The organism is Paracoccus angustae, assembly GCF_042648745.1.
Classification (GTDB): domain Bacteria; phylum Pseudomonadota; class Alphaproteobacteria; order Rhodobacterales; family Rhodobacteraceae; genus Paracoccus; species Paracoccus angustae.
Genome location: NZ_JBHRXY010000011.1, coordinates 56,234 through 104,944 on the forward strand (window position 1 = coordinate 56,234; position 48,711 = coordinate 104,944).

General features: G+C 68.2%; 45 protein-coding genes and 1 pseudogene (1 of these 46 running past the window's edge). 24 read left to right on the forward strand and 22 right to left on the reverse strand.

The window, feature by feature from the left end; translation table 11 throughout:
* Positions 1 to 703, reverse strand: the 5' portion of a protein-coding gene (locus ACFOM8_RS13665) for a heavy metal translocating P-type ATPase (RefSeq protein WP_449301494.1). Its footprint begins 1,598 nt before the window's first position; only the first 703 of its 2,301 coding nucleotides appear in the window; its start codon is at positions 701 to 703; the stop codon falls past the left edge of the window.
* A 129-nt stretch (positions 704 to 832) separates the two neighbouring features.
* Between ACFOM8_RS13665 and ACFOM8_RS13670 the strand changes: the two genes are divergently transcribed.
* The 15 genes from ACFOM8_RS13670 (at position 833) to ACFOM8_RS13740 (ending at position 13,344) form a co-directional block, all read left to right on the forward strand.
* A complete protein-coding gene (locus ACFOM8_RS13670) occupies positions 833 to 1,309 on the forward strand; it encodes a MerR family transcriptional regulator (RefSeq protein WP_377762228.1) in 477 nt (158 codons plus the stop codon).
* A 263-nt stretch (positions 1,310 to 1,572) separates the two neighbouring features.
* Positions 1,573 to 1,731 (forward strand): hypothetical protein, encoded by a 159-nt coding sequence (locus tag ACFOM8_RS13675; RefSeq protein ID WP_377762230.1) that lies wholly within the window; start codon positions 1,573 to 1,575, stop codon positions 1,729 to 1,731.
* A 77-nt stretch (positions 1,732 to 1,808) separates the two neighbouring features.
* A complete protein-coding gene (locus ACFOM8_RS13680) occupies positions 1,809 to 2,990 on the forward strand; it encodes a M23 family metallopeptidase (protein ID WP_377762232.1) in 1,182 nt (393 codons plus the stop codon).
* A gap of 230 nt (positions 2,991 to 3,220) precedes the next feature.
* Positions 3,221 to 3,373 (forward strand): hypothetical protein, encoded by a 153-nt coding sequence (locus tag ACFOM8_RS13685; RefSeq protein WP_377762234.1) that lies wholly within the window; start codon positions 3,221 to 3,223, stop codon positions 3,371 to 3,373.
* Positions 3,374 to 3,432: 59 nt separating this feature from the next.
* Positions 3,433 to 4,383, forward strand: a complete 951-nt coding sequence (locus ACFOM8_RS13690; RefSeq protein WP_377762235.1) for a hypothetical protein — start codon at positions 3,433 to 3,435, stop codon at positions 4,381 to 4,383.
* Positions 4,383 to 5,672, forward strand: a complete 1,290-nt coding sequence (locus tag ACFOM8_RS13695; RefSeq protein WP_377762237.1) for an HlyD family secretion protein — start codon at positions 4,383 to 4,385, stop codon at positions 5,670 to 5,672. The genes ACFOM8_RS13690 and ACFOM8_RS13695 overlap by 1 nt, the downstream gene beginning before the upstream one ends.
* The gene (locus ACFOM8_RS13700) at positions 5,669 to 7,882 is read left to right on the forward strand and encodes a peptidase domain-containing ABC transporter (RefSeq protein ID WP_377762239.1); all 2,214 of its coding nucleotides are present in this window, start codon (positions 5,669 to 5,671) and stop codon (positions 7,880 to 7,882) included. The genes ACFOM8_RS13695 and ACFOM8_RS13700 overlap by 4 nt, the downstream gene beginning before the upstream one ends.
* Positions 7,791 to 9,368, forward strand: a complete 1,578-nt coding sequence (locus ACFOM8_RS13705; RefSeq protein WP_377762241.1) for a sensor histidine kinase — start codon at positions 7,791 to 7,793, stop codon at positions 9,366 to 9,368. Before ACFOM8_RS13700 ends, ACFOM8_RS13705 begins: the two co-directional genes overlap by 92 nt.
* Positions 9,369 to 9,377: 9 nt before the next feature.
* Positions 9,378 to 10,052: a response regulator transcription factor gene (locus ACFOM8_RS13710; protein ID WP_377762243.1), complete on the forward strand. Its 675-nt coding sequence runs from the start codon at positions 9,378 to 9,380 to the stop codon at positions 10,050 to 10,052.
* A 165-nt stretch (positions 10,053 to 10,217) separates the two neighbouring features.
* Positions 10,218 to 10,577: an ArsR/SmtB family transcription factor gene (locus ACFOM8_RS13715; RefSeq protein ID WP_377762245.1), complete on the forward strand. Its 360-nt coding sequence runs from the start codon at positions 10,218 to 10,220 to the stop codon at positions 10,575 to 10,577.
* A 2-nt stretch (positions 10,578 to 10,579) separates the two neighbouring features.
* Entirely contained in the window at positions 10,580 to 11,005 is a 426-nt protein-coding gene (gene arsC / locus ACFOM8_RS13720) for an arsenate reductase (glutaredoxin) (RefSeq protein WP_377762247.1), read from the forward strand.
* A 15-nt stretch (positions 11,006 to 11,020) separates the two neighbouring features.
* Entirely contained in the window at positions 11,021 to 12,094 is a 1,074-nt protein-coding gene (arsB, locus tag ACFOM8_RS13725; protein ID WP_377762249.1) for an ACR3 family arsenite efflux transporter, read from the forward strand.
* Positions 12,095 to 12,205: 111 nt separating this feature from the next.
* A complete protein-coding gene (locus ACFOM8_RS13730; protein ID WP_377762304.1) occupies positions 12,206 to 12,475 on the forward strand; it encodes an NAD(P)H-dependent oxidoreductase in 270 nt (89 codons plus the stop codon).
* The gene (locus ACFOM8_RS13735; RefSeq protein ID WP_377762251.1) at positions 12,433 to 12,780 is read left to right on the forward strand and encodes a hypothetical protein; all 348 of its coding nucleotides are present in this window, start codon (positions 12,433 to 12,435) and stop codon (positions 12,778 to 12,780) included. Before ACFOM8_RS13730 ends, ACFOM8_RS13735 begins: the two co-directional genes overlap by 43 nt.
* 342 nt (positions 12,781 to 13,122) lie before the next feature.
* Positions 13,123 to 13,344: a hypothetical protein gene (locus ACFOM8_RS13740; RefSeq protein WP_377762253.1), complete on the forward strand. Its 222-nt coding sequence runs from the start codon at positions 13,123 to 13,125 to the stop codon at positions 13,342 to 13,344.
* On the opposite strand, the gene phnY is transcribed toward ACFOM8_RS13740, so the two are convergent.
* The 4 genes from phnY to ACFOM8_RS13760 all read right to left on the reverse strand — a co-directional run bounded on the left by phnY (position 13,319) and on the right by ACFOM8_RS13760 (position 18,780).
* The gene (gene phnY / locus ACFOM8_RS13745; RefSeq protein WP_377762174.1) at positions 13,319 to 14,773 is read right to left on the reverse strand and encodes a phosphonoacetaldehyde dehydrogenase; all 1,455 of its coding nucleotides are present in this window, start codon (positions 14,771 to 14,773) and stop codon (positions 13,319 to 13,321) included. The two genes, ACFOM8_RS13740 and phnY, sit on opposite strands and share 26 nt — an antisense overlap.
* A gap of 9 nt (positions 14,774 to 14,782) precedes the next feature.
* On the reverse strand, positions 14,783 to 16,033 hold the full coding sequence (gene phnA, locus ACFOM8_RS13750; protein ID WP_377762176.1) for a phosphonoacetate hydrolase: 1,251 nt from the start codon (positions 16,031 to 16,033) through the stop codon (positions 14,783 to 14,785).
* A gap of 108 nt (positions 16,034 to 16,141) precedes the next feature.
* Positions 16,142 to 17,821 (reverse strand): Na/Pi cotransporter family protein, encoded by a 1,680-nt coding sequence (locus ACFOM8_RS13755; RefSeq protein WP_377762255.1) that lies wholly within the window; start codon positions 17,819 to 17,821, stop codon positions 16,142 to 16,144.
* Positions 17,822 to 17,916: 95 nt separating this feature from the next.
* The gene (locus ACFOM8_RS13760; RefSeq protein WP_377762257.1) at positions 17,917 to 18,780 is read right to left on the reverse strand and encodes a LysR substrate-binding domain-containing protein; all 864 of its coding nucleotides are present in this window, start codon (positions 18,778 to 18,780) and stop codon (positions 17,917 to 17,919) included.
* A gap of 95 nt (positions 18,781 to 18,875) precedes the next feature.
* On the opposite strand from ACFOM8_RS13760, the gene psrA reads away from it, so the two are divergent.
* The 5 genes from psrA (at position 18,876) to phnE (ACFOM8_RS13785) (ending at position 23,460) form a co-directional block, all read left to right on the forward strand.
* On the forward strand, positions 18,876 to 20,003 hold the full coding sequence (gene psrA, locus ACFOM8_RS13765) for an iron-containing alcohol dehydrogenase PsrA (RefSeq protein WP_377762259.1): 1,128 nt from the start codon (positions 18,876 to 18,878) through the stop codon (positions 20,001 to 20,003).
* Positions 20,004 to 20,080: 77 nt separating this feature from the next.
* Positions 20,081 to 20,983: a phosphate/phosphite/phosphonate ABC transporter substrate-binding protein gene (locus tag ACFOM8_RS13770; protein WP_377762261.1), complete on the forward strand. Its 903-nt coding sequence runs from the start codon at positions 20,081 to 20,083 to the stop codon at positions 20,981 to 20,983.
* The gene (gene phnC / locus ACFOM8_RS13775) at positions 20,980 to 21,786 is read left to right on the forward strand and encodes a phosphonate ABC transporter ATP-binding protein (RefSeq protein ID WP_377762262.1); all 807 of its coding nucleotides are present in this window, start codon (positions 20,980 to 20,982) and stop codon (positions 21,784 to 21,786) included. The genes ACFOM8_RS13770 and phnC overlap by 4 nt, the downstream gene beginning before the upstream one ends.
* Positions 21,786 to 22,613 carry a phosphonate ABC transporter, permease protein PhnE gene (phnE, locus tag ACFOM8_RS13780; RefSeq protein WP_377762264.1) on the forward strand — a complete coding sequence of 276 codons (828 nt, stop codon included), beginning with the start codon at positions 21,786 to 21,788 and terminating at the stop codon, positions 22,611 to 22,613. The genes phnC and phnE (ACFOM8_RS13780) overlap by 1 nt, the downstream gene beginning before the upstream one ends.
* Before the next feature lie 19 nt (positions 22,614 to 22,632).
* Entirely contained in the window at positions 22,633 to 23,460 is an 828-nt protein-coding gene (gene phnE / locus ACFOM8_RS13785) for a phosphonate ABC transporter, permease protein PhnE (protein WP_377762266.1), read from the forward strand.
* Positions 23,461 to 23,729: 269 nt separating this feature from the next.
* Here the strand turns inward: phnE (ACFOM8_RS13785) and ACFOM8_RS13790 are convergent, their stop codons facing one another.
* Entirely contained in the window at positions 23,730 to 26,315 is a 2,586-nt protein-coding gene (locus tag ACFOM8_RS13790) for an AMP-binding protein (RefSeq protein ID WP_377762268.1), read from the reverse strand.
* A 325-nt stretch (positions 26,316 to 26,640) separates the two neighbouring features.
* Positions 26,641 to 26,919: a hypothetical protein gene (locus ACFOM8_RS13795; RefSeq protein WP_377762270.1), complete on the reverse strand. Its 279-nt coding sequence runs from the start codon at positions 26,917 to 26,919 to the stop codon at positions 26,641 to 26,643.
* A gap of 251 nt (positions 26,920 to 27,170) precedes the next feature.
* Between ACFOM8_RS13795 and ACFOM8_RS13800 the strand changes: the two genes are divergently transcribed.
* Complete coding sequence (locus tag ACFOM8_RS13800) at positions 27,171 to 28,484, forward strand: ABC1 kinase family protein (protein ID WP_377762271.1); 1,314 nt, start codon at positions 27,171 to 27,173, stop codon at positions 28,482 to 28,484.
* 123 nt (positions 28,485 to 28,607) lie between these two features.
* Here ACFOM8_RS13800 and ACFOM8_RS13805 read toward each other — a convergent pair whose 3' ends face one another.
* From ACFOM8_RS13805 to ACFOM8_RS13845, 9 genes and pseudogenes are all read right to left on the reverse strand, one after another.
* A complete protein-coding gene (locus ACFOM8_RS13805) occupies positions 28,608 to 29,444 on the reverse strand; it encodes an alpha/beta hydrolase (RefSeq protein ID WP_377762273.1) in 837 nt (278 codons plus the stop codon).
* On the reverse strand, positions 29,437 to 31,089 hold the full coding sequence (locus ACFOM8_RS13810) for an AMP-binding protein (RefSeq protein WP_377762275.1): 1,653 nt from the start codon (positions 31,087 to 31,089) through the stop codon (positions 29,437 to 29,439). The genes ACFOM8_RS13805 and ACFOM8_RS13810 overlap by 8 nt, the downstream gene beginning before the upstream one ends.
* Positions 31,090 to 31,156: 67 nt before the next feature.
* Positions 31,157 to 32,359, reverse strand: a complete 1,203-nt coding sequence (gene kynU, locus ACFOM8_RS13815) for a kynureninase (protein ID WP_377762277.1) — start codon at positions 32,357 to 32,359, stop codon at positions 31,157 to 31,159.
* A gap of 14 nt (positions 32,360 to 32,373) precedes the next feature.
* Entirely contained in the window at positions 32,374 to 33,192 is an 819-nt protein-coding gene (locus tag ACFOM8_RS13820; protein ID WP_377762278.1) for an SDR family NAD(P)-dependent oxidoreductase, read from the reverse strand.
* On the reverse strand, positions 33,189 to 34,505 hold the full coding sequence (locus ACFOM8_RS13825; RefSeq protein WP_377762280.1) for a branched-chain amino acid ABC transporter permease: 1,317 nt from the start codon (positions 34,503 to 34,505) through the stop codon (positions 33,189 to 33,191). The genes ACFOM8_RS13820 and ACFOM8_RS13825 overlap by 4 nt, the downstream gene beginning before the upstream one ends.
* Positions 34,502 to 35,515 (reverse strand): annotated as a pseudogene (locus tag ACFOM8_RS13830) (branched-chain amino acid ABC transporter permease). The gene ACFOM8_RS13825 and the pseudogene ACFOM8_RS13830 overlap by 4 nt, the downstream one beginning before the upstream one ends.
* Positions 35,512 to 36,222 (reverse strand): ABC transporter ATP-binding protein, encoded by a 711-nt coding sequence (locus tag ACFOM8_RS13835; RefSeq protein ID WP_377762282.1) that lies wholly within the window; start codon positions 36,220 to 36,222, stop codon positions 35,512 to 35,514. The pseudogene ACFOM8_RS13830 and the gene ACFOM8_RS13835 overlap by 4 nt, the downstream one beginning before the upstream one ends.
* Positions 36,219 to 37,055: an ABC transporter ATP-binding protein gene (locus tag ACFOM8_RS13840; RefSeq protein ID WP_377762284.1), complete on the reverse strand. Its 837-nt coding sequence runs from the start codon at positions 37,053 to 37,055 to the stop codon at positions 36,219 to 36,221. Before ACFOM8_RS13840 ends, ACFOM8_RS13835 begins: the two co-directional genes overlap by 4 nt.
* Positions 37,056 to 37,109: 54 nt before the next feature.
* Positions 37,110 to 38,297: an ABC transporter substrate-binding protein gene (locus tag ACFOM8_RS13845; RefSeq protein WP_377762285.1), complete on the reverse strand. Its 1,188-nt coding sequence runs from the start codon at positions 38,295 to 38,297 to the stop codon at positions 37,110 to 37,112.
* A gap of 190 nt (positions 38,298 to 38,487) precedes the next feature.
* On the opposite strand from ACFOM8_RS13845, the gene ACFOM8_RS13850 reads away from it, so the two are divergent.
* Positions 38,488 to 39,183, forward strand: coding sequence for a GntR family transcriptional regulator (locus tag ACFOM8_RS13850; RefSeq protein ID WP_377762287.1), 696 nt, complete (start codon positions 38,488 to 38,490; stop codon positions 39,181 to 39,183).
* A 34-nt stretch (positions 39,184 to 39,217) separates the two neighbouring features.
* Here ACFOM8_RS13850 and ACFOM8_RS13855 read toward each other — a convergent pair whose 3' ends face one another.
* The 3 genes from ACFOM8_RS13855 to ACFOM8_RS13865 all read right to left on the reverse strand — a co-directional run bounded on the left by ACFOM8_RS13855 (position 39,218) and on the right by ACFOM8_RS13865 (position 41,692).
* Entirely contained in the window at positions 39,218 to 39,610 is a 393-nt protein-coding gene (locus ACFOM8_RS13855; RefSeq protein ID WP_377762289.1) for a type II toxin-antitoxin system VapC family toxin, read from the reverse strand.
* Complete coding sequence (locus tag ACFOM8_RS13860; RefSeq protein WP_377762290.1) at positions 39,610 to 39,855, reverse strand: type II toxin-antitoxin system Phd/YefM family antitoxin; 246 nt, start codon at positions 39,853 to 39,855, stop codon at positions 39,610 to 39,612. The genes ACFOM8_RS13855 and ACFOM8_RS13860 overlap by 1 nt, the downstream gene beginning before the upstream one ends.
* A gap of 505 nt (positions 39,856 to 40,360) precedes the next feature.
* Entirely contained in the window at positions 40,361 to 41,692 is a 1,332-nt protein-coding gene (locus ACFOM8_RS13865; RefSeq protein WP_377762292.1) for a condensation domain-containing protein, read from the reverse strand.
* Between the two features lie 483 nt (positions 41,693 to 42,175).
* Here ACFOM8_RS13865 and ACFOM8_RS13870 point away from each other — a divergent pair, with 483 nt between their 5' ends.
* On the forward strand, positions 42,176 to 42,760 hold the full coding sequence (locus tag ACFOM8_RS13870; RefSeq protein ID WP_377762294.1) for an acyl carrier protein: 585 nt from the start codon (positions 42,176 to 42,178) through the stop codon (positions 42,758 to 42,760).
* An 11-nt stretch (positions 42,761 to 42,771) separates the two neighbouring features.
* Here ACFOM8_RS13870 and ACFOM8_RS13875 read toward each other — a convergent pair whose 3' ends face one another.
* Genes ACFOM8_RS13875 through ACFOM8_RS13885 form a run of 3 tightly spaced genes read right to left on the reverse strand, consistent with a single transcriptional unit; the run spans position 42,772 to position 45,430 of the window.
* Positions 42,772 to 43,548 carry an SDR family oxidoreductase gene (locus ACFOM8_RS13875; protein ID WP_377762296.1) on the reverse strand — a complete coding sequence of 259 codons (777 nt, stop codon included), beginning with the start codon at positions 43,546 to 43,548 and terminating at the stop codon, positions 42,772 to 42,774.
* Positions 43,545 to 44,204: an isochorismatase family protein gene (locus ACFOM8_RS13880; RefSeq protein WP_377762298.1), complete on the reverse strand. Its 660-nt coding sequence runs from the start codon at positions 44,202 to 44,204 to the stop codon at positions 43,545 to 43,547. Before ACFOM8_RS13880 ends, ACFOM8_RS13875 begins: the two co-directional genes overlap by 4 nt.
* Positions 44,201 to 45,430 carry an isochorismate synthase gene (locus tag ACFOM8_RS13885; RefSeq protein ID WP_377762300.1) on the reverse strand — a complete coding sequence of 410 codons (1,230 nt, stop codon included), beginning with the start codon at positions 45,428 to 45,430 and terminating at the stop codon, positions 44,201 to 44,203. The genes ACFOM8_RS13880 and ACFOM8_RS13885 overlap by 4 nt, the downstream gene beginning before the upstream one ends.
* 430 nt (positions 45,431 to 45,860) lie before the next feature.
* Between ACFOM8_RS13885 and ACFOM8_RS13890 the strand changes: the two genes are divergently transcribed.
* Positions 45,861 to 47,828: a TonB-dependent receptor domain-containing protein gene (locus ACFOM8_RS13890; RefSeq protein WP_377762302.1), complete on the forward strand. Its 1,968-nt coding sequence runs from the start codon at positions 45,861 to 45,863 to the stop codon at positions 47,826 to 47,828.
* Positions 47,829 to 48,711: the final 883 nt, after the last annotated feature.

Genomic DNA, 48,711 nt, shown 5'->3' on the forward strand with positions numbered 1-48,711 from the left:
CAAACAGGAAAACCACAAGCGCCGCTTCCTCGGCCGCGCCGATGACCAGGGCGCCGACGGCCGCGATGGTCATCAAACTCTCGATGGTGAAGGGCTGGCCCATGCGCGCCGCCTCGAAGGCGCGCTTGGCGACCGGCGCCACGCCGATCAGACAGGCGGCCATAAAGGCCCAATACCCCGTCTCGGCCGAGGTCAGCAGCTCGAAGATCCAAGCCACGGCCAGCAGCAGGCCGGTCAGGATCACCAGCCCTCCCTTGACCGTCCGGAACCAGGGCTTGCCGCGATCCGCCGGATCGTCGTGGCTGTGGGACGCGGCGCCATGGCCGTCATGGCCGTCATGGCCGTGCGAAGCGTTCCCGTGGCTGTGATCGTCGTCATGCGACGAGGCCGGGGAACAGCACCCTGTCGCGCAAGCATCCTTCATCGAAGGCCGGGGCGTCTGAAAAGACGCGGAACCAGGCGCGGACCCGGGGCCGGACGCTTGCGGCATGGCAAGGACCTTCTTGCGCAAAGCGTCCCGCGCCTTTGGCGCGATGCCGAAGCCCAGCTTGCGCACCAAGGCCTCGATCTCCTCCGGGCGGGTCGTTTCCGGCTCGAGGTTCAGGCTGAGGCGTTCCGACATCAGGGCGACATGCACCTGACTAACCCCGGGCAGGCGCTCGACCGCACGCGTCACCTTTGTCGTGCAGGCAGCGCAATCCATGCCGCTGACCCTCCATTCCCGCCTGCCTTGCGCCTGGTTTGTCATCTCGAAACTCCTGCGGATACCCGCTTGCATTCATCGAATCAGGAACGTAACTGCTCTAGCAACTAGAGCTTCAAGGGGTATTTCATGCTGCCGATCGGAAAGTTGAGCATGGCGACGGGCGTCAAGGTTCCGACCATCCGCTATTACGAGCAGATCAACCTGCTGCCCGAACCCAAGCGGAGCGGGGGCAACCAGCGGTTCTATGACCAGAAGTCCCTGGAGCGGCTTCGCTTCATCCGTCATGCGCGGGAACTGGGTTTCTCGCTCGAGGCGATCCGCGACCTGCTCAGCCTGTCGGACGATCCCGACAAGCCCTGCGCGGCCGCGGACGCCATCGCCAAGGCGCAACTGGCGGAAGTCGAAAGCCGCCTTGCGCGGCTGACCGCTCTCAAGACCGAACTGCGGCGGATGGTGGCGCAATGCGCCGGGGGCACGATCTCGGATTGCCGGGTCATCGAGGTGCTGAGCGATCACGCCCATTGCATCACCGATCACCTGACAAGCGACGACACCCACCCGTCGGCCCAGGGCTCACGCTCTCGTTCGCCGGATGCGCCGTGATCGCCCTGCTTGCCCCTGCGGTCCGGCGCGCGGACAGCAAGACCCGCCGGTGCCGTTGCCAGAACCGCAGGACGCCCTTCGGCAAGGCTGACGGCAGGGTGCGGCGTTCTTTTGCGCCGCAGCGCCCGTGTTACAAAGCCGTGAACGCATGGAAATCCCGCTTGAACCTCTAGCTGCTTGAGGGTGCAGAAGGCCTTCATCGTTTGCGGCAGGCAGGATGAAGACATGCCATTCATTGAACGGATGCGCCAATGCTGACGGTCTTGGCGGCCGTGCTTGGCGCCTTGCGCGGCATTGCCCGCGCCCGGAAGCTGGGCGGAAACAGGCTGGACATGATCCAGTATGCCTGCGGCCACGCGATCGCGTTCGGATTGCTGGCGGCATTGGCCGGGACCGTTCTTGCTCGTTTTCTTTCGTCGTGAACCGGATGCTGACGCCGCCCGGATGTGGTCCTGCAAGCGAAGCAAACCCTTTCTCCACCTGACGGGATGACAAGTCGATGATCTTTCGAACCCTGCTTCTTGCCGGCATCGTTTCGGCAACGGCACCCCTGCACGCCCAACCGCCGGCCGAGACGGCAACAAAGGCGCGGTCGGCGGTTTCCGTGTCGCGCCACGAGGTCGTTCCCGGGGATACGCTGGACGAAATCCTGTCCGATGCCGGCATCGCCGCCAAAACGCGCATCGAGGCGGCGCTGGCCATCGACGATGTTTTCGACCTTTCCACCCTCAGCCCCGGCCAAGTGCTGAGGTGGAGCGTGTCGGCGAATGATCCGGCGCGTCTGGAACGCCTGTCGCTGCTGACGCTTGACGGCATCGACATCGTTCTGGACTTCGACAAGCCGCTTGCGGCTGCCCTGGTCAGGACCGAGGTTCGACGTCGGGACCGCCGCGAAACCTTTGAGATCGACGGCTCGCTTTACGAGGCGCTTGCCGCGAACGATGCGCCCGAGAGCTTTGCCGTCGATCTTGCCGCGCTTCTGGCCGGGCAGGTCGATTTTCGTCGCGATCTCGTGGGACGGGAACGCCTGGCCTTGATCTGGCGGGAAGATGCTCTGCCTGACGGAACGCTGATGGCAGAGCCCACGCTATCCTATGCCCGGCTTGAACTGGGCGGACATATCTTCGAGCTGGTGGCAGGCCCGGCGGACCGTCCCTTTATCCTGTTCAAGGACGGAACGCCGGTAAGGCAAACGGCCCGTCCCGTCCCGGGCGCACGCCTGTCATCCGTTTTCGGCAAGCGGCGGCACCCGGTTCTGGGTGTGCAGCGCCTGCACACGGGGGTCGATTACGCGGCGGAAACAGGCACCCCTGTGATGGCAACCGGGACCGGCAAGGTGATCTTTGCTGGCACCATGCGAGGATACGGACGAACGATCGACATCGACCATGGCGGCGGCGTTGTCACGCGCTATGCGCATCTGTCTCGGTTCGCGTCCGGCCTTGCCGCAGAATCCGAGGTGAGTGCCGGAGATCGGATCGGATCGGTCGGCGCGACTGGCCTCGTCAGCGGGCCGAACCTGCACTACGAGGTTCGTATCGACGGCCGACCGACAGACCCGATGCGCAAGGCGCCGCAGGCGCGGTCGATGGTCGCCAGGTCGGCGGACAGGTTTCTGCTTGTGGCGGGACGAGCCGTGACGGGTTTCTTTATCCGCCAGGACCCGGAAGACCGGGGCTGATCAACAGCGCAAGCCCGATCCCCTTGACGCGGTTCGGCATTGTCCGCCGCCGGGGAGGGCCGTGCCGCGGTCAGGGCCGAAAAACCCTCAGATTAACCGCAGCGAAGAGCCGGATTAGAATTCGCGAAGAATCCGCCCGATTCCGCGGGCGGGCGTTGGCGCAGGCGGGAAGCCCTGCTTTCCTTTTCCGGCACGGCAGGCATGCCTGCGCAAACCACAGGAGAACGGAAATGCGTGATCTGAGCGAACTGGAAATCGAGCAAGTCTATGGCGCCGGCGGCAAGGGCCGCAGGAAAGCGAAGGCCCGGCGGAAACCGAAGCGCCGCAACGCCAGCAACAGCGGCGCCTCGCGCAGCAACGGCCGCAACAACAGCCGCAGCTGACCGGTGACCATCATCCCGGTGCCCCTAACGGCTCCGGGAAGCCTCGGACGGAGGATCCCATGCCTTTCGAGTTCGCCGACCCGTTCCCGGTCACGGCTTCTGCCGCGGCCGGGAAGGACGAGCTGTGGCTGCTGGGGCAGCCGCCCTTGAACGATTATCTGGATGTCGTCGCCCGCGACCTTGCGGGCGGCGAACGTCGTCGCGACGAAATCATCCGCGACTGGCGCCAGGCGAACGATCATCTGGCCGGGCTGGAAAAAACCGAAGCCGGCCTTGCCGACCGCATCCGCTGCCGCAAGCTGCCCAAGGACATGCGCCCTCTTGCCGAGGATCTGCGGCAACAGGACTTTTTCCGCGAAACCTTCGACCGGGTCGCCACCACGATCGAAATGGTCGAGCTGGACCGCATCGTGGTCAGCCAGCGCCATGTGACGCTGCCCTTCGTGCAGGATCTGGCCGCCGGCCTGGACGGCGCGGCAACGGGCGCCGATCTGTTCCGTTTCTGCCAGCCTGTAAACCGGCGCGACGCCGCGGTGGAGTGCCGCCGCCTTGGCCACGACCGCTTCGCCTTTCTGTCGGATTCGACGGACCTGCGCTATCATGAAACCACCCTTCTGCGCCCCCATCGGGTCAGCGGCCTTCGCCGCTGCGGGCCGGTCGCGGGCATTGTCGGCGTCGTTGTCGGCCATGGCTCGAACTTTCTCAGCGGCATCCGCTGGGGCAAGCGGATCGTGCTGCACAACGGTTATCACCGCGCGACGGCGATGCGGATGGCGGGGATCGCCTTTGCGCCGGTCATCGTCCAGACGGTCAGCCGCCGCGACGAGCTTGAAGCAGTCGCGGCCAGTGCGGTCGTGGACGACCCGGCGTTCTATTACCGCGCCAGCCGCCCGCCGCTGCTGAAGGACTTCTTCGATCCCCGGACAAGCACCGTCCTGCCCGTGCGGCGCAAGCGCAAGATGATCGAGGTCCGCTTTTCCGTGACCGAGATCGACATCGAAGACCTGTGATGCGCGACGACGCCTCTGCCCTGTTCCGTGATGAGGCGCTGGCCGAACAGCAGGACCGGTGGCTGGGAACGGTCCTGCTGGTGCCGCGCCTGTCCCACGGCGTCCTGACCCTTTTCGCCGTGCTGATCGTCTCGGGCGTGGTCGCCTTGATCGCCTTCGGCGAATACACGCGCAAGGTGCGGTTGTCGGGCTGGCTGTCGCCGCAGCAAGGCTTGCTGCAAGTCGTGGCGCCGCAAAAGGGCGTCTTGTCGCAGATCCTGGTCAGGGAAGGGCAGGAGGTCGGGCGCGGCGACGTGCTGGCCGTTCTGTCGGGCGAACAGCGCAGCGGCACCGGCGAAACCAGGCAGGCGGTCGTTCGGGCGCTGCGGGCGCGCCGCGACAGCCTTGCGGCCGAACGCGACAGCCACCGCGCCTTGTTCGCGCGCCAGGCCGAATCCCAGGAGGCCCGCCTGACCGTGATCGAGGCCGAGGCGGCGAGCCTGGACGCGGAGTTCGCGCTTCAACGCCAGCGTGTCGCCCTGGCCGAAACATCGGCCGCGCGCCTGCGCGGCTTGCAGGGTCGCGGCCTGTCCACCCTGAACGATTTGCAGCGGGCCGAGGAGGCCGCCTTCGATCAGGCGCTTTCGCTTCAGGCGCTGGAACGCACCCGCGCCACCGTGAACCGCGCCCGTGTCGAACTGAAGACCGAGATCGCCGAACGCCCCTTGCGCGAAAGGCTGCAACTGGCCGAAACCGACCGCGCCATCGCCCAACTGGAACAGGAACTGGCCGAGGCGGAAGCCGCGCGCGAAACAGTGGTCACGGCCACCCGGCCCGGCACCGTGACCGCGCTGCGGGCGGCCCCCGGCGACGCGGTGGATGGTTCGGCCGCGCTGATGACGCTGATCCCGGCGGGCACCGTCCTGCAAGCGCAGCTTTACGGCGCCAGCCGCGACATCGGCTTTGTCGAACCGGGCCAGCGCGTGCTGATCCGGTACGACGCCTATCCGCACCAGAAGTTCGGCCAATACGAGGGCGTGGTCCGCGATGTCTCACGCGCGACGGTTGCCGCCGGCGAACTGGCCGAAGTGTCGCGCGGCGCAAGCACCCTTGCGGCGCTCGGCGCGACCGGCGAGCCGGTTTACCGCCTGACGGTCGATCTCGGGGCGCAGAACGCCATGGCCTATGGAAAAGCGGCGCCGCTTCAGCCCGGGATGACGCTGAAGGCGGACATCCAGATCGAAACGCGGCGGCTGTGGCAGTGGGTCATGGACCCGCTTTATTCTCTGCGCGGCAGGGCGCCGGCATGAGCGGGGCCGCGGGACTGAACCTTGGACTGCGGCGCAGGCTGCCGATGATCCTCCAGACCGAGGCGGCGGAATGCGGCCTTGCCTCGCTGGCGATGGTTGCGGGCTTTCACCGCCGCGCCACCGATCCGGCCGAGTTGCGCCGCCGCTTCGGCTTTTCCCTGAAGGGGGCGACGCTCAAGGACGTGATCGGGGTGGCCGATCACATCGGCCTGGCCTCGCGCCCCCTGCGGCTGGAGCTAGAGGAACTGCGCCTGCTGCGGACCCCGGCGATCCTGCATTGGGACTTGAACCATTTCGTCGTGCTGAAATCGGTCGGCCGGGGCGGCATCACCATCCACGATCCCGCCGACGGGGTGCGCCGCCTGCCGTTCACCGAAGTGTCGCGCCATTTCACGGGCGTCGCGCTGGAACTGACCCCCACCGGCGGCTTCGAGCCCGCCGAGGCGCCGCCGCGCATCCGGCTGCGCGCGCTGCTGGGCCAGATCACCGGCCTGCGGCGCGCCTTGGGGCACCTGCTGCTTCTGGCGCTGGCCATCGAGATCTTCGCGCTGATCGCGCCCTTGTTCCTGGGCCTGACGATCGACAACGCCATCGTTTCGGCCGACCGCGGCCTGCTGGCGACGCTGGCGGCGGCCTTTGCCCTGCTGCTGCTGCTGCAAACGGGCGTCACGGCCCTGCGCGGCTGGATGCTGATCACGCTGGGCGCCTCGCTCAAGGTGCAGGCGCGCACGAACCTGTTCAGCCACCTTCTGAACCTGCCCGCCAGCTACTTCGAGACGCGGCATGTGGCCGACATCATGTCGCGCTTCGAATCGCAGGACACGATCCTGCAAACCCTCACGCGCGATCTGGTGGTGGCGATCCTGGACGGGCTGATGTGCGTGCTGACGCTGATCCTGATGGTCGTGCTGGCGCCGGTGTTGGCCGCCGTCGCCTTTGCCGGGGCCTTGCTCTACGGGCTGCTCCGCTGGGCCTCCTACGCGCCCCTGCGCCAGGCCTCGGCCGAGGCGATCATCTGGGAAGCGCGGCGCGACAGCCATTTTCTGGAAAGCCTGCGCGGAATGAAGACCATCAAGCTGATGGGCGGACAGAACGACCGCCGCGCCCGCTGGCTGAACCTGCTGGTGGAAACGGTGAACCGCCAACTGGTCACGCAGCGCCTGGATCTGCTGTTCAAGACGGCCAACATGCTGCTTCTGGGGGCGCTGACCATCCTGGTCGTTTATCTGGCGGCGCGGATGATCCTGGCCAACGGCTTTTCCGTGGGCCTGCTGGTGGCCTTTCTGGCCTATAAGGATCTGTTCCTGCGCCGCGTCAGCGGGTTGATCGACACGGCGGTCGAACTGCGCATGCTCGGCCTTCATGCCGAGCGCCTGGCCGACATCGCCCTGACCCGCCCCGAGCCGCGCGGCGAACCCAGGCCTGCCAGGCCCGTTCTGCCCGTCGCGGTCGAACTGCGGGACGTGTCGTTCCGCTACAGCCCGAACGATCCGCCGGTCCTGCGCAACATCAGCCTGCGGGTCGAGGCGGGCGAATGGGTGTCCCTGGCCGGTCCGTCCGGCTGCGGCAAGACCACCCTGCTGAAGCTGATGGCGGGCCTTCTGGACCCCACGGAAGGCACCATCCTGGTTGACGGCGAACCGGTGTCGAGGCTTGGCCCCGACCGCTGGCGCAGCATGATCGGCGTTGTCATGCAGGACGACACGCTGTTCGCCGGGTCCGTCGCGGACAACATCTCGTTCTTCGCGGCCAACCCGGACGGCGAGCGGATCGAGGATTGCGCCAGGATGGCGGCGGTCCATGACGACATCGCGGCCATGCCGATGGGCTACGGCACGCTGATCGGCGACATGGGCACGGTGCTGTCGGGCGGGCAGAAGCAGCGCATCCTGCTGGCCCGCGCCGTCTATCGCGCGCCGGGGCTGCTGCTGCTGGACGAGGCGACCAGCCACCTGGACGTGGCGCGCGAACGCGCCGTCAACGACGCCCTTGCCCGGCTGGCGCCGACCCGTATCGTGGTCGCGCACCGCCCCGAAACGATCCGCGCCTCGGGCCGCGTCGTGACCTTTGCCGACGGACGGATACTCTCCGACCACATCCAGGAGACCATCCCGATCCATGACGATCCGCCTGAAGATCATCAGCTTCCAGATCCTGGTCACGACCATGCTGCTCAGCGTGGCGGCGGTCACATGGCATTATGTCGATAGGATCGACTATTACTTCGACCGAAACCGGCTGGCGGGATCGCAGCTTGACAGCGTGATCCGCATGTCCGCCGCGATGAACCGCTATTCCGAAAACGTGGCGGAACTGCTGCTGCTGGGCCGGACCGAGCTGGCCGATTTCGACGAGGCGCGCGACAGCCTGGACAGCAGCCTGGACCGGCTGGAAATGCTGATCCGCGACGAGATGTCGATCATCGCCATCCCCGAGGACCGCGAAAGCGAACGGGTCGAGCTTGAGCGCGTGGCCCTGATGCGGTCGCTTTACGAGGACATCGACTTGCGCACGCAGCGCCTGCTGATGCTGCGCGACCAGGGCCGTCTGGACGAGGCGATCCAGATTTTCCGCGAGGAGATCGAGGACAGCCTGGATACCACCCTGGAAGTGCATATCAGCGCCGCCATCGCCGACGAGGAGAACGAGCTGCGCCTTTATCAAAGCCGGACGAAACGGCTTGAAAGCGAATTGGAATGGATCATCAGCATCGTGACGGCGGCGGCCTTTGTCATCTCGGCCGTGGGCGCGCTGCTTCTGGCGCGTTCGCTGACCCGGCCCATCGCGGCCCTTGAATCCGCCACCCGAGAGATCGCCGACGGCAACCTGGCCTATCGGCTGGATTACCGCGGGCGCGATGAATTCGCCAGCCTCGCCGCCCAGGTCGACAACGCGGCGGCCCGGCTGGAAGCGCAGCGCGCGTCCCTGCTGGACATCCAGGTCGGCCTGGAAAACGAGGTGTCGCGCCGAACGGCGCAACTGGAGGACGCCAACGCACGCCTGCGGAAGCTGGACCACATGCGGATGCTGTTTCTGGCCGACATCGGCCACGAACTGCGCACCCCCCTGACCGTGCTGCGCGGCGAGGCCGAGATCGCCCTGCGCGGCGGCAGCCGCACGGTCGAGGAACACCGCGACACCCTTGAGCGGATCGTGCAGCTTTGCCAGCAGATGACCCGGCTGGTCGAGGATCTGCTGTTTCTGGCGCGGGCCGAGGTGGACGCGATCCGCTTCGACATGCAGCGCCTGGATCTGCGCGACGTGGTCGAGATCGCCCTGTTCGACGCCGCCGTTCTGGCCGAGGAAAGCGGCGTGCTGATCGAACGCTCGCCGCTCGCGGATCCTTGCCCGGTCGAGGGGGACGCCGGACGCTTGTCCCAGGCCGTGCTGATCGCCCTGGACAACGCAATCAAATACGCGGATCGGGGCGCCGCGGTGAAGGTGTCGCTGACCTGCACGGGCGAAACGGCGACCTTCGCCGTCGCCAATCCGGGCCCGGAAATTCCCGCGGCCGAACTGCCCTATATCTTCAGCCGCTTTTACCGCGCCCGTCAGACCACGGCTTCGGGTCAGTCGGGCAGCGGGCTTGGCCTTTCAATCGCGAAGTGGATCGTCGAGGGGCATCGCGGCCGCATCGAGCTTTCCAGTGCCGACCACCTGACCGAATTACGTATCCACCTTCCCCTGCTGCCCTGAGGCGACCCCATGGCCAAGATCCTGCTTGTCGAGGACGACCCCCGCATCGCCAGCTTCGTTTCGCGCGGTCTCAAGGCCGAAGGCCACGCGCTCGACATTGCCGGTGACGGCAAGACCGCGATGGCGATGATGCGCAATGCGGATTATCCCCTGGTCATTCTCGACCGCATGCTGCCGGACTTCGACGGCGTCACGATATGCCGGCAGATGCGCAGCGAGGCCATTCCCTCGCGCGTGCTGATGCTGACGGCGCGCGACGCGCTTGGCGACAAGATCGAGGGGCTGAACGCGGGCGCGGACGATTACCTGACCAAGCCCTTCGCCTTTGACGAACTGGTGGCGCGGGTCGAGGCCCTGCTGCGGCGCGCGCCCGACATCCGTTTCGACCCGGTTCTTCAGGTGGACGATCTTGTGCTGGATCCGACAACGCGGCAGGTCCGCCGCGGCACGCGCGCGATCGACCTGACGCCCAAGGAATTCGGTCTGCTGCGCTATCTGATGGAACATAGCGGGGCGGTGCTCAGCCGGACGCAGATCCTGAACAACAACTGGGGCTACGGCTTCGATCCGGGCTCGAAGGTGGTCGATGTCTATATCCGGTATCTCCGCAGCAAGGTCGATGCCGAGGGCAACCTGCCGTTGATCCATACCGTCCGCGGCGCAGGCTACCGCATCGGGCGGTGAAGGGGCCGCCTTGCCGTTCTGTATTGCCGCCCGCAGGCATCCCGGCCCCGGGCGCCTTTGCGCCTGCGCGACCTGCGCGGCAGCCGGAGGGCGGGCCATCCCGAAGCCTCTTGATCTCGGCCTAAATTAGATCAATATATCATTACTAATTGAGGAGTTGATTCGATGAACGAGGCTCAAGCCTTGGCCGCTTTTGCGGCGCTGTCCCAGGAAACCCGGCTGCGCGTGGTGCGGCTGCTGGTTCGGGCCGGGCCGGACGGCATGGCCGCCGGCGCCATAGGCGAGGCCCTCGGCGGGGCGACCACCTCGCGGCTGTCCTTTCATCTGACCCATCTGGAACATGCCGGTCTGATCCGGTCCCGGCGCGAAGGGCGCTTCATCATCTACAGCGCCGTTTATCCCGCCCTGGCCGGGCTTGTCGGCTTTCTTTTGAAGAATTGCTGCCAAGGCCATCCCGAGATCTGCGCCCCTGCGCTCGCGGCGCTGACCTGCGCCTGCGACTCCGACCTGACCGAAAGCGTCTGACCATGGATGTCGTCATCTACCACAACCCGGACTGCGGCACCTCGCGCAACACGCTGGCGATGATCCGCAACGCGGGGATCGAGCCGCATGTGATCGAGTATCTGAAGACGCCTCCCCCGCGCGCCATGCTGGAACGGCTGATCGCCCGGATGGGGATCACGCCCCGCGACCTGCTGCGCGAAAAGGCCACGCCCTTCGCCGAGCTTGGCCTGGGCGACCGTTCCCTGTCCGATGCCGCGCTGCTCGATGCGATGGTGGCGCAGCCGATCCTGATCAACCGGCCCATCGTGGTCAGCCCCAAGGGCGTGCGGCTCTGCCGCCCTTCGGAACAGGTGCTGGATCTGCTGCCGCCCCAGAAATCCGCCTTCAGCAAGGAAGACGGCGAACAGGTCGTGGATGCCCAGGGCAACCGCACCCGCCCGGCCTGATCAAGGAACACCGTCATGACCGCCAATCGCCCGGCCACCCGGCTTTCCTTTCTCGACCGCTATCTGACGCTCTGGATCTTTGCGGCCATGGCGCTCGGCATTGCGCTCGGGACGATCTTCCCCGGGCTGCCGGATGCCCTGCATGGACTGTCGGTCGGATCGACCAACATCCCGATCGCCATCGGCCTGATCCTGATGATGTATCCGCCGCTGGCCAAGGTCCGTTACGAGGAGTTGCACCGGGTCTTTGCCGACAAGCGCGTCCTGGCGCTGTCGCTGGTGCAGAACTGGATCATCGGCCCGGTGCTGATGTTCGCCCTTGCGGTCATCTTCCTGCGCGACCAGCCGGAATACATGACCGGCCTGATCCTGATCGGCCTTGCCCGCTGCATCGCCATGGTGCTGGTCTGGAACCAGTTGGCGCGCGGCGACAACCAGTATGTCGCTGGGCTGGTGGCCTTCAACTCGATCTTCCAGATCCTGTTCTTCTCGACCTATGCCTGGCTGTTCCTGACCGTGCTGCCGCCGCTGTTCGGCCTGGAAGGCAGCGTCGTGGACATCAGCTTCTGGACCGTCACCGAGGCCGTGCTGATCTATCTGGGCCTGCCCTTCGTTGCGGGCCTTCTGACCCGGCGCGTCCTGATCGCGCGGAACGGGGCCGATTGGTATCAAGCGGTTTTCCTGCCCAGGATCAGCCCGATCACGCTGGCCGCGCTGCTGCTCACCATTGTCGCGATGTTCAGCCTCAAGGGCGGGGACGTGCTGCGCCTGCCGCTGGATGCGCTGCGGATCGCCGTGCCGCTGGTGCTGTATTTCGCCATCCAGTTCGGGGTCAGCTTCGCCATGGGCCGGCTGATCGCCCGCGATTATCCCCGCACCACGGCCATCGCCTTCACCGCCGCCGGCAACAATTTCGAACTGGCGATCGCCGTCGCCATCGCGGCCTACGGCTTGGCCTCGCCGGTGGCCTTCGCCGCCGTGATCGGCCCCTTGGTCGAGGTGCCGGTCCTGATCGGGCTGGTCAACGTCGCCCTGCGGCTTGGCGGCCGCTGGTTCCCCGACGATGTGGCGTCCGAGGCCCGCGCATGACCCCCGACCTGCCGAACCTGCCGCCCGGCGCGGTCCGCCAGCCGGACCAGCCCGCGGTTTCGCGCGCAACCCATCCGCCGCGCATCCTGCTGCTCTACGGTTGCCTGCGGGATCGCTCCTACAGCCGCTTCGCTATGTCGGGGGCCGAACGGCTGCGAGACGCGCGTCTTCCATGCGGGCGGCCTGCCGCTGCCCAAGGATGCCGAGGCCTCGCACCCGAAGGTGCAGGAACTGCGCGGGCTGTCTTTGTGGTCCGAAGGTCAGGTCTGGACCGGCCCCGAGCGTCACGGCGCCATGACCGGCGTGATGAAGTCCAGACCGACTGGATCCCGCCTTCGATGGGGGCGATCCGGCCGGCCCAGGGGCGCACCCTGGCGCTGATGCAGGTGTCCGGCGGCTTGCAGAGCTTCAACGCCGTGAAGCAGATGCGCGTGCTTGGCCGCTGGATGCGGATGGCGACGATCCCGAACCAGTCCTCGGTCGCCAGGGCCCAAGACGAATTCGACGGGACCGGCCGGATGCGCCCGTCGAGCTACTACGACCGCATCGTCGATGTCATGGAGGAACTGTTCAGGTTCACGCTGCTGACCCGCGACCTTTCGGGGTTCCTTGCCGACCGGCACAGCGAGCGGAAGGAAACGGCGGCAAAGCCGGAGGCGCGGCTGAGGCTGAAAGCCGCGACGTGACAAGCGCGTCTCTGCCGCGGCTGCAAGGTCGGCATGACGCTGCGAGGTGGACGACCGGCGGCTGAGGATCCCAGACGACATGCTGCGGGGCAGCCGTCTGCCCTGCTGCGGCAATGGCCTGGCAGCGGGCAAATCGGATCCTGACCTCAGGTCACGTTTGATCGCGTCAGCTTTCGCCGCAAAACCCGCAAGCTGGCTTCCGCCCCTGCCCTGGCAGCCGCCGAGCCCACCGCGCAAGGGTTCTGCTTGGCGTGCGGGACGGCGACATTGATGATGTCGGGCAGACATGCCGCCCCCTGCCGGGCACGGTGCTGGCCGGTTTTCGGCGTCCCCGGCAGCAGGATGACCGCCTCCGCCTTCGCGGCCCTGAAACGATTGAATGATGCCGGCGCGATGGCGGCTCCAGGTGTCTGCCCCGACCCCAAGCACCGGCAGCTGATCGGCTTCCCGATCCAGACGCCTGCGCATTTCCTGCCCGACGGTCTTGAAGGGCGTGTTGATGAACAGGTCCGCCGTCGGGTCGGGGCCTTGTTCCCGCTCACCAGGGCAGCGAGAAGGTTTTGAGGTTTGTGAAGCTTTTCATGGCCTCGACGACGCCCTCCTTGTATCCGTTGCCGCTGTCCTTGATGCCGCCAAAGGGCGACATTTCGGTGCGGTAGCCGGGCACCTCCCAGATGTTCACGGTGCCGACCTCCAGGCCCGCGATGTATGCCTGGATCCGGCGGAAGTCGTTGGTGCAAACGCCCGAAGACAGGCCGAACGGCGTCGAGTTGGAGATCCGCATGGTTTCCGCGTCGTTGTCGGGCACGCGCACGATCGGAACAACGGGGCCGAACGTCTCGTCCATCACCAGCTCGCTGTCATGGGGCACGTGATCGACAACGATCGGCGGCAGCAGCGCGCCCTGCCTGCCGGGATGATAAAGGATCCTGGCCCCCTGCGCCTCGGCGTCGTGGACCCGGCGCTCGAAGGTCTCGGCGGCGCGTTCGTGAACCACGCAGCCCAGCTCGGTGGCCGGATCCATCGGATCGCCGAAGCGCAGGGCCCTGGCCCGTTCCACCACCAGCGGCACAAAGCGCTCGGCGACGCCGTTCTGCACCAGGATGCGCTTGACCGCCGTGCAGCGCTGCCCCGAGTTCCTGGTGGCCCCCGCCACCGCCAGATCGGCGGCGCGGGCCAGGTCCGCGTCCGACAGGTCGTTGCACACGATCAGCGGGTCGTTGCCGCCCAGTTCCAGCACCTGCCGCTTGTAGCCCGCCTTGGCCGCGATCATCTTGCCCACCGGCACGCCGCCGGTGAAGGTGATCAGCTCGATGCCGGGATTGGTGATCATCTCGTCGCCGATGTCGGCGGGCCAGCCGGTCACAACCGACAGCATCTCGGGCGGCAGGCCCGCCTCGTAAAGGATGTCGGCCAGCCACAAGGCCGTCAGCGGCGTCAGCTCGGTGGGCTTGACGACGATGCAGTTGTTGGTGGCGATGGCGGGCGCGATCTTGTGGCTGACCATGTTCAGGGGATGGTTGAACGGCGTGATGGCCGAGATGGCGCGCAGCGGCTCGCGGATGGTGAAGATCTTGCGCTGCTTGCCGTGGGGGGTCAGGTCGCAGGAAAAGACCGCGCCGTCGTCGTGGATGCACATCTGGCCCGCCAGCGTGTAGACATCATGGGCCCGGCCGCATTCGTAAAGCGCATCGGCCAGCGAGATGCCCAGTTCCGCCGTGATGATCGGCGCAAGCCGGGCCTTGCGGTCGCTGATGATCTTTGCGGCGTTCAGCAGGATCGTCTGGCGCTCGTACCGGCTCAGAACCGGCCGATAGGCCGAGGCGATGGCAAAGGCTTCGCGCGCATGCTCGGCGGTGCCGGCGGGCACGGTGCCGATCACCTCGTTTGTCCAGGGATAATGAACCGGAACGCGGTCGGCCGTGTCCACCTTGCGCCCGGCGATGCGCATCGCTTCGTGGCGGATTTCGATCGGGGGGGCTTTCTTCAGCATGGCCGTTCCTCAGACCGCCGCCGCGGTGCAGGCGTAAAAGAAGGCGTCGAAGTTGCGCAAGGCGGGCGCCGAGGGCAGCGCGATCCTGCGGTTGACGATGAACGGCACCGCCTGCTCGGTCAGCCCGCCATGGCTGCGCAGCGGCTCGGTCAGCGCGGCCAGGTCGTGGCGGTGCGCGCTGGTGCCCAGCGTCAGGTTTTCCGAACAGATCATCACAATGTCGCCGATCCGGTCGGCGGGCAGCTCGAACCGCTCCGCGGCCTCCTCGCGGCCGATCACAACGGTCATGCCCTTGACCGCGCGCAGCCGGGCGATGATGCCGGCCCGGTCCGCGTCCCCGGGCAGATAGGCGGTGGCAAAGGAGCCGAGCGCGCCGTGATGCACGACGTAAGGATCGGTGATCGGCAGGATCACCCGCGCCAGGTCCCGGCCCAGCCAGCCGTCCAGAAGATCCTGGACATAGATCACCGCGGGGCGGCCGTCGGGCAGGTGCTTGGGCTTCATGCCGTGGTCGGCGGTCACCACAATGGCCGCCCCGCAGGCGTCCAGCTCGGCCAGATGGCGGTCAAACATCGCGTAAAAGGCGTCCGCCTCGGGCGTGCCGGGGGCGTGCTTGTGCTGCACGTAATCGGTGGTGGTCAGATACATGATGTCGGGCCGGAACTCCTTGAGCAGCTTGACGCCCGCGGCAAAGACGAATTCCGACAGCTCGGCCGAATACACCTCGGGAACCGGCCGGCCCAGCCAGGCGCTGGCGTCCTCGACGCCGTTTTCCGCGGCGGTGGCGGTGTCCGACCTTTCGGACGAAAAGCACACCGCCCGGCCGCTGGCGCCGTCAAGCCCGTGGCCCAGCAGCGCGCGCAGCTTGTCCTTGGCGGTGACAACCGCGACCTTGGCCCCGGCGTCGAAAAACGCCTTGAAAACCGTCGGCGCGCGCAGAAACCGCGGGTCGTTCATCATCACCTCCTCGCCCGTGGCGGGGTTGTAAAGATAGTTGCCGCAGATGCCGTGAACGGCGGGCGGGCGGCCCGTCGCGATGGACAGGTTGTTGGGATTGGTGAAGGACGGGATCACCGAATGCGCCAGCCGGTCGGTGCCCGCCTCGCGCATCCGTTCCAGCGCCGGCATCAGGCCACGCCCGATCGCCGCGTCCAGATAGGCAGGCTCGCAGCCGTCAAGGCAGATCACAACAGCCGAAACCTCGGGCCAGCCGTAAACGCGGCCGTTGGAAACAACCCCAGAGCGGGAATGAACGTTCATGTCAGAGTCCTGAGTTTGACGAAAGGGTCCGCAAGTGCTTGCCCCAGTAGTGCCGGAACAGGATCCATATGTTAAATCGCAATTCTGAATTGGAACGATAGACGCGAGCTATGCTTCCGACGATGAGGCAGCCGTCAGCCGGCTGCCCAGAAGATCGCCGCTGCGCGCCAGCAGCGGATAGGCCACCGTGACCATCAGCGAATTCAATTCCTTGAGCCCCCGCGCGATCTCCAGATGCATTCCGCTGGTTTCGATGCTTTCCGGGGTGCCGTGGCGCAGGCGTTGCAGGTGCCGGTCCTGGCTGCGCCGCGCCAAGCCGCGCATCCGTTCCTTTTCCGCGACAAGCTGGCGTGCCGATGGCCGGTCCTGGGATATCAGCACGTTCAGCGCAAGATGCATGGTGTCCAGCAGGTGCCGGTGCAGCTCGTTCAGCTCCTCCCACCCGGCGGGCGAGAAGCGCCAGCCCTTCTCGGCCCGCTCCTCGGCCAGAACCAGCAGCTGCTTGGCCACGATGTCGCCCGCATGTTCCAGGTTGATGGCGAAATCCGTCAGTTCAATGCTGCGCTGCGCTTCCTCGGCCGTCATCAGGCCGCGATTGACCTCGGCCAGATACAGCTTGATGTTGGTATGCGCCGCGTTCACGGCCTCGTCTATGTCGCGGATGCGGGCGATCTCGGCCCGGTCGCCGCTTTCGAACAGTTCCATGACCGACCGGGCCATGATCTCGACCAGTTCCCCCATGCGCAGCAGTTCCCGCGTCGCGCTGGAAAGCGCCAGCCGCGGCGTTCCCAGGACCGAACGATCCAGCACGCTGACGCGCCGCTTCAGCGGATCGTCGCCCGATCCGGCCGCCGGGGCGTCGGGCACAAGCCGTTCCGTCAGCCGCGCCGCCGCCGCCGCCAGGGGCAGACCGGCGACCAGCAGGCAGGCATTGAAAAACACGTGAAAGCTGACAACCCCGCTGGCGGACGCGTGAAGCAGCCGGTCCAAAAGCCCCGCCTCGAACACCACAAGGCCGATCAGCGCCGCGACGGCTCGGAACAGCAGGTTGCCGGTGGTGATGCGCTGCGCCGGGGCCGACATGCCGCGCGTCAGCCAGAAGGCGATCAGGCCGCCGCCCAGGTTTGCGCCCAGCACCATGGGCACGGCGGCCTCGATGCCCAGCAGGCCCTGGCCCGCGAAGGTCGCGATCATCAGGATCGAGGCCACGCTGGAATGGATGAGCCAGGTGAAAACGGCGCCGGCCAGAAAGGCGGTCATGTAATCCTCGGCCAGATAGGCCGACACGGGTTGCAGCATCCCCGCTTCGCGCAGGGGCTGCGTCGCGCCGCCGACCATGTTCAGCGACAACAGGATGAAGCCGATGCCCAGCACCATCCTGCCGATCTCCTGCGCCGTCGCGTTGCGCATCTTCAGGTGCAGGATGCCGCCCAGGAACAGGCAGACCGGGATCAGCCATTGCAGATCGAAGCTGAGGATCCGGGCGACGATCGCGGACCCGAGATCGGCGCCCAGCATCAGCGCAAGGCCCGTCGAGACGCCAAGCAATCCCGAGGTCGCGAAACCGCACGCCAGCATCGCGACCGCGGTAGAGCTTTGCAAAAGAACCGCCAGCACCGTGCCGCCCGCAGCGGCCTGGACCGCCCCGCCCCGTGATCCGCCCAGCAGCGACTTCAGCCGGGGGCCGGCCGCCGCCTCGACGCCGGAGCGGACAAGCTGCACCGCGTAAAGCAGCAGCAGGACCGCCCCGGCGAGGTGCAGAAGAACAAGGGAAAAATGCGTCGTCATCCATTCCTCCGGCAACAGGCGGATGCCCGAGTCTGGAGTGCCGGGATCCATAGGTCAACTTGATCGTCTGAATGGAGCCATAGCCACGGCCTATTTCACTGAAGAACAGTGGCCATGAAAGCCGCGATCTTGGGCGAGGTGCGGCGTTCGTTCAGACAGGCGACGTGATATTCGGTGCGGATGTCGGCATCCGAAATCCTGAGGGTCCGCAGCCGCGGATGGGCCACGAATTCGAAATCGGCGACGATGCCGATGCCCAAGCCCTGCTCGACCGCCTTCCAGACCCCTTCGCGGCTGCCGATCTCCAGCAGCGGCGAAAGCGGGACGGCCTTTTCGGCGGCGGCGGCCTCGAAGGCGCGCCGCGTCGTCGAGCCTTTCTCGCGCCAGATCAGGGGCTGGTCCGCGAATTCGGCGATGCCGACGTTCAGCCGGCGGTTCCAGGGGTGGTCGCTGCTGACAAAGGCCACGACCTCGTGGGTGCTGAAGGGCACGGAATGCACGCGCGGATCGTCAACGACATGGGCGATGATGGCGATGTCGGATTCCAGCGTCAGCAGGCGCTGCAACGTCTGGTCCGAATTGCCCAGAAGCATGCTGACCTTGATGTTTGGAAAGCGCGCCAGGAACCGGGCGATCATTTCCGTCGCGTGAAACGGACCGACGGCCGCAAGGCGCAATTGTCCGGTGGTCAGCTTGCCGCTGGATTGCAGCAACTCCTCGGCCTCGTCGTGAAGGCCCATGATCCGTCGGCTGATGTCGTAAAGCGCCGCGCCGGTATCGGTCAGTTCGACCCGCCGCCCCCGCCGGACCAGCAATTCGACCCCATAGCGTTCCTCAAGTTCTTTCACCTGGGTGGTGACGGTGGGCTGGCTGATATGCAGGGCGTCGGCGGCTGCCGTGAAGCCCTTGTGCTTGGCCACGGCGTGGAACGAGCGGAGATGGGCGAACACTATAGGCATTATCTATGCTAAGCGTGAGAAATATGTATTAGTCAATACTTCCATGCTGCGCCACTGTGGTCGGGACCATGTTCAAACAGCAAGGAATCCTGCCCGTGTGGACCTATCGCAACCCTGTCCAAGTGCGCTTCGGCAGCGGGATATTCTCGGACCTGCCGACCGCCATCGCGGGCCGCCGCTATGCCCTGATCACCTATCCCGACGACTATTTCCGCGCCCTGGCCGCCGATCTGGGCGGCAAGGCGGGCGCCCCGGCCCTGGTGATCGACGACATCGCGCCCAATCCCGACATCCGGCTGCTGGCGGAACAAACCGCGCGCTTTGCCGCGCTGCAGGACCAGCCCGAGGTGATCGTCGCGCTTGGCGGCGGATCGGTCATCGATTCCGCCAAAGTCTTTGCGGCGGCACGGGGCGACTTTGCCGCGATGGAGGCCTTTCTGAAAAAGCGGGCGGGTGCCGAAACGCTGCGGCCCCTGCCCCTGATCGCCGTGCCCACGACCGCCGGAACCGGCAGCGAAGTCACCTGCTGGGGCACCGTCTGGGACGCCGAGGGAGGCAACAAGTTCTCGCTGGCGCATGGCGGCCTTTATCCCGAAGTCTCGCTTGTCGATCCGGCGCTGATGGTCGGCAAGCCCAGGGGCCTGACCATCCAGACCGGCCTGGACGCGCTGTCGCATTCGCTGGAAAGCCTGTGGAACCGCAGCGCCAACCCGGTGTCGATGGCCCATGCCGTCGCGGCCGCGCGGGGGGTGATCGCCACCCTTCCCAGGCTGGTGGCGGATCTGGCGAATGTCGATCTGCGCGCCGACATGGCGCGGGCGGCGACGCTTGCGGGCTTTGCCTTCTCGAACACCAAGACCGCCATCGCGCATTCGCTGTCCTATCCGATCACCCTGCGCCACGACGTGCCGCACGGGATCGCCTGTTCGTTCTCGTTGCCGATGATCATCCGCAGCGTCGCAGACCAGGGGGGCATCTGCGCCGAAGGCATCCAGGCGATCTTCGGGGCCACCGGCAACGCCGCCGCCGCGCAACTGGAGGAGTTCCTGAAAAAGCTTGGCGTGTCGCCAAACTTTCACGACTACGGCGTAGACGATGCCGAGTTCCGCGAACTGGTCGATCTCGCCATCGGTGGCGAGCGCGGCCAGAACTTCATCGGTTCAAAGGAAAGTCTTCTTGCTGCCGCCAGGCTGGGCGCGGATCCCCGCAAGGCGGTCGCCTGAACAATCCGCGTCCGTCCGGGGACGGAGGAGGCTTTCCCCGGACAGGCGCATCAAACCCACAAAAGGGGAGGTAAACCATGAAATTCACGAAGCATCTGTTTCTTGCGGCATCGGCGCTTGCGGGTCTTTCGACCGGCGCGGCCGCGCAGGACTGCACGAATCCCGACACGCTGGTCTTCTCGATCATCCCGACCGAGGAAACCACGCAGGAAGTCGACATCTATCAGCCGCTGCTGGCCAAGCTGAAGGAGAAGACCGGCAAGGATGTCGAATTCTTCATGCCGACATCCTATGCCTCGGTGATCGAGGGGATGATCAACGGCTGGGTGCAGATCGGGGTGCACGGGCCGAATTCCTATGTCCTGGCCAAGGAAAAGGATCCCAACCTGGAGGTCTTCGCGACCTACACGAAGAAGAAGGGGCATTTTCAGGAAGAAGGCGCGGGCTATCGGGCCGTGCTGATCACCAGGGCCGATAGCCCCATCGCGGATGTCGAAGGGCTGAAGGGCAGCGTGCTGGGGCTGGCCGACCCCGCCAGCACCTCGGGCAACCTGCTGCCGCGCATGGTCTTCGGCGAGGTCGTGGGCACCGGGCCGGACCTGGAGAACTATTTCTCGAAGGTGGTCTATACCGGCGGCCATGACCAGTCGGCCCTTGCGGTCAAGGAAGGCCGCGTGGACGACGCCTTTGTCGCGACCCACCGGCTGGACAACGTCATCGACCGCGGCCTGGCCTCGACCGAGGATTACCGCGTCCTGTGGCAGTCCGACATCATCCCGCAGGATCCGATGGTGATGCGCGGCGACCTGTGCGACGACGTGAAGGCGCAGATCAAGGACGCGTTCCTGACGCTGCACGAGGATCCGGCCTCGCAGCCGTTCTTCGACGGCATCAACTCGACCAAGTTCGTGCCGATGACGGACGCCGATTACGACATCATCCGCAAGCTGGTCGCGGCGGAAGAGGCGGCCGCGAAATGATCCACGAACCTTTCCGGGCGCCCGGTCCCGGCGCGCCGAACGGCGGACGCCCGCCCGTTCTGGACGTGCGCAACCTCAAGGTCAGCTATGCGGCCAACGGGCCGATGATCCTCAAGGGTCTCGACTTCGCGGTCGGCGGCGGCGATTTCTGCGCCGTGATCGGCCCCAGCGGCGCCGGCAAGTCCACGCTGATCCGCTGCATCAACCGGCTGGTGGAACCGACCGAGGGTTCGATCACCCTGTTCGGCCAGGACGTGCGGGCGCTGCACGGCGGCCAGTTGCGCCGCCTGCGCCGCCGGATCGGCATGATCTTCCAGGAATTCAACCTGGTGAACCGCATGTCGGTCATGGACAACGTGCTGTCCGGCCGGCTGGGCTATACCGGCCCGGTCCGCAGCTTCTTCAAGGCCTTCCCGCGCGAGGACGTGGATCGTGCGCTGCACCTGCTGGAACGGGTGGGATTGCAGGATCACGTCGCCAAGCGGGCGGACGCCCTGTCGGGGGGGCAGCGTCAGCGCGTGGGCATTGCCCGCGCGCTGATGCAGAAGCCGGAAATCCTGCTGCTGGACGAACCGACCTCCGCCCTGGATCCCAAGATCTCGCGCGATGTCATGCGGCTGATCCGGGAACTGGCCGACGAATTGCACGTGCCGGTGCTGTGCAACATCCACGACGTGCAGCTGGCCCTGGAAACCTGCAACCGCATCATCGGGATGCAGGACGGCTGGAAGAAGTTCGACGGGCCGTCGACCGGAATGCGCAAGCAGGACCTGGACGCGATCTACGCGATGGAGGTGCTGTGATGGCGGACGCGTCCGTTGTTCCCGCCGCGAACGACCATGCCGCCTGGCAGCGTCATGTGTATCGGCGGCGCGTCGGCAACTGGATCCTGGTTGTGGCGGCCGTCGCGCTGCTGGCGTGGTGCGTCCACGACACCATCATGTTCGACACCGACTGGGGCCGGATGGGCGGCGCGCTTGGGATCGGCGCGGCGCTCGGGCGTTTTTTCGACATCGACTGGTCGCTTCTGCCCATGCTGTGGATTCCGGCGCTGGAAACCCTGATGATCGCCACGCTGGGCACCATCCTGGGCTGCCTGCTGTCGCTGCCGGTGGCCTGGCTGGGCGCGGCGAACGTCACGCCCAGCAAGGCCGTCGCCTACCCGGTCGGCCGGTTCCTGATGGTGCTCAGCCGGTCGATCCACGAAATCATCTGGGCGCTGCTGTTCGTGGGCGCCGTGGGCCTGGGCGCCCTGCCCGGCATCCTGGCCGTGGCCATGCGCTCGATCGGGTTCATTTCCAAGATCACCGCCGAGGCGATCGAGAACATCGACCACAAGCCGGTCGAGGCGATCCGCGCCGTGGGCGGCAGCCAGTTCCAGGTGATGTATTACGGCATCGTGCCGCAGATCCTGCCGGTCATCATCGGCACGATCATCTTCGAATGGGACATCAACATCCGCCGGTCCGCCATCATGGGCCTGGTGGGCGCCGGGGGCCTGGGCCTCGTGTTCTTCCGGCAGATGGCGATGTTCAACTATGGCGGCGTGACGCTGGTGGTGCTGACTGTGCTGGCGCTTGTCGCCCTGGGCGAGGTCGTGTCGCATTACGCCCGCAAGGCCGTGATCTGAAGGGGGAAACGACATGACCATGACCGCCATACACCCCGTGCCCGCCGCCAGATGGTCGCGGTACCGGCATCCCCGCTCGACCATCCGCTTTGCGGCGCTTGCGCTGATCCTGGTCTTTCTGGCCTGGTCGGTCCGGTTCCTGAACATCGACCTGTCGCGGATCCTGGGGGCCTTTCCGCGCCTGGCCGAGATCCTGGCGACCCGGTATTCGCCCCCCGACATGGCCTATGTCGCGGAACCGGATTTCGTCCGCTCGGTGGTGCGCACGCTGGAAATGTCCCTGCTGGGCGGGTTCTTCGGGGTGCTGATCTCGGTCCCGCTGGCCTGGATGGCGGCGCGCAACATCACCGTCAGCCGCGCCGTCGCCTATCCGCTGGGCCGGTTCGCCATCATCGGCTGCCGGTCGATCCACGAAACGATCTGGGTGATCCTGTTCGTCACCGTTCTGGGCTTCGGAATGCTGGCCGGAACGCTGGCCCTGACGCTGTTCTGCATCGGCTTCGCGGGCAAGCTGTTCTCGGACGAACTGGAGGCCATCGACATGGGTCCGGTCGAGGCGCTGCGCTCGGCCGGGGCGACGCCGTTGCAGGTGTTCCAATACGCGGTGATCCCGCAGATCCGCGTGGCCTTCACCGGCATCGCCATCTACACCTGGGACGTGGCCTTCCGCGCCGCGACCGTGGTGGGCTTTTTCGGCGGCGGCGGCATGGGATGGTATCTGAAGCGCACGACGCAGCAGCTGGAAACGACCCGCGTCGCGGCGATCCTGCTGGTCATCATCGGCATGGTGCTGATCGCCGAGATCGGCTCGGGATGGCTGAGAAAGCGCATAGGCCGGATGAAGTGACCGCACAAGGCGGCCGCGCCGCGCGCATGAAACGGGCCGCCCGGCAGGCGGCCCGTTCTTTTCGCCGGGATCGCCCGGACCCCGTGCCGCCCCGTGACAGCGGCCGGGGCATGGTCGCCTGTCCCGTCGTGGCGCGCGGCATTCCCCATCCCGTGGATCCGCATGGCGCGGCTGCCGCCGGGCAGGATCGCCAAAGCGCTGCCATTCCCCTTGGCGGAGCTTGTCAAACCCGGCCTCGGACGCGCCTGGCCGCCTGTTCCTGCCGGCATCTATGGAGAAGGGGCCGCCGTGGAACGATGTCCTTTCGGCTTTCGGCCCGGCAAGGACATGGGCCGGGGCGTTGACCGTCCATGCCGCGGCAAACCCCTTGCGCCATCCCACAGCCACGCCTGCACGGCGCCGGCCAGCAGACCCAGGGCAAGGCCTCCGGCCACGGCGACGGCATCCGCCAGGGCCGTCCCGCCGTCGATCCCCCAAAGCGGCATCAGCACCTCGGGAACAAGGCGGTGCAGCAGGTAGATCGGAAAGGCCGCCCGCGCCAGATGCAGCAGGCTTCTTACCGCGACGCGCGGCGCGCGCACCTGGGGCACGTAAAGCAGCAAAGCCACCAATGCCAGAAGACCCAGATACTTGATCCAGCTGCCATGCCAGTTGCCGCCGAGCCAGGCCGCCGCGGGCAGGACCACGCTTGCGGCCAGCAGCACCAGCAGCCGCTGGCGCGCCTTGTCCGCGACCGCCACGCACCAGCCGAGCGCGAAGAGGTAGAAGACCCACGGGATCGAAAATTGCGACCGCCCGTCCGGCAGCGGCCGGAACTCCGGCAGCGTAACCCGCAGCAGGACGCCCAAGCCCAGCAACCCCATGCCGACCGCCAGCGGCGACCGGCGGAGCCATTCGCGCGCGCCCCGCGACATGAAGATCGCCAGCAGCAGAAGGTTCATCTGCATGTAGGCTTCCACGAACCAGTAAAGATAGGGCAGCATCAGGTGCGTTTCCGGGGTGACAAGCGCCGCATTCCCCACAAGAAACACCGAGGCCCAGGGGACCTGCTGCCAGGCCAGGGCGTATCCCGACACGATCAGCCCATAGGGGACCAGCACCCGCAGGGTCGGCCGCAGGAACCGCCCCGCGTCGCCCTGGACCAGAGCCTCGCGCCGATGGCAAGCCACGCTCATTCCCAGCAAGAGCACCATGGCGGCCGCCCCGCCGTACACGGGCCACAGCGTCTGATGGGAAACCACAACCGCGAGGATGGCCAGCGCACGCGCCAGAACCGGCATCGGGATCCGGCTGGCCTGTCCGGCCGATCGGTCCTCCAGGGCCGCGATGCTCATCTGCTCCCAGTTCTCCGGCAATCCGCCCAGGTGCCGGTCGAGCAGGAGAGAGATCTCGACATGCTGTAGCGAATCGCCGCCAAGGCCCGCGAAGCTGTCGCCGCGGCGCACCGGGCGCGGGGCGAAGCTGCGCGCAAAGATGTCTTGCAGCTTTCCCGCTTGTGCGGGCGCGGCCAGCCGTTTCAGCGCCGGATAGTCGATCTTGCCGTTGGGATGGCGCGGCATGTCCGGGCAGGCGACGATCACGATGTGCTGCTTGCGTATCCCGGCCAGCCGTGCCGCCCGCGCGGCCAGGCCGTCCGACGGGTCGGCCGCCGCCACCCAGATCGTTTCGTCGTCGCCCCAGACGGCCACCTCCTGTCCGGCCTCGGCCAGGGCGCGTTCCAAGGCGTCGTGGCCGATCCGCAGGCCGGCGATCTTCGACATGCGGGACCGGCGCCCGACGATCCGGTAAAGCCCGTCCGGCCCGCGCCGCGCCAGATCGCCCGTCGCAAGCTCATCCAGTTCGGGGCCGCGCGCCAGGTCCTCGGCGGTCTCGGCATAGCCCATCATCACGTTGGCGCCCCGGTAAACCAGTTCTCCTTCCGCTTCGGGGGATGTCTGTTCCCGCCCCGCCTCGTCGCGCAGGCAAAGGGTGCCGCCGGGAATCGCCTGTCCGATCGCATCGGGCGCCGCGCCGGCCCGCTCGGGCGGCAGCCAGGCGATGCGGGCGGTGGCCTCGGTCTGGCCGTACATGACGACAAAGCGGCCCCCGCGGGCATCCATGGCCGAGGCCCAGCGGCGCACGGCCTGGGGTTTCATGGCGCCGCCTGCGACGGTCAGGCAAGACAGTCCTTCCGGCAGATCGTCATCAAGGCCGACGCTTTCCAGCAGGGTGAAGTGGTGCGGCACCCCGGCCAGGCTGGTGGCTTTGGACGCAACCAGGGCATCGCGGAAACCGGGATCCAGAACGGCCTGTCCGGCCAGCCAAAGGCTTGCGCCACGCGCCAGGTGGGAATGAAGAACAGACAGGCCATAGGAATAATGCAACGGCAGGATCAGCGCGGCCCGGTCCTGCGGGCCGATCCGCAGGTATTCCGCGATCGCCTCGGCATTGGCCGTCACGGCGCCTGCCGACAGGCGGACGCCCCGGCCCTGCCCCGTGCTGCCCGATGTTTGCAGCAACAGCGCCAGATCGGGATGAAGGGGCGCCGGGTTTTCATGGAGCAACAGCTTCCAGCGGCCGCCGATCCGACGCCAGCTGGCATGGGGGCGGAAACGCTGCTCGAGGCGCCGCGCGGTCTCGGGGTCCGCCAAGGGCACCGGCATCACGGCATGTCCCGCTTGCAAGGCGCCGACATAGGCCGAGATCGCCGCCGGGGCGGGCGCCATCTCGATGGAGATCAGCCCGCGCCGAAAGGGAAGCCGCCGCGCGAACTGCCGCGCCGAGGCCGCCAGGTCCGCATAGCTCAGGACGCGGTTGCCTTGGATGAGGCACGGATTGTCCGGGAAGGCGGCTAAGCTATCGGGCGAGATGAACACGAGCGGCCTCCACTTGGTGCCGCGCGCCTATGTATTCCGACTGAACAAGTCAATAATCTTGCAAAGCCGGGCCAAACGGCGCTTCCTGGCCCCGCAGGCCGGGATCCGACAGACGGCCATGGCAATCCACCGCATCCGGGCCGGATGGGGGGTGGCAAGCACCAGCCGACGCCCGTGGCGCGCCTGACGGCGGGTTGGTCTTCGCCGCCGGTCAGGCGCCGCAGCACGGGCCGGCGCGGGCACCGCGCGGCGGCCGAGGATGACGGGCCAGAGGTGCCGATGCTGACCAGCGCGTCCGGGCGGACGCTCCCGCGTTTGAGGGCAACTATGCGCGGGGCGCCGCGGAATCCGCGCTGTGCCACAGCCACCCGGCAAGGGTGTTTCCCGAAAGAACAACAAGACCCGTCACCAGATTGAACGTGCCGAAGGCGCTGCCCTTCAGGTGATCGGGCGTGGCGGCAGCGATCATCCCGCCCAACAGCCCTTGCGAGAACCCCATGTGCAATCCCCAAAGCACCGTACCCAGCACATAGGTCCATGGCGTCATGGCAGCCGCCAGCGGCTTGTCCCGCCCGCTCATGTCGGACAGGATGCCCGACAGCAACTTGGCGGCGGTCGCAACAACGACCGACAGACCCTTGATGAACCCGATGGCCAGGGCCGAGGCCCCCCGGCCTCCAGCCAGATACGCGGCAGCAGCGCGTTGATCATTTCGGACGACACGTCCATCAGCAGGCTGACGATCCCCAGCATCCAGACGGTCGTCCCCGCGGCATCCCGCCCTGCGACATCGCGCCCCCCTGGCGCTTGCCCCGGCGCGGCCCCATGTCGAGCGTGAAGCGCAGGGGTTTTCGCATGACCGACCGATCCCGTCCGGTGCCCTCGGCCCGGCTTGCACGGCTTGCCGCCTTTGGCCAGATCGCGGGGGGCGTCGCCACCGGCGTCCTGGGCGAAGGCGTCCGCCGCCTTGCGCGCGGAGAGCGCCCGCAACTGCCCGACCTTTTGCTGACGCCCGCCTATGCGCGCAGGGTGGCGGGGCAGCTGTCGCGCTTGCGCGGGGCGGCGATGAAGCTGGGCCAGATGCTGTCGATGGACGCGGGCGACCTGCTGCCCCCCGAACTGACGGCGATCCTGGCGCAGCTGCGCGACCAGGCCCATGTGATGCCGCCCCGCCAATTGGACACCGCGCTGGTCCAGGCCTGGGGACCGGACTGGCGCCGCCGCTTCGCCCGGTTCGAGGCCCGTCCCCTGGCGGCGGCCTCGATCGGGCAGGTCCACCGGGCGGTTCTGCCCTCGGGGCAGGAGCTTGCGGTCAAGGTGCAGTATCCCGGCGTGGCGGCCAGCATCGACGCCGACATTGACAATGTCGCCACGCTGTTGCGCTTGTCGGGGCTGCTGCCGCCGGGTCTGGACATCGCGCCGCACCTGGCCGAGGCCAAGCGCCAGCTGCGCGAGGAAGCCGACTACCTGCGCGAGGCCCGGCAGATGCTCCGCTATGCCGCGCTGCTGGAAGGCGACAGCCGCTTCGCGGTGCCGCGCCCCGTGGACGATCTGCTGCACCCCGCCGTCCTGCCGATGACCTTTCAGGCGGGCGCGCCGGTCGAGACGCTGGCGCAGGCCCCCGCCGAGCAGCGCGACGCCGCCCTCGGCGCGCTGATCGACCTTGTGCTGCGCGAGCTGTTCGACTTCGGGCTGATGCAGACCGATCCGAACTTCGCCAACTACCGCTGGCAGGCCCAGACCGGGCGGATCGTTCTTCTGGACTTCGGCGCGGTGCGTCCTGTGGCCCCGGAAACGGCCGCCTCGTGGCGCGCGCTGCTGCGGGCGGGGCTGTCGGGTGACGCGGCCCGGGTCCGCGAGGCGCTTGGATCGGCGGACCTGATCTCGGCCGCGCAGGACCGCCGCCACGGCGCGGCCATCGAGGCGATGATCGGCCTGGTGCTGGCGCGGCTTGAGGACAGCCGCGGCGGCGTGTTCGACTTTGCCGACCGCTCCGTCGCGGCCCATCTGCGCGACCGCGCCGCCCCCCTTCTGGCGGACCGGGACAGCTGGCACCTGCCCCCCGCGGAAATGCTGTTCGCGCAGCGCAAGATCAGCGGCACGGCCCTGCTGTGCGCCCGGCTGGGCGCCAGGGTGCCGATCCTGGACATCCTGGCCCGCCACGCCTGACGGGCGCGGCGGAACGGCTGGGCGGGCCGACATGCCCGCCCGGCCGCCTTTGTCGGCCGTCCGTTCCGGCGCCGGGGGGCACGCGCGCGCAGGCGCAGGCGGCGGTCCGGCGGTCCGGCCACGTCATTGCGGCAAAAACCGTGCAAGGCTTCGACCGCAGCGATCGAGCAATTCCGCCACGATCGGCGATTCCGGGTCGCCAAGCCCGTCCAGGACCGAGAAATGGTTCTTTCCCCGTTCCTCGACCAGCCGCGTTGCCGTTGTTCCGTGCCACAGGGCCGCCAGAAGGCGGGTCTGGTGCAGGAATTCGGGCCGTTCCCCGGCGCCGACCCAGCAGGTGACGGGGATCGTCGCCACGGGCAGATGCAGGGCCGCGCTTTCCCGGGCCGCTTCCCAGGCCGCCAGCCCAAGCACCGCGTTCATCCGCGTGTGCCGCAGCGGGCGCAGATCGTGCAGACCGCTGATCGTCAATACCTTTTCGACGCGATTCAACGTTGCGGGATCAAGCGGGCTGTCGTCGCAGACCATCCGGGCGACAAGATGCCCGCCCGCCGAATGGCCGACAAGGCGGACCGGCCCCTCGACCCGGGACGCGGCGGCGCGGACGGCGGCGCCGATCTCTGCGGTGATGTCCGAAATCCGGGCCTCGGGCGCAAGCGTGTACGAGGGCAGCGCCACCGCCCAGCCATGCGCCCGAGCGCCCTGGGCCAGGTCGGTCCAGTCGGACTTGTCGAAATCCAGCCAGAACCCGCCGTGCACGAACACCACCAGCCCCTTGCAGGCGCCCTCGGGCCAGACCAGGTCAAGCCGGTTGCGGGGCCTGGGGCCATAACGGATGTCCCTGTCGATCCGCACGCCCGACCGGCGAAAGGCCTTGGCGCGCAGGGGCCAGGACGCGACGATCGCATCCGCGCCGGGGATGTGGGCCGCGTTGGCGAAGGCGTCGTCCCAATCAGTCAATCCCGTTCGCTCCCTCCTGGCCCGCTCTGTCCGGCTGGCGCAGCTGGAACCGCTGGATCTTGCCGGTCTGGGTCTTGGGCAGCGTCGCGGCGAAGATCACGCTGCGGGGATACTTGAAGGGCGCGATCACCGTTTTCACATGGTCCTGCAAGTCCTTGACCATCCGCGCATCGCCGTTGTGCCCCGGCGCCAGCACGACATGGGCCTGCACGATCTGGCCCCGCTCGGCGTCGGGCGCGCCGATGACCGCGCATTCGCGCACCGCGGGATGGGTCAACAGGGCGGCCTCGACCTCGGGGCCGGCGATGTTGTAGCCCGCCGACAGGATGATGTCGTCGGTGCGGGCCGAGAAATGGAAACAGCCGTCCCCGTCCTGCCAGAACGCGTCGCCCGTCAGGTTCCAGCCGTCGCGGACATAGGCGCGCTGCCGGTCGTCCGCCATGTAGCGGCAGCCGGTCGGCCCGCGCACCGCCAGCTGCCCCACCTCGCCGCGCGGCAGTTCCCGCATGTCCGGCCCGACGATCCGGGCCTCATAGCCCGTCACCGGACGGCCGGTGCAGCCGGGGCGGTGGTCGTTGAAACGGTTGGTGATGAAGATGTGCAGCATCTCGGTCGCGCCGATGCCGTCCAGCATCGGCCTGCCGGTTCTGGCCATCCATTCCCGATAAACCGGCGCGGGCAGGGTTTCGCCCGCGCTGACCGCCGCGCGAAGCGAGGACAGATCCGCCCCGTTCTCCATCGCCTTCAGCATCACGCGATAGGCGGTGGGCGCGGTGAAGCAGACCGTGGCGCGGTGTTCCTGGATGATCCGCACCAGGTTGGGCGGGCTGGCCTGCTCCAACAGCGCGCTTGCCGCGCCGAAGCGCAGGGGAAAAATGGCAAGGCCGCCCAGTCCGAAGGTGAAGGCCAGGGGCGGCGAGCCGACGAACACGTCGTCGGGCGTGACCCCCAGCACCTCGCGCGCGTAGCCGTCGGCGACGATCAGCAGGTCGCGGTGGAAATGCATCGTGGCCTTCGGTTCCCCCGTCGATCCCGAGGTGAAGCCCAGCAGCGCCACGTCGTCCCGCCCGACGGGGGGCGGGGTAAAGCGCGCGTCCTTGCCCAGGGCTGCGCGGTCCAGTTCGGCGTCATGGTTCGCCGTGCCGTCGAAACCCACCACCGTGCGCAGGAAACGGCTGCCTTTCCGGCAGGCGGCCAGCTCGTCCATCAGGCGCGTGTCGCACAAGGCGTGGCTGATCCGGGCCTTGTCCACGATCTTGGCCAGTTCCCCCGCCCGCAGCATGGGCATGGTGTTGACCACCACCGCCCCCGCCTTGGTCGCGGCCAGCCAGCAGGCCACCATGGCCGGGTTGTTGGCCGAACGGATCAGCACGCGGTTGCCGGGCCGGACACCGTAATCCTCGATCAGCGCACGGGCGATGCGGTTGGTCCAGTCGGCCAGTTCGCGGTAGGTCCGCGACCGGCCGTTGCCGATCAGCGCCACGCGGCCGCCGAAGCCGCGATCCACCATCCGGTCGGTCAGCTCGACCCCGGCATTCAGCCAATCGGGGTAATCGAAGCCCGCAAGGTCGATCCGGGGCCAGGCTTCGGGCGGCGGAAGCCGGTCGCGCGTGAAACTGTCCTTGTGGCCGGTCGGTCCAAGCATGTCGGGAACTCCCATGAAAAGCCGCCCGTGGCGCGACGGCGCCCAGGCCGGGGAAAGCGGCGGCCGGTCAGGTCACGGCCCTGCCGGCGGGTCTGCGGAATTCGGGCCTGTCCCAAAGCCGGTCCGCCGTGACGCGGGCCAGGACGGCGGCGGCCCGCCGGACATCGTCAAGGCCCACGTAAAGCGGCGTGAGGCCGAAGCGCAGGATGTCGGGGGCGCGGAAATCGCCGATCACGCCCTCGGCGATCAGCGCCTGCATGATGGCGTAACCCTGCGGATGGCGGAACGACACCTGGCTGCCGCGTCGGGCGTGGTCGCGCGGGGTGGCAAGGATCAGGTCGGGGCAATCGGCCTCGACCAGGCGGACGAACAGGTCGCCCAGCTCCAGCGACCGGGCGCGCAGGTCGTCCATGTCCACCCCGTCCCAGACATCCAGCGCGGCATCCAGGGCGGCCAGATGCAGGACCGGCGGGGTGCCCACGCGCATCCGTTCGACGCCCGGGGCCGGGCGGTAGTCCAGGTCGAAGGCAAAGGGCGCCTCGTGCCCCATCCAGCCCGACAAGGCGGGCCGGGCGCGGTCCTGGTGGCGCGGGGCGACATAGATGAAGGCCGGCGCGCCCGGTCCGCCGTTGAGGTACTTGTAGGTGCAGCCCACCGCGAAGTCGGCGTTGCAGGCCGCAAGCCCCACCGGAAAGGCCCCGGCGGAATGGGCCAGATCCCACACGGTCAGGACGCCCAGTTCCTGCGCGCGGGCGGTCAGGGCCGCCATGTCGTGCCGCCGCCCGGTGCGATAGTCCACCTCGGTCACCAGCAGCACGGCGACGCTGTCGTCCAGGGCGGCGGCCAGAGCCTCGGGTTCGGCCAGCTTCAGACGGATGTCGGGGCCAAGCGAGCGGGCCAGGCCGTCGGCGATGTACAGGTCGGACGGAAAATTGCCCGTGTCCGACAGGATCACCCGGCGTCCGGGGTTCATGTCCAGCGCCGAGGCCAGCGCCTGATAAACCTTGACGGACAGCGTGTCGCCCATCACGACGCTGCCCGGCTCGGCCCCGACCAGGCGGGCGATGCGGTCGCCGACGCGCGCGGGCAGGCCGATCCAGCCCGCCCGGTTCCAGCCGGTGATCAGCATCCGGCCCCATTCGTCCGCGACCGTGCGCGCCAGCCGTTCGGCCACGCCCCGGGGCAGCGGTCCCAGGGAGTTGCCGTCAAGATAGATGACGCCTTCGGGCAGATCGAAGGCGCGGCGGGTCGCGTCGAAGTCCGTGGTCATGGCGGCGTTCCCCTTTAGTGGATCCGGTGTTCCGACATCAGGCCGGGCCGCACGCCCAGACCCATCGAGGCGTCCAAAACCGCGCCATGCAGGACACGCGACGGCGGGCTGGACAGGAAATGGACAAGGGCGGCGATCTCGGACGGCTCGATCAGCCGGCCTTTCGGCAGCCGCGACAGAAAGGCCGTCAGATCCTTGCGCGACAGCTTGGACAGGGTGCTGGCGTGGAACATCGGCGTATTGGTGGCGCCGGGGCAGATGGCGAAAACATCGACCTCGGCATGGACCGCCTCGGCCGCCAGCTGCCGGGTCAGAAAGGACACGGCGGCCTTGCTCATCCCGTCGGACAGCCGGAAGCCGGGAAAAGCGGCGATGCCGCCGCCGACCGAGCTGATGTTGATCAGCTTGCGGCCCGGCGCGCCGGGCAGGGCCAGGAACTGCTGGCACATCTTCAGCGTGCCGTCGGCGTTGATCGCCAGCATCAGGCTGTCCTGCCCGCCGGGATCGTCGGAAAAGGCGGCAACGGTGGCCGATCCCACGGCGGCATTGTTGACCAGCACGTCGAGGCGGCCGTGCCGGTCCGCCACCTCCGCGATGCAGCGCCGGATCGAATCCGCCCGGCGCAGGTCCAGCGGATGCACCGTGACGGCCAAGTCGCCGAAGCCGCCGCGCACGGCGTCCGGGTCTTCCAGGCCGTCGATGCAGCTGATCGCGACGGTGGCGCCATAGGCGGCCAGCCGCTCGACGCAGGCGCGGCCGATGCCGCCGGCGCCGCCGGTGACAAGGGCCACGCGGCCGGTCAGATCATAGGGGGCCAGCAGGTCGGCATTCATCGGGGGGACTCCGGGGTTGTTTCGGGGATCAGCCCGCGCGGGGCGAAGCGCATGACAAGAACAAGGATCAGGCCCATCACCACATAGCGAAGCTGGGCCGGCCCTTCCACGAGCGCGAGGCGCACGGGATTTTCGGGGGAAAGGGCTGCCGCCGCCGCCGCGGCCAGCCACAGGCCCGCGGTTTCGGCCTGCACCCAGACGAACCAGATCAGGAACGCGCCAAGGATGGCCCCCTTGTGGTTGCCCGATCCGCCGATGATGACCATCACCCAGATCAGAAAGGTGAAGCGCAGCGGCTGATAGCCTCCGGCGGTGAACTGGCCGTCCAGCGTCACCAGCATCGCGCCGCCGACGCCCACGATGGCGGACCCCAGCACGAAGGCCTGCAAGTGGCGCCGCGCCACGTCCTTGCCCATGGCGCGGGCGGCTTCCTCGTTGTCGCGGACGGCGCGCATCATCCGGCCCCATGGCGCGCGGGCCAGCCGTTCCAGCGCCCACCAGATCGCCAGCAGCACCGCCAGGAACCAGGCCGCATAGGCCAGCTTCACCAGGACCGAGGCGGCGTCGCGCCCGGGCCAGTCCAGCCACAGCGCCAGATCCCGCACCCAGGGGGCGGCTTGCAGGTCGGCCTCGAAGGGCACGGGACGCGGCAGACCGGTCACGTTCTTGACGCCGCGGGCCAGCCATTCCTCGTTGCGCAGCACGGCCAGAACGATTTCCGAGATCCCGAAGGTCGCGACCGCCAGGTAATCCGACCGCAGCCCCGCCGTCAGCCGCCCGATGGGCCAGGCCACAACGGCGGCCAGCAGCCCCCCGGCGATCCAGGACAAGGCCACCGGCAGGCCAAGCCCGCCAAGATAGCCGGTGCTGGCGGCGTCCACGGATTCGACGGCGGCGGCGGCGGGCAGGAACCAGTGCCGCGACACCGCCAGCCCCAGCAGCACGACCGCGCCCACGGCGGCGCCGCGCAGCAGCGATTGCCCGCCCATGCGCCGCCACAAAACCGACGCGATGCCCGCCGTCGCCAGCAGCACCGCCCCCGCCGCCAGCAGCCCGCCGCCGCCTGCGGCCCAGGCCGCGCGCACCGGCGGGGCCGAGACCAGCACCACCGCCAGCCCGCCCACGGCGGCCGATCCCATGGTGCCCACGTTGAACATTCCCGCCACGCCCCATTGCACGTTGACGCCCAGGGCCATGACCGCGGATATCAGGCACAGGTTCAGGATGGTCAGCGACAGCTGCCAGCTTTGCAGCCAGCCCACGGCCAGCAGAACCGCAGCCATCGCGGCAAAAGGCGGAACGGCGCGGCTCATCGGGCCACCTTTCCGAACAGGCCCGCCGGGCGCACCAGCAGGACGATGACAAGGATCAGAAAAGAGACGGCGAACTTGTATTCGGTGGACAGCGCCTGGACCATGCCCTCGGGCGCCCAGGCCGCAGGCAGGACATAGGTCAGCGCCTTCTTCCAGGCGAAGGTCAGCGTCAGTTCGGAAAACGCCACGATCATCGAGCCCGCGATCGCGCCCGCCGGGCTGCCAAGGCCCCCCACCACGGCGGCGGCGAACATCGGCAGCAGAAGCTGCTGGCAGACGAAGGGGCGATAGCCCTTGTCCAGCCCGAACAGCACCCCCGCCAGCACCGACAGCACCGCGACCAGCACCCAGGTCAGCCGCACGATGCGGTCGGGATCGACGCCCTACAGCAGCGCCAGGTTGCGGTTGTCGGCATAGGCGCGCATCGACCGGCCCGCCTGCGTGCGGTTCAGAAACCAGAACAGCGCCGCCGTTGCCAGGGCCGCAAGTCCGATCGTCAGCACCTGCGAGGTTTTCAGAACCAGCGGTTCCGCCAGCCCCGACCAGTCGCGAAACCCCCGCGCGGTAAGGATGAACCGCTCGCCGTCCTCGAATTCGCGGCCGTCCGCGCCGATCGCCAGCCGGATCGCGCCGCTCATCATCAGCATCACCCCGGCCGAGACGATCATGAACACCTCGGGCCGGGCGTTGACGCGGCGGAAATGGCGATACAGCGCCCGGTCAGTGCCGATGAAGACCAGCGCCATCGCCGGCATGGCAAGCCCCATCCCCAGAAGCGCGGTCGGCAGGACGCCCAGCGACACGCCCATGCCCTGCAACCAGACCGTGAACAGGATGGTCACGGCGGTGGCCATCGACAGTCCCTCGGCATGGGCAAAGCTGGAAAAGCGCAGCTCGCCGAAGATCAGCGTGACGCCAAGCGCGCCAAGCGCAAGCTGGCTGCCATAGGCCAGGCTGGGGATGATCAGCATGCTGGTCAGATGCGCCAGCCCGTTCAGCAGGTCGGTCATGCGCGGCCCCCCAGGAAACTGCGGCGGGTGTCGGGGTCGGCCAACAGTTCGCGCCCGGTGCCGGTGAAGCGGTTGGCGCCCTGCACCAGGACAAAGCCGGTATCGGCGATCTCCAGGGCGCCCGCGGCGTTCTGTTCGACCATCAGGACCGCCAGTCCTTGCGCGGCGATGCGGGTGATCTTGTCGAACAACTCGTCCATCACGTTGGGGCTGACGCCGGCGGTCGGTTCGTCCAGAAGCAGCGCCGAGGGCCTGGTCATCAGCGCCCGCCCGACGGCCAGTTGCTGGCGCTGCCCGCCCGACAGCTGGCCTGCGGGCTGGTGGCGCTTGTCGGCCAGGATCGAGAACAGCGCGAAGATCTCGTCCAGCGTGCCGTCAATGGCGTCGGTGCGCAGCAGGGCGCCCATTTGCAGGTTCTCGAACACGGTCAGGCCGGGAAAGACGTTGTCGGTCTGCGGCACGAAGCCCAGGCCCGCCCTGATGCGCGCCTGCGGGGGAAGGCCGGTGATGTCGCGCCCGTCCAGCGCGACGTGCCCCGCCGTCAGCCGCAGCATCCCCAGAACCGCCTTCATGGCGGTGGACTTGCCCGCGCCGTTCGGCCCGACGATCACGGCCACCTGGCCCCGGTCCACGGCGATGGTGCAGCCGTTCAGGATCGGCGGGCCGCCGTAACCCCCGGTCATGTTCTCGGCCAGAAGGAAGCTCATGCGACCCCCGCTTCGATCGGGGTTCCGGCCAGGCCCATGCCCTTGGCCGCGCGGCCCCGGCCCAGATAGGCGGCGATCACCGCCTCGTCCGACAGGATGGTTTCCACGGTGCCGCGCGCCAGGCAGCGCCCCTGGGCCATGCAGGTCACGTCGTCGCAGAGATCCGCGATGAACTGCATGTCGTGTTCGACCAGGCAGAAGGTATAGCCACGTTCCTTGTTCAGGCGGCGGATGGCGTCGGCGATGGCGTAAAGCAGCGTCCGGTTCACGCCCGCGCCGACCTCGTCCAGAAAGACGATCTTGGGATCGACCATCATGGTGCGGCCCAGTTCCAGCAGCTTCTTCTGACCGCCCGACAGCCCGCCCGCGGGCAGGCCGGCGACATGGGTGATCTGAAGGAATTCCAGGATTTCGTCGGCCCTGGCGCGCAGGGCGCGTTCCTCGGCCCGGACCCGGCCGGGGCGCAGCAGCGCGCCCAACCAGGTTTCGCCCAGCTGGCCGCCCGGCACCATCATGAGGTTTTCCCGCACCGTCAGGGTCGAGAACTCCCGCGCGATCTGGAAGGTGCGCAGCAGGCCCTTGCCGAACAGCACATGCGGCGGCAGGCCGGTGATGTCCTCGCCCGCGAGCCACACCCGGCCCGTGGTGGGCCGGTGATAGCCTGCGATCAGGTTGAACAGCGTGGACTTGCCCGCGCCGTTCGGCCCGATCAGCCCGCTGATGCCGCCGCGCCGGATGGTCAGAGACATGCCGTCGACCGCCTTCAGGCCGCCGAACGAGATGCCGAGGTTCTGCACCACCAGAAGATCCGGCGACGGTTGGGGTCGGGTCATGACGGGATCCTCGTGAAAGGGCCGGGCGGCGGAAACCGGCCCGGCGGCCCGGCCTCAGTTGGCCGTCAGCATCCGAACGGTTGCAAAGGCGCCGCCCTTGTTCTCGAACTCGCGATAGCTGCCGGCGCTTTCCCCGGTCGCGATCATCTCGACATCGGAACCGCCGACGTAATCGACATCGCCGCCGTCCCTGATGATTTGCAGGGCTTTCGCCAGTTCGCCCGGATAGATCCTCTCGCCGGGCGCGTTGGCGACCTCGACCACGTGCCGATGCGCCTTGGCCGGATCGCCCGCCTTCTGCATCGCCAGCAGGATCAGGGCCGCCGCGTCGTAGGATTCGCGCACAAAGGATCCGTCGCCCGCCTTTCCCGCAGCGGCCGCCACGGCCGCGAATTTGGCGGTGCCGTCGCCTTCGGTCCAGGGAACCGTGCCGAAGATGTCCAGGTCCGGTCCGAAATCCGCCATCAGCCGTTCCGAATGCATCCCGTCGCCCACGGCGAAGCGGTCGAACGCGCCGCTGTCCAGCGCGCCGCGGATGATGCCGTTGCCGCCCTGGTCGGAGTAGCCCAGCACGACCAGCGCCTCGCCCCCCGCGACCGACAGGGCCGAAACCTCGGCGGAATAGTCCGCCTTGCCGTCGTCGTGGGGCGCCACAAGCGTCACGGTGCCGCCCGCCGCCTTGTAGGCCGCGTCAAAGGCGTCGGCGAAGCCCTTGCCGTAATCGTTGTTGGTATAGGTCACGGCAACGGTCTGGATGCCCCGGTCGATCAGAACCCTGGCCAGCAGTTCGCCCTGGCGCGCGTCCGAGGGGGCGGTGCGGAAGAACAGGCCCTTGTCGCCTTCTCCCGCCAGGGCCGGCGACGTGGCCGAGGGCGAGATCATCAGCAGGCTGTTGGGCACCGCCACGTTGTTCAGGACCGCCGTGGTCACGCCCGAGCAGTCGGCCCCGACAAGCGCCGCGATCTTGTCCACCGTCACCAGCCGCTCCGCCGCCGCCGTGGCCGCCGAGGCGTCCGTGCAGGTGCTGTCGCCGCGCACCGGCAGGACCGTCGCGCCATCCAGCAGCAGCCCGCTGTCGCTGGCCTCCCTTATCGCCAGTTCGGCGCTGTCGGCCATGGGCGGCGACAGGGACTCGATGGGTCCGGTGAAGCCGAACAGGATGCCGATCTTCAGATCGTCGGCCGTCGCGGGGGCTGCCGAAAGGGCAGTTCCCACAAGAAGGGTTCCAAGAACGTGTTTCATCGTCGGATCTCGCTGTTGGTGGGGCTTTTCTTCTTTTTGCGCGACCTGCCGGGGCCGGACGCGGTGCTTCATATATAAAATATAATTAAGGACATCATGTCAACATTATATTTAATATGCGTCGGGTATCCCGCGTTGACCCCGTTTGGGCAAAGCGACAGAGTGCGGCGAACCAGGAAGGCGGGGACGAATGTCCAAGACAGATCAGGCCTATGACGCCCTCAAGCGCGACATCCTGTCCGGCGCGCTGCTGCCGGATGAGCCGCTGACGGTGGCCACCCTGACCGCGCGCTATGGCTTCGGCTGGACGCCCCTGCGCGATTCGCTGTCCCGGCTGGAGGGCGAGAACCTGGTCACGCTGGTCCGCAACCGGGGCTACCGGGTCAACGGCGCCAGCTTTGCCGAATTGCGCGACATCCAGCACGCCCGCCTTGCCATCGAAACGCAGATGCTGCGGGATTCCATCCGCCTGGGCGACGACGACTGGCAAAAGCGCGTGCTGCTGGCGCATCGCACCCTGTCCCGCGCGCCGGTGCTGAAGCAGGGAATGCCCGCGGCCGATTACGAACGGTTCGAGGTTGCGCATCAGGCCTTTCACCTGGCGCTGACCGACGGCGGCAACAACGAGTGGCTCGGGCGTTTTCTGGGCCAGATCTACGCCCAGGTCCGCCGCCACCAGCGGCTGATCGTGCTGGGCCGGGCGGCGCTGTCAGACCCCCGGACGGATGCCGCGCTGCTGGCGACGCTGCGTTCCAGTTCCGGCATCGAACACCATACCCCGCTGATGGACGCAGCCCTTGACCGCGACGAGAACCGCGCCGTCGAGTTGCTGCATCGGCATATCGGCACCTTCGACGGGCTGGACCAGGCGCAGCCCTTGCGCTGATCCGCCGTTCACCCACCCCCCGAAAGGGCCGCCTTCAGCAGGCCAGGGGCACCGCCTCGGCCTGGGCGGCGGCCAGAAGGGCGGCGTCGAGACTGGCCAGCGCCGCGCCCTGCCGCAGGGCCAGTTCCAGATAAAGCGCGTCGTAAACCGTCAGCCGGTGCCGTCGCGCCAGGTCAAGAACCACCGCCCCGGCGGGCGCCGTGTCCAGGACGATGCCAAGCCCGTCCACAGCATCGGCGATCTGTTCGGCCGATCCCGCGGGGATGCGGCCGCGGCGTTCGTTCACCACCAGGATGTTGCGCAGCTCGGCCCAGAGCAGCCAGGGGGCGGCGATGTCCTCGTGCCGGGCGGCCAGGCCGGGCAGATCGATGCCCCGCTCGTCCGGCATGACCGCGGCCACCAGGGCCGAGGCATCCAGCACCAGCATCAGCGGCGGCCCTCGTCGCGGGCCGACAGGATGTCGTTGGCGGACAGCGCAACGCCCTGCCGGGCCAGGCGCGCGCGCAGGCCGGTCAGGCGGCGCAAGGCCTCGGCCCGCGAGGGGCCCGCGACCGGCACCAGCCGGGCCACGGGCGTGCCGCGGCGGGTGATGGTGACGGATTGGCCCTGCTCGGCCGCGGCCAGCAGTTCGGAAAGGTGGGTCTTCGCCTCGAAGGCGCCGATTTCGCGCATGCCGGTCTCCTGATCAACCAGTATGAAACTAGTTGCTCATGCTGCGCTTGGCAATGCTGTATGGATCCGCCGCGCTCTTTCCGGCGCATCGGGTCTGAACGGCAAGATGCCCCGACAGCCCTCCCGGCCCGATGGACCAGGCGGCGAGCCCTGATCCGCAGGCGCTGCGCCAGGGGCGCAAGCAGGGCCAGCCGCACCGTGCAGCGGCTTGAACGGCAGGCCGGTTTCCGTGCCTTTCCGTCCCATCAGGGCCGAGGCCGCCAGCAGCCGCCCGCATGACGCCCGCATGACGCGCTGCGCATGACGATTGCGGGGGACAACACTTGGACAAGCCGCGACACCGGCTTTCCACCCTGCCCAAGTCCGAGGCGCAGCGGCGGCATCGAACATCGGCAGCCCTGCCATGCCGGAACAGATCCGCACGGAGTCGGACCGGCCGAACGGCAAGCCCCGCGCCCGCCGGTTTCGTCAGAGCCGGATCGGTCCTGCGCCCGGGCAAGGCGGATCAGGCCGGGACGGCCAGCAGGTCCGCCACAAGCGTCCCGCCCGAAGCCTCCAGCGCGGCCCCGAGAAAGCGGGGCAGCCCGGCCGCGTGACGGGAAAAGCAGGCGGCGTCGGTCAGGGCCGGGTCGGCCTCCAGATGCAGCATCATGGCCCCGCCGCGCGAATCCGCCGTTACGGTCACGTTGAAGCCGTCGCCGGGACCGGCGGCCAGCACCTCGCGCCGGGTGTCGCAGCCCGGAAACACCGCAGGGTCGAAGGGCATCACGTTCAACAGGGGCGAAAAGAAGAACCGCTCGTTCGCGGCAAGGCCCGCATCCGCGGCGATCCGTTCGATCCGGCAGCGGCCATGGCGGCGGATCGCCTTGAGATCCGCGGCAAGGCCCGCCAGCGTTTCGGCAAGCGGGGCTTGCCGCGCCTCGGGCAGGTGCCAGGGGACGATGTTCAGCACCATGGCCGGAACCCGGGCGCTCACGCTGCCCATCCGCCCCATCAGCGGCAGCCACAGGATGCGCTCGCCGTCCGTTCCCGGCCCGGTCCCGTTCCGCCGCAGCCACAGCGCGGCCAGGGCGATCAGCAGATCGGGCCAGCCCAGATCGTGGCGCAGCGCCGCATCGCGCAGCCGCCCGGCCAGATGCGACAGGTCGGCCGTCGCGCTGCGGGGGTGGGCAGGATAATCCTCGGATCCCTTGCGTATGCGCGGGGGCAGCGGCGCCGAGGCCAGCCGCCCCCGCCAGAAATCCCGGGCCGCGGCGTTCCGGTCCGAGGCGGCGTAACCCGCCTCCTCGGCCAGATAATCCGCGAAACGGGCGAAAGGCTGGCCTTCGGGCGCGCCGCAGGCAAGATGGGCATAAAGCTGCGCCGCGCGCCGCTCGATCAGCGCCATGGCATAGCCGTCCAGAAAGATGTGATGGCCTCGGCAATACCACAGCCAGGCGCGCGGCCCGGTGCGGACCAGCCACATCGCGCCCGCCCCGCCGCCGCCCAGATCCAGCGGCCGGGCCAGGTCGCGGGCCATCAGCGCGCGCGCCCGCCCCTCGGGGTCGGGATCGCCCCGCAGGTCGATCTGGCGCAGGACCGGGCGCGCGGCAGGATCGACGCGCTGCGCCGGCCTGCCACCCGGCCCCGGGGCGAAGCGCAGCGACAGGACATCGGTTTCGGCGGCGACCCTTTGCAGCGCCCGCACCAGGGCCGCCGGATCCGCCCCGCCCTCGATCCGGGTCAGATGCGCCACGGTTGAGACCGGCTGGCCGGGATGGGCCAGATATTCTTCCCAGAAATCCAGCTGGCCAGGGGTCAGGTACAGCCATCCGCCACCCTGCGTTGTCGGCTCCATGCGCATCCTCCGGGCATTGACAATTCCCGACGGAAATACTTAAGAATTGGCCAGGGTCAACCGGCGGCGTGCCGGGAACCCGTCTCCGCAGCAAGGCCGCCCCCGGCCCAGCCGGATTTTCCCGCTGGCAAGGACGCTGCCGTGATGACCGATTTCACCCCCTGGCCCGAGGCTCTGGCCCGGCCTTACCGCCGCAAGGTGCGTCGGATCGGCAGCGCGGCTGGCGGCGGCGCGCCTTGGGCGCGACGACCGGGCGCCGGTGCAACTGCCGAACGTGGCCGAGTTCCACATCGTCTTCATGGCCCGGCCGAAGGCGGCCGTTGTGCCCCTGAGCGCCCTGTTCAGCCGCAAGCGGGTCGAGCTTTCGGCCGGTGCCGCCCGGATCGGCCCCGCCCTTGTGATCGCGGACCGCAGCCGCCCGCGGTTCGGCGACGACGCCTTTCCGGGCGACATGCGGCGGCAGGCGGAATCCATCCGCTGGGCATGGCGGGCCGGGTCAAGCACCAGATTGATCGGGGCGGCGAGAAGATCGCATCCGAGGAGGTCGAGCATCTTCCGATGCGCCATCCGGGGGCAGCGCAGGCCGCCCTTGTGGCCCTGCCCGGCGCCGGCCCGGGCAAGAAAAGCTGCGCCTTCGTGGTGGCCCGCACCGCGCCGCGCGGGATCGATCTGCGCCGCCCCCTGACGGGTCCGGGTGTCGCGGATCACAAGCTGCCGGACCGCTTGCGATTTGTGGAAACGCTGCCGCTGACGGCCGTGGGCAAGACCGACAAGCGGCTGCTGCGCGCCCGGCCGGATCTCTTTGGAACGGACACAGGAGAAGACATGTCCCTGATCGACAATGCCGCCTTGCAGGACGATTGGCTGGCCGCGCAGGTCGCCCGCATGACCGACGAGGACGGCATAGGTCCCGACGACGACCTGACGCTTTGCGGCCTGGATTCCATGGGGGTGATGCGGCTGGCCCTGCTGCTGGAGGAACGCGGGATCGTGCTGTCCTTCGACGACCTGATCGCGCGCCCCACCCTGAACGCCTGGCGGGCGCTGATCGCCCGGCATCGCGCCTGAAAAAAGGGGCGTCACCCGCGCAGGGTGGCGCCGCCGTCCACGTAAAGATCGGCCATGGTGATATGGCCCGCCCCTTCCGACAGCAGGAACATGGCGGCAAGCGCGATGTCGCGGGGCGTGGCCAGCTTGCCCAGGGGAATGCCCGTGCGGAAGCTGGCCAGATCGCCCGCCACGACGCGCGCGGCGCCCCCGTTGTCGGTCCACATCCCCGTCTGCATCGGCGTCAGGGTGGATCCGGGCGCCACGATGTTGCAGCGGATGCCGTGGGGGGCAAGCTCAAGCCCCAGGCAGCGCACCAGCATCGCCGCCGCCGCCTTGGACGCCGCATAGGGCCCCATGGCGTGGCGCGGAATCCCCCCGGCGTTCGAGCCGATGACCACCAGCGCCCCGCCCGTTCCCTGGTCCCGCATCCGCGCGCCCAGGGCGCGGCCCACCCGGAAGACGCCGCCAGCGTTGACATCCATGACGCGCTGCCATTCGGCGTCCGGCGTGTCGACAACCGTTCCGGTGGCCAGCACCCCCGCGACATGCGCGCCCAGCCGGATCGGACCCAGTTCGGCCGCCGCCCGGGCGACGGCGGCATCCACCGCCGCGCTGTCGCGCACATCCAGCGGATGCCAGACCACGCCCGGCATCGCGTCTGGCGCCGCCTCAAGCGCCGCCGGGGTGTCGGTGGCAAAGACGCGCGCCCCGGCCCCTGCCAGCATCGCGACCAGCGCGCGTCCGATCCCGCCCGCCGCGCCGGTGACAAAGGCCGCCCGGTCCTCGAATCCGTCCAGCCGCATCATTCGGCCGCCCGGGTCATGGCGCCCATGGCATCAAGCGCGGTTTCGGTGTCCAGCGGCACGCCGCAGCACCCGGCGATCCAGCCCATCGCCATGTCGTGCCGCGCCCGGTCGAAATCGGCCTGGGCGTCGCAGACCGGAAAGGGCTGGATGTCGCGCTGGAAAGCCTCGGCCGCGGTGGCGAGGCAGCCGATATGGGCATAGATGCCGGTGATCAGCAGCTGGTCCCGGCCCCGGGCACGCATCAGCGCGGCCAGGTTCGAGCGCTGAAAGGCGCTGTAGCGGTGCTTGACCAGCACGTGATCCCCGGGCGCGGGCGCAAGGGGGGCGAGGATCGCCTCGTGGTCGGGCCCGGCCTCCATGCCCGGTCCCCACAGGTCGCGCTGCAAGCCCCGGTCGGCCGGAAACTGGCTGCCCTTCTGGGCGGTGTAAAAGACCGGGATCCCGGCGGCGCGCGCGGCGGTCAGCAGCCGGGCGACATGGGCGGTCACCTCGCGCAGGGGGGCGGCGTCGGGCGCAAAGGGCGCGCAGAAATACCGCTGCATGTCATGGACCAGCAGCGCCAGCCTGTCGGGCCGGGGCGTCCAGGGCGCGCGCGGCCGGGGAAGATCGGCCAGGCGGGGCAAGGAATAAGGGTCGATCCGGGGCAGGCCCATCATGCGTCCTTTCCGGCAAGGGTCAGCGCGGCGTCACCCGGCAGGCCGAGCGCGTCCAGCATGGCGGCGAACTTGGCGGCGGTCTCGTGGGTCTCGGCCCAGGGGTCGGATCCCTCGACGATGCCTGCGCCCGCGAACAGCCGCGCGGTGCTGCCGCAGATCTCGGCGCAGCGGATCGCCACGTGCCAGGCGCCGTCGCCGCGCGCATCGCACCAACCGACCGCCCCGGCATAAAAGCCCCGGTCCTCGGGTTCCAGCCGCGCGATCTGCCGGGCGGCGTCGGCGGGGGGCAGGCCGCAAACGGCGGGCGTGGGATGCAGCCGCGCGGCTAGAACCGCCGCGGGAACCGTGTCGTCCCTGAGCCGCCCCCGGATCCGGGTGCCCAGGTGCCACATGCTGCGGGTCGCCGTGAGCCGGGTGCCGTCGGGGCAGTCCAGATTCCGGCACAAGGGCGCCAGCGTGTCCAGGATGTATTCCACCACCATCGCATGTTCGCGCCGGTCCTTGGCCGACCCGGCCAGGGCGGCGGCGGCGCGGGCGTCCCGTTCGGTGTCGCGGTGCCGGCGGGCCGAACCCGCCAGGGAATGGGACAGCACCGCCGCGCCGCGCTTGTCCAGCAGCAGTTCGGGCGTCGCCCCGACCAGCGCCCGCGTCCCGCCGTCCGCCCCGCCGTCCGCCCCGATGCCTGCGCCAATGCCTGCACCGGGCAGGCCGACGCGGAAAGCGGTGACGCTGTCGTCCTGGACCAGCCGGGCCAAAAGGGCGTCCTCGTGGATCGGGCAGGGGCTGGCCACGGCCAGGGTCCGGGCCAGCACGATCTTGCGCAGCCCCTGCGGCAGCCCGGCTTCGGCCCGCAGGAGGCGTTCGGCCCGGGCGACGGCATCGGCGTAGATTTCGGGCGCCGGAACAGAGGTCAGGCGGACCGGCCCCGGCGCCGCTTCGCCGGGCGCGTCCCACAAGGGGCGCGACCCGGCGCGGGCGGCGCGCCACAGGTGATCGGGCCGGTCGCGCCTGAAGGGCAGCGCGCCGCCCGCCACGGCGCCCGGCCCGGCGTCGCGGAAGGCCTCGGCCAGGCGGCGTTCCAGCGTTTCGGCGGTGCCGGGGGCGATCGGCGCATGGCTGCCCTGGGACAGCACCGTTCCGCCAGGGCCGTGGAACAGAAAACGGCCGGAGGCGGCGGGCCGGGCGGCGGGCTCGGCCTTGCGCGGATCGGTCAGGGCAATGGTCATGTCAAATGGCATCCGGTCTCTCGGCCCGCCTGGATTGCGGACGGATGGAAGGGAGAGGCTGGCGAGATGCTGGCGTTTGGCGCGCCGCGGCGCGGAAAAAAGGGCGGTCGCGGCAGCACAAGAGGGAAAGCCGGCCGCAACCCGCGCGGACCATGCCGGGACGCGGCAGGTTAGTCAACTAAAATAATCAGGTATTTGGAAACGCATGGCGGGACGGGGCTGGCGACGAACCGTCCTGCCGCAGGTCAATTCGTTCATCCTTTTGTTATGAAATGACGTTTTCTTTCACTTTCTTTCCCTTGCTCCGGGCGCTTGTGACCGCCGCGCGACACATCCGCCGCCCGATGGCTTAATCCTGACTGAAATACTTGAGAACAGCCGTCCTCCTCGCCATGGCATCCCCGCACAATGGCAAGAAAGGGACATGTCCATGCGAAGAACTTCGATCCTCTGGCTTGGCGGCGTTTCGCTGGCCGCCATGGCCTCGGCCCTGGGCGCCCAGGATCTGCCGGACGGGGGCGGCCTTGTTCTGGACCCGATCACCCTGATCGCGGACGGCCAGGAGAACATCGAGGCCACCGGCGGCGTCGTGGTCAGCCGCGAGGATCTCGAGGCGATCCAGCCCGCCAATGTCTCGGAGCTGTTCCAGCGCGACTCGGCGGTCGCGGTCTCGGCAGGGTCGGGCCCGTCCAAGCGCATCCATGTGCTGGGGCTGGAACAGTCGAACCTGGCCGTGTCCGTGGACGGCGTGCCGCAGTTCAAGGACAGTTGGCACCACAGCGGATCGAACGTGATCGACCCGGCCTTCCTGAAGCGCGTCGAGGTCGAGGCGGGCGCCGCCGCCGCCGATGCGGGCTTTGCCGCCGCCGCGGGCGCGGTGCGCTATGAAACGCTGGGCGCGCGCGATCTTCTGGCCGACGGGCGCAGCCGTGGCGGGCGCGTGGGTCTGTCCTATGGCAGCAACGGGCGCGGGCTCGAGGCGAGCCTGGCCAGCTATGGCGTCCACGAGGGCTTCGATTGGTTCGTCATGGCCAATGTCGCGCGCGGCGACGATTACGAGAACGGCAACGGCCGCACCATTCCCGGCAGCGAACCGGCCAACACCGGCGGGCTGGTGAAACTGGGCTACGAGTTCGAGACCCACCGGGTCGAGCTGTCCTATGAACGCAGCCAGGACGACGCCGACCGGGTGGTGCGGATGAACATGGACCTTGCGTCCGACGTTTATCCGCTGAAGGTCACGCGCGACACGCTGAGTTTGAAATACGCCACCACCGCACCCACCGCCGCCTGGGATCCCGAAGCCCTGTTCTTCATCAGCCGCAACGAATACGACCGCCCCGACTTCATCCCGGACGAGGCGCGCGGCGATTTCGCCTTCGAGGCGCAGGGCGTCGGCGGCGTGGTCAAGAACCGCTTCGACATGGGCCCGGGCACGGTCACGACGGGGATCGACTGGTCCTACAACGATTACCGGATCGACAATTTCGGCGATACCGACATGCGCATCCACACGACCGAGACGATGCAGGTCGGCGCCTTTGTCCAGGGCCGCTTCGCCTTCGACAACGGCATCGACCTGTCCACCGGCGCCCGGGTCGATCATCACCGCTTCACCGACTGGAACGGGATGCGCAAAAGCGACAGCGGCGCCAGCGTGAACGCCACCATCGCCTATGAATTCGCGCCGGGCTATCAGGTCTTCGCGGGCGCGTCGCGCACCTGGCTGGGCTATGACATCGGCGAATACGGCTATCTGCACGCGCGCGATTCCTCGGCGGTGACGGATCCGGGCTACGAACCGGCGACGGCGCGGAACTACAAGCTGGGGGTGAACGCCAGCGGCGGCAACTGGACCGGCAACCTGACGGTCTTCGACACGCGCCTGGACGGGCTGGCCAACGCCTATGACCCGCTGCTGGCGAACACCGGCGAATACCGCAGCCGCGGCGTCACGGCCTCGGCGCAATACGGCTGGGGTTCGGGGCGCGCGGGCGTCAGCGTCACCCGGGCCGACGTGTCGCTGGACGGCGACGACCTGCCCCCGGCGGGCGGCGAGGCCGTGCCCATCGGCACGGTCGCCGCGCTGTTCGTGGACCAGGAGATCCCGCAGCACAACCTGACCGTCGGGGCGACCTGGGCGCTGGCCAAACGCCTGTCGGGCGATGCCGTGACGGACGCGGGATTTGCGGACCATCCCGGATACGGCGTGGTGAACGCCTATGCCGAATGGCGGCCCGCGCGCCACGAAAACGTCGTGCTGCGGTTGGGCGTCGATAACCTGCTGGACAAGGCCTATTACGAACGGTCGAGCTATGGCCGCAACCTGGAACGCGACGTGACGCCGCTTTACGCGCCGGGCCGCACCGTGACGCTGGGCGCCACGCTGGACTTCTGAAACCCCGCCCGCCGGCGCGCTGCCGCCGGCGGGTGTCCGGCAGCGCCCGCCCGACCGGCTTTGGCTGGTCGCCTGCGGCATGATGGTGAAGCCGCTGTCGCCCGAACGGCTGCGGATCCGTCCGCTCTGGCTCGGCAAGGGATCGGGCGGCCAGAAACGGATCCCGCCATGCCTCGCGATCCTGTTCCAGCCTTGACATGGCCCATGATCCCCCGAATGCCCGGCCGAGGAGACGGAACGGAAATCCGTCAGCCCGGCTGGCCGATGCGCCGCCCCGGCAAGCGGTCGGTGGATGCCGTCCTGTTGCAACCGACGCGCGAAGAGGCCCTGGCCGCGTCACAATGTCCGATTGCCGGGCCGTGCCGTTGCCGTTCAGTCTGAAAGCCGACCCGCCCTGCCCCGCTCCGGGTTCCCAAACGGACAATTTTTAATCCTCGAAACCATACCCCAGGAAAGATATGCCGCCCGCGTTCAACGGCGAATCATATTCGCTGCCGTGGCCCTGAAGCCGGTTTCCGGCGGAAAAGCCGGTTCATCGGGATTTCGCGTCTTTTCACACCGGCCTTGTCTTCGTTCGTTCGGATTTGCGAATCCGCGTTCGCACAATCGGAAGATGAGGACGCAAATAAAATGATTTTGACTTGACACGACCATATTATGCTAATTCACAGAAAGGTGATTTCACCCGCTTTGGCGCCGCGCGTCGTGCCAAGCCGATCCGCCTTGTCAGGCAGATCTTTGATCGAGAATAAAATTCCCCCTTCATGGTCGTTTATTGCATGACGTGAAAAACCGGCGTCTACGAACTAGGGCGTGTTGACGTTTGAGGATTTCCAAACTGGTCGCTGGCTGATTCAAGGCTGCCAAATGGGAGGCAACCTTG

What these genes read in the sequence shown, in the direction of transcription:
- phnA (WP_377762176.1), bottom strand. Translation starts at nt 16,033, where the DNA reads ATGAACGTTCATTCCCGCTCTGGGGTTGTTTCCAACGGCCGCGTTTAC.
- ACFOM8_RS13835 (WP_377762282.1), bottom strand. Translation starts at nt 36,222, where the DNA reads ATGAGCTTCCTTCTGGCCGAGAACATGACCGGGGGTTACGGCGGCCCG.
- ACFOM8_RS13885 (WP_377762300.1), bottom strand. Translation starts at nt 45,430, where the DNA reads ATGACCATTGCCCTGACCGATCCGCGCAAGGCCGAGCCCGCCGCCCGG.
- ACFOM8_RS13755 (WP_377762255.1), bottom strand. Translation starts at nt 17,821, where the DNA reads ATGACGACGCATTTTTCCCTTGTTCTTCTGCACCTCGCCGGGGCGGTC.
- phnY (WP_377762174.1), bottom strand. Translation starts at nt 14,773, where the DNA reads ATGCTGAAGAAAGCCCCCCCGATCGAAATCCGCCACGAAGCGATGCGC.
- ACFOM8_RS13735 (WP_377762251.1), top strand. Translation starts at nt 12,433, where the DNA reads ATGGGGGCGATCCGGCCGGCCCAGGGGCGCACCCTGGCGCTGATGCAG.
- ACFOM8_RS13740 (WP_377762253.1), top strand. Translation starts at nt 13,123, where the DNA reads ATGACCGCCTCCGCCTTCGCGGCCCTGAAACGATTGAATGATGCCGGC.
- phnC (WP_377762262.1), top strand. Translation starts at nt 20,980, where the DNA reads ATGATCCACGAACCTTTCCGGGCGCCCGGTCCCGGCGCGCCGAACGGC.
- ACFOM8_RS13715 (WP_377762245.1), top strand. Translation starts at nt 10,218, where the DNA reads ATGAACGAGGCTCAAGCCTTGGCCGCTTTTGCGGCGCTGTCCCAGGAA.
- ACFOM8_RS13690 (WP_377762235.1), top strand. Translation starts at nt 3,433, where the DNA reads ATGCCTTTCGAGTTCGCCGACCCGTTCCCGGTCACGGCTTCTGCCGCG.
- ACFOM8_RS13810 (WP_377762275.1), bottom strand. Translation starts at nt 31,089, where the DNA reads ATGCTTGGACCGACCGGCCACAAGGACAGTTTCACGCGCGACCGGCTT.
- phnE (WP_377762264.1), top strand. Translation starts at nt 21,786, where the DNA reads ATGGCGGACGCGTCCGTTGTTCCCGCCGCGAACGACCATGCCGCCTGG.
- ACFOM8_RS13760 (WP_377762257.1), bottom strand. Translation starts at nt 18,780, where the DNA reads ATGCCTATAGTGTTCGCCCATCTCCGCTCGTTCCACGCCGTGGCCAAG.
- ACFOM8_RS13855 (WP_377762289.1), bottom strand. Translation starts at nt 39,610, where the DNA reads ATGCTGGTGCTGGATGCCTCGGCCCTGGTGGCCGCGGTCATGCCGGAC.
- ACFOM8_RS13890 (WP_377762302.1), top strand. Translation starts at nt 45,861, where the DNA reads ATGCGAAGAACTTCGATCCTCTGGCTTGGCGGCGTTTCGCTGGCCGCC.
- ACFOM8_RS13820 (WP_377762278.1), bottom strand. Translation starts at nt 33,192, where the DNA reads ATGAATGCCGACCTGCTGGCCCCCTATGATCTGACCGGCCGCGTGGCC.
- ACFOM8_RS13710 (WP_377762243.1), top strand. Translation starts at nt 9,378, where the DNA reads ATGGCCAAGATCCTGCTTGTCGAGGACGACCCCCGCATCGCCAGCTTC.
- ACFOM8_RS13880 (WP_377762298.1), bottom strand. Translation starts at nt 44,204, where the DNA reads ATGATGGGCCTGCCCCGGATCGACCCTTATTCCTTGCCCCGCCTGGCC.
- ACFOM8_RS13875 (WP_377762296.1), bottom strand. Translation starts at nt 43,548, where the DNA reads ATGATGCGGCTGGACGGATTCGAGGACCGGGCGGCCTTTGTCACCGGC.
- ACFOM8_RS13700 (WP_377762239.1), top strand. Translation starts at nt 5,669, where the DNA reads ATGAGCGGGGCCGCGGGACTGAACCTTGGACTGCGGCGCAGGCTGCCG.
- ACFOM8_RS13695 (WP_377762237.1), top strand. Translation starts at nt 4,383, where the DNA reads ATGCGCGACGACGCCTCTGCCCTGTTCCGTGATGAGGCGCTGGCCGAA.
- ACFOM8_RS13670 (WP_377762228.1), top strand. Translation starts at nt 833, where the DNA reads ATGCTGCCGATCGGAAAGTTGAGCATGGCGACGGGCGTCAAGGTTCCG.
- ACFOM8_RS13850 (WP_377762287.1), top strand. Translation starts at nt 38,488, where the DNA reads ATGTCCAAGACAGATCAGGCCTATGACGCCCTCAAGCGCGACATCCTG.
- ACFOM8_RS13870 (WP_377762294.1), top strand. Translation starts at nt 42,176, where the DNA reads ATGGCGGGCCGGGTCAAGCACCAGATTGATCGGGGCGGCGAGAAGATC.
- arsB (WP_377762249.1), top strand. Translation starts at nt 11,021, where the DNA reads ATGACCGCCAATCGCCCGGCCACCCGGCTTTCCTTTCTCGACCGCTAT.
- kynU (WP_377762277.1), bottom strand. Translation starts at nt 32,359, where the DNA reads ATGACCACGGACTTCGACGCGACCCGCCGCGCCTTCGATCTGCCCGAA.
- ACFOM8_RS13705 (WP_377762241.1), top strand. Translation starts at nt 7,791, where the DNA reads ATGACGATCCGCCTGAAGATCATCAGCTTCCAGATCCTGGTCACGACC.
- ACFOM8_RS13840 (WP_377762284.1), bottom strand. Translation starts at nt 37,055, where the DNA reads ATGACCCGACCCCAACCGTCGCCGGATCTTCTGGTGGTGCAGAACCTC.
- arsC (WP_377762247.1), top strand. Translation starts at nt 10,580, where the DNA reads ATGGATGTCGTCATCTACCACAACCCGGACTGCGGCACCTCGCGCAAC.
- ACFOM8_RS13860 (WP_377762290.1), bottom strand. Translation starts at nt 39,855, where the DNA reads ATGCGCGAAATCGGCGCCTTCGAGGCGAAGACCCACCTTTCCGAACTG.
- ACFOM8_RS13800 (WP_377762271.1), top strand. Translation starts at nt 27,171, where the DNA reads ATGACCGACCGATCCCGTCCGGTGCCCTCGGCCCGGCTTGCACGGCTT.
- ACFOM8_RS13865 (WP_377762292.1), bottom strand. Translation starts at nt 41,692, where the DNA reads ATGGAGCCGACAACGCAGGGTGGCGGATGGCTGTACCTGACCCCTGGC.
- phnE (WP_377762266.1), top strand. Translation starts at nt 22,633, where the DNA reads ATGACCGCCATACACCCCGTGCCCGCCGCCAGATGGTCGCGGTACCGG.
- ACFOM8_RS13825 (WP_377762280.1), bottom strand. Translation starts at nt 34,505, where the DNA reads ATGAGCCGCGCCGTTCCGCCTTTTGCCGCGATGGCTGCGGTTCTGCTG.
- ACFOM8_RS13845 (WP_377762285.1), bottom strand. Translation starts at nt 38,297, where the DNA reads ATGAAACACGTTCTTGGAACCCTTCTTGTGGGAACTGCCCTTTCGGCA.
- ACFOM8_RS13770 (WP_377762261.1), top strand. Translation starts at nt 20,081, where the DNA reads ATGAAATTCACGAAGCATCTGTTTCTTGCGGCATCGGCGCTTGCGGGT.
- ACFOM8_RS13680 (WP_377762232.1), top strand. Translation starts at nt 1,809, where the DNA reads ATGATCTTTCGAACCCTGCTTCTTGCCGGCATCGTTTCGGCAACGGCA.
- ACFOM8_RS13685 (WP_377762234.1), top strand. Translation starts at nt 3,221, where the DNA reads ATGCGTGATCTGAGCGAACTGGAAATCGAGCAAGTCTATGGCGCCGGC.